Origin of the sequence: Bacillus sp. ISL-55, assembly GCF_018613155.1 — a bacterium.
In the GTDB taxonomy this organism is placed as follows: Bacteria; Bacillota; Bacilli; order Bacillales; family Cytobacillaceae; genus Mesobacillus.
In genome coordinates this window covers 57,672-115,342 of record NZ_JAGGQU010000011.1, presented here as the reverse complement: position 1 = coordinate 115,342, position 57,671 = coordinate 57,672, and the positions used below count along the sequence as shown (strand labels likewise).

Here is a 57,671-nt window from a genome sequence, read left to right as displayed (position 1 = left end):
TTTATTTGGGTATAAAAAAAGATAGTAAAACACCTTTCCGCGTTGTAAAATAAATTGAAAATTGAATAGAGTTTGAGATTCGGTTTTGTCATCCATTCTGAATTACAGGAGGAAACAAGGGAACATAAACAATGAATGATGCTTTCGGTTATATATCAATCTAATTTTCGGAAAAATTTAATTATTAAGAGGTTGATGAAAGTTGATAATGGATGCTGTTGATTTAACTGTTAAAGAACCAACGATTTTTAATCACATCGGAAACAAAATCAAAACCGAGGACCGTGAAATCAACATTATTGCTAGAATGGAAGAACCATTGATCGTCATTTTGGGAAATGTACTTAGTGACGAAGAGTGCGACGAGCTTATGAAGCTGTCAAAGGACAAGCTGCAGCGGTCGAAAATCGGGAATACCCGCGAAGTTGATCAGCTCAGGACGAGCAGCAGCACGTTTATTGAAGAAGCTGAAAATGACGTTGTTGCGCGAGTTGAAAAAAGAATTTCACAAATTATGGGCATTCCGAACGAACATGGAGAAGGCCTGCAAATCTTGAATTATAAAATCGGCCAGGAGTACAAGGCACATTTTGACTTTTTCTCGTCAAATGTCAGCAACCCAAGGATCAGCACATTGGTCATGTATTTGAACGATGTCGAGCAGGGAGGGGAAACTTATTTCCCTAAACTTAATTTTGCTGTATCCCCGCAAAAGGGCATGGCTGTGTATTTTGAATATTTCTATGAAAATCAAACTCTCAACGACTTGACCCTGCATGGTGGAGCGCCAGTCGTGATCGGCGACAAATGGGCGGCGACGCAGTGGATGAGAAGGAAGAGTGTGAAATAGCGAATGGAGGAGCATGATGAGCATGCTTCTTTTTTTGTAACCTTTTACTCTATTGAAGTGGTTCAATATCCTTCCAGCCCCTATTATTTAGCCTCTCTACTGCTTCTGAATCTTACTAACAATTTTACTATTCCGCCTTATAGATTTCCTCTTTATATTACCGTAGACACCATCTATAATGTTAAAAGTCTTATGCTATTATTTGTCTGAATATTTATATTAATTTAAGGAGGTCCTCTCTTGGAAACGACTAATAAAAAAGGTTTTATTTTGCGTTCACTCGATGTGATTGAGCGTGTGGGAAATAAATTGCCTCATCCGGTCACGCTGTTTGCAATTTTCTCCGTGATGGTCGTCTTGCTATCTGCCGTTTTCTCGGCGATGGGTGTAAAAGTGGCAGACCCTATGAATGAAGGGGGATTTTTAACAGTTAAGAACTTGTTAAGCAAGGAAGGGATCGCCTATCTATTTGAAAGTGCTGTCACCAACTTCACCGGCTTTGCTCCGCTGGGAACAGTCCTTGTGACGATGCTGGGGATTGGGATTGCGGAACGTACTGGATTGATCAGTGCTGCATTGCGCGGTCTTGTTACATCCGTTCCTAAGCAATTATTGACTGCTGCGCTTGTTTTCGGCGGCGTAATGTCAAGTATGGCTGCTGACGCTGGATATGTAGTCTTGACTCCACTTGGTGCAGTCTTGTTCGCAGGTCTTGGAAGACATCCGCTTGCTGGTTTGGCTGCAGCCTTCGCTGGTGTATCCGGCGGATTCAGTGCGAACCTGCTTCTGACTTCATTGGACCCGCTTTTGGGCGGACTGACGCAAGATGCTGCTGCCATTTTTGATCCGGCCTATGCTGAAAACATCAACTATGCAATGAACTACTACTTCATGGTTGTTTCTGTATTCTTGATCACAATTGTCGGAACATTGGTAACAGATAAAATCGTTGAACCACGTCTTGGTACATTCAAAGGTGATGTAAAAGAAGAGGTTGAATATTTATCTGCTGTCGAGAAGAAAGGTCTATGGGGTGCTTTGATTTCGATCATCATCACAGCGATCGGCATTGCATTGCTTGTTGTTCCTGAATGGGGACCACTTCGCGGTGGGGAAGAGAACATTATCAATGCTCCATTCTTCCACTCACTAGTCCCAGTCATCCTGATTCTTTTCTTCGTACCAGGCTTTGTCTACGGCCGAATCACGAAATCAATCAAGGATGACAAGGATGTCGCAGGTCAGCTTTCTGATACGATGGCAACGATGGGTTCATACATCGTGCTTGCGTTCGTTGCCGCTCAATTTGTTGCCTACTTCAAGGAATCAAACCTTGGACTTGTACTGGCTGTAAACGGTGCAGAGCTGCTTGAAAGCACAGGCTTCAAAGGAATTCCGTTAATCCTGGCGTTCATCGTCATTTCCGGTTTCATCAACCTGTTCATCGGCAGTGCATCTGCTAAGTGGGCAATCATGGCGCCGGTATTCGTGCCGATCATGATGCAAATCGGTTACACACCAGAGTTCACTCAGCTGGTTTATCGTATCGCTGACTCAACTACGAACATCATTTCACCATTGATGCCCTACTTCGCAATCGTCATCGCTTTTGCGCAAAAATACGACAAGAAGGTTGGTATCGGTACACTGATCGCAACCATGCTTCCGTACTCAATCGCCCTGACAATCGCATGGGTAGCAATGTTGATCATCTGGATGCTGTTTGGTATCGATATCGGTCCTGGTTCATCCATTTATATGCCTTAATAATTTCGAAAGAATCCAAGCTGCGTTGCTTGGGTTCTTTTTTATGGAAAAATATCTGCCGAATTTTTCAATTGAACTGTATAATTATAGAACAAAATTAAAGGGGAGGTGACTTCCATGGAACTATGGAATGTTTACGATCGATACAGGCATATGACTGATCGCATACATAAAAGAGGGGAAGAAATGAAGGCGGGGGATTATCATCTTGTTGTCCATGTTTGGATCATCAATGATGATGGCCAGTTTCTGATCCAGAAGAGACAGCCTTGGAAAATTGGTTTTCCGAACATGTGGGACTGCTCAGCTGCGGGTTCTGCGGTATTAGGAGATGACAGTGAACAGGCAGCCATCCGGGAGGTAAAGGAAGAGCTTGGGATCGACCTCGATATTGAAAAAGGCGAAAGAATATTCACGGTGAAATTTTCGCAGGGCTTCGATGATATCTGGCTCGTCAGGCAAAATGTCGCGCTTGAGGATTTGCTTCTTCAAGAAGAAGAAGTCGCCGATGCAAAATGGGCAAGTGAAGCGGAGATAAGGGAATTGGCAGAGACAGGTCAGTTCATTCCGTTTAACTATTTTGACCTTTTATTTGAGATGGCCAATTCCAGTATCGCTCTCAAAAAAGCTTCAGTGGATGATGCCGACGAACTTTTAGCTCTGCAAAAAGAAGTATTCATGCCTTTATATAAAAAATACAAGGATCATGAAACCAGCCCGGTTACCCAAACGATAGAGAGATTTTTATCAAGGTTTGAACGCGGCGATTATTTTAAAATTCTCTTTGAAGGTAAACTTGCAGGGAGCGTCCATGTATATGAAAAATCACCTGGGTTGATGAGGCTGCATATCATCAACATCCTGGAAAAATACCATAATAAAGGCATTGCCCAGGAAGTCATGAAAATGCTGGAGCTCTTGTATCCTGAAGCAGATGCATGGATACTGGATACCATTCTGACAGAGGAGCGCAACTGCTACTTGTATGAAAAGATGGGGTATACCCGCACCGGAGATTTAAAAGTCATTAACGATCACCTGACGTTAATCACGTATCGAAAAGACTCAAACTTAAACAAAATTGAGAGTATATAGAGGATAAAGGAAAAGGGTCTGCTTTCAATAAGGCAGGCCCTTTCGATTCTTTTAATTCCGGAAAATAATATATACCAAATAGGCAATATAAACGCCTGCAAGGATGGCTCCCTCGACTTTTGAAATCTTGAATTTCGATCTTGAGAAAATCAACAGGACTGCTGTCAAAATAATCATTAAGGCAATATCGGTAAAAATTTTATCGTTGACAGCGAGTGGTGCGATGGTCGCGGATGTCCCCAGTACGAATAGGATGTTGAAGATATTGCTTCCGACAATATTGCCGAGTGCGATTTCGCTTTTCTTTTTCAAAGCGGCTGTAATCGATGTAATCAATTCAGGCAATGAGGTACCGACGGCAACAATCGTCAGGCCAGCAAGAGTCTCGCTCATCCCGAGTGTTAGGGCGATTTCGGTTGCATTATCAACTACCAGGTCACCGCCAAAGATAATCCCCGCAAGGCCTGCAAGCGTAAAGAGAATGTTTTTCCCCCAAGTTCCCCTGCTAGTTACTGCAGCCACAGCGGGTGCTGGTTCACGGTTATTCAAGGCAACCTCGATGATGTAATACAGAAAAATCATAAAGAAGAGGAGCAGGATAAAGCCTTCGCTCCGGCCAATTAAATTGATGTCTGCCAAATTGAGTGCAATATCATTGGCGACCACTGCCAGAGCTGCACTTGCCAGCAGGGTGAACGGAATTTCTTTACGAATGGTCATTGTTTCGACTGCAAGCGGGTTAATCATTGCTGTGATGCCGACAACAAGCGTGATGTTGAAGATATTGCTCCCGATGACATTCCCGAGTGAAACCTCGCTGCTGCCTTCCATGGCGGCAATGATACTGACAGTGGCTTCAGGTGAACTTGTTCCAAAAGCGACAATCGTCAAACCAACCAACAGGGGAGGAACCCTGAGCAGTGTGGCAATTTTAGATGAACCTTCGACGAAATAATCCGCTCCCTTTATAAGTAAGGCGAAACCGACAGCTAAAAGGATATAGGTCAACTTCCCATCCCTCCACGAAAGATTATTGCTTACAACATAACAAAAAAAGGATTTAAATAAAAATTTTTATAGGTTAAATGCTAAGAAAAGCGCAAGCGCCTTGGTCAGCCCCGACAAGCGCTGGAGGGCCGACCAGTGAAGTCGTTCTTTGACTTCATTGGGGGGACCGAAGCGACTCGAGGGGCTAGGCGCTGAAGCTGGACAATTCTCGAAGTGAAATTATATAAATTCTGATATTAAAAAAAAGACGGCCCTCCTAATGGAGGAACCGTCTTCTTACTGTCGGAAAATTATTTAATACCTTTCATGTATCCTTGAATCTTCGGAGACATGATGAACAGGATGATACCAAGTACGATGGATGCTCCACCGATCGTACCGAAGTAAGCCATCTCTGTTTCAACAGAGTAGAATTTAACGATCTGTGCGTTGATTGCTTGTGCTGCAGCACTTGCAAGGAACCAAAGGCTCATTGTTTGTGCAGAGAAAGCAGCAGGTGCCAGCTTAGTTGTTGCTGAAAGACCAACAGGTGAGATCAGCAATTCACCGAATACGACGATCAGGTAGCTAAGTACAAGCCATAATGGGCTGACAAGTGCATCTGAACCTGTGAAGTATCCAGGAATCAGGATGACAAGGAATGAAAGACCAGCGAACATCAATGAGAATGAGAACTTCTTAGGAATTGATGGCTGGCGGTCGCCAAGCTTCACCCAGAATCCTGCGAAAATCGGTGCAAAGATGATGATGAATAATGGGTTCAATGACTGGAACCATGCTGGAGAAATGGAAATTCCAGCGAATTCTAATTGCGTACGCTTGTCCGCATAGTTGGCAAGAATGGTTGATCCCTGCTCCTGAATTGCCCAGAACATGACAGCTGCCAGGAATAAAGGAATATATGCTAGAACGCGTGAACGTTCAACTTCTGTTGTTTTCGGGCTGCGGTACATGACGATAAAGTACACAGTCGGAATCAAGATACCAAGAATCGTTACAAGGTTAATAAAGCTTTCGAATGTTAAAAGTCCAGCAGGAATTAAAATAGCACTTAAAATACCGATTGCAACAATTGCAATCCCGAAAATCATGGCTGTCTTCTTCTTCTCAGAAGCTGATAGCGGATTTGGCACTGCAGTACCAGCAAGTCCAAGATTCTTTTTCTTTGTCAGAACAAAAACAACTAGTCCAATGAACATACCAATTGCGGCAATAGCGAAACCGAAATGGAAGTTATAAGCCTTAGATACTGTTCCAACGATCAGTGGCGCAAGGAATGCACCAGCGTTAATGCCCATGTAGAAGATCGTGAAACCAGCGTCGCGTCGCGTGTCTTTTTCGCTGTACATTTCACCAACGACAGTCGATACGTTTGGCTTCAATAGACCTGTACCGATGACGATCAGGATCATAGAGACGAAGAACATGGTTATGCTTCCGGGAATTGCCAGAGCGATATGTCCAAGCATGATGAGAACTCCACCATAGAATACTGCTCTAGAAGTACCGAAAATACGGTCAGCTAGCCATCCTCCGATGACACCAGACATATAAACGAGCGATCCGTAAATGGACATAATGGATAATGCGAGTGTTTCATCAAGGCCTAATCCGCCTTTTGAAACTTCATAATACATGTAGAATACGAGGATTGCTCTCATTCCGTAGTAAGAAAAGCGCTCCCAAAACTCTGTGAAGAAAAGTGTGAATAGGCCTTTAGGATGTCCGAAGAATCCAGTCTGCGGGACACTGTCCACAATTTTCTGCCTATTTAGGTTTGACATGGTTACCCCTCCCTGTTTTTCTATCTTAGAATACTTTTTGGTGTGTGAATTGTCAAAAACAATTTTAGGAAGGAATGTCCTAAAGTATTGATGTATAAGGTTTTTTGGTGATTTACACACAAAAAGAAAGTGTATTGAAAATTATTGAACTAATAAGAAATCATTAAATAATCAGTTAAATTAGTAAAAATCTACCATGGTGCACCAAACCGTATTTACCCCTTTGCACAAAAAGATAAACAATCAGGTGGAAGAATATTTATTAGCCAGCAGGGTATTCGTAGAATAACAGCCTTATTAAAGAAAAGGAGAGAGCAGGATGAAAAATAATTACGGCAGATTTGCCCTGATGGTACTGACTTCCACGGTCATCATGTTCATTCTCATGTATTTGAATACTTATAGCATTGACCATGTATTCTTCAGCGAAACGAGGCTTTACATGGCCTTGATTATGGGCGGTGTGATGGCAATTGTCATGCTATCTTTCATGCTTAAAATGTATACAAATAAGAAAGTGAACGCCGGAATATTCGCCGGAAGTGCCTTGTTGATTGCAATTTCGCTTTTCCTTGTACGCAGCCAGACAACCGTTGATGATACATCATGGATGAAAGCAATGATTCCGCACCACTCGATCGCTATCCTGACAAGTGAACGTGCTGAAATCGAGGATCCTCGCGTGAGAAAACTTGCAGACGAGATTATCAAGGCACAAAGAAAAGAGATTGGCGAAATGAAGACATTGATAAAGGACCTTGAAGAGAAAGAAAATTAATAACCGATGAGAGCTTAAATCGATCTGATTAGGCTCTCTTTTTTTTGCGGCTAAAAGGATATATACCCGTGTCTGGAGAATTATCGTGAGGAAGAGAATTGTAGGAGTGCATAATATGAAATCGAAATTGATTTTAGTTGAGGGCCTTCCTGGCTCAGGAAAATCGACAACTGCGAGATTGATCCATGACATCCTCATAGAACAGGGTGTGAATGCAGAGCTTTACATGGAAGGTAACTTAGATCATCCAGCCGACTATGAGGGTGTTGCTTATTTTACAGAAGAAGAATTTGAAGATCTTCTTATAGAGAGCGGCAGTCTCAGCAAGATTTTTCAGGAATGGGTGACCGTAAAGAGGGGGCGTCGTCTGCTGCCGTATATGAAAATGAAGAATGAATTAGGCAGTGGTTTTCCAGGCGAATTGTTTGCCACCATTTCCAAGAAAGATGTATATGAACTGCCATTTGAAGTAAATATCGCAGTCGTTTCCGAAAGTTGGGAAGAGTTTGCGAAACAAGCGCCTTCCGAAGAGAAGGTATATATTTTTGAGTGTTGTTTTATCCAGAACCCTGTGACAGTAGGCATGGTCAAGTATGGAGCTGAAGCAGAAGAGACCACTGATTATGTAAAAGAGCTTGCCAAGGCTGTTATGATATTGAATCCTTTGCTTGTATACGTGAAACAGGATGATCTGGAGAAATCTTTCCGCAAAGCAGTGGCAGAAAGGCCGGATGACTGGTTTAATGGGTTTGTCAATTATTACACGTCCCAAGGTTACGGGGCCGAAAAAGGATTGAGAGGATTGGAAGGTACGATCGAAGTGCTCAAGGCGAGGCAGCAACTTGAATGCAAGATCCTAGAACAACTGACTATGCCTGTATCAATCCTGGATAATACGCAGTTTAACTTGGTAAACCATAAGGAGAGTTTGAGAAAAGAAACCGTGAAAAAAATTAGGATTGAGGAATATCTAAGCTAAAGAGCTCGATCACGATTGGATCGAGCCCATTTTACTAGTTTATATAGAAGCAAAATCACCTTAATCCGAATTTTCTCATGCAATTAAATACACATTGCTCATAGCGTGGGTCATTACTGCCATAAGTTGCAAAGCAATTATTGATGCATTGCTGATAACTGCCGTGTGTGTTGAATTGCCCGTGAGGTCCCCAAGGCTGCGCGGATGGGGCTGGTCCATGGGGAATAGGCCAGTGACCTGATGGTGATGGACCGCCAGGAGGCCAGTGTGGTTGGAATGGTCCGCCCCAAGGCTGTCCCCATTGTCCAGGAGGTCCACCCCAAGGCTGCCCCGAAGGTCCAGGTCCAATAGGGCCAATCCCGCCCGGTCCTACCCATTGACCGCCACCACCACCAGGACCGAAAATACCAGGTGTTAGAGGATTGAATGTCATAAGAATTACACTCCATTCATGATGAAATCATTTTTAATAGGCTATTCAACTCATTGCGGTGATGTGATTTTTTAGGGAATCTATCAAAGATCCGTTTTCAAACCTATTTTATACAGGAATAACCTAAGAGGATTTTTAATATTTTTAGAGAAAGTAGATTTAAAAACATAGACGGTGGTGAGAGGGATGGATGGTTTCAATTATAAAGACTATGACGCACTTGGCCTGGCGAAGTTGGTCAGAAGAAAAGAGGTTCAGCCTCTGGAACTTGTTGAGGAGGCAATCTCATTAACAGATTCATTGAATCCAAAGTTGAATGCAGTCATCAATAAGATGTATGACCAAGCAAAGAAGACAGCCAGTCAAGAGCTGACAGGCAGATTTGCGGGAGTCCCGATGTTTCTCAAGGATATCTCGCAGGAAATTGAAGGGGAACCAATTACTGCTGGTTCAAAGGCGTTTCTAAATTACCGTGCTAGAGTAGATTCTGAATATACAAGAAGACTGCGCAAGGCAGGTGTGGTTTTCCTTGGCCAGACGAATGTGCCCGAATTTGCGCTAGTCGCAGTGACTGAGCCGTCTCATTACGGACCGACGCGCAATCCGTGGAATCTCAATCATACTCCAGGCGGTTCAAGTGGCGGTTCTGCAGCAGCCGTAGCAGCTGGAATCGTCCCAATTGCCGGTGCAAATGATGGAGGCGGGTCGATCAGGATTCCTGCAGCCTACTGCGGGCTATTCGGACTGAAGCCAACCCGCGGCCGTACTCCGGTCGGGCCGAATTATGGCCGGGCATGGCAGGGTGCTTCTGCAGAACATGTCCTTACACGTACAGTCAGGGACAGCGCGGCAATGCTTGATGTTCTTCACGGTCATGAAAAAGCAGGCGCATTTTCTGCTCCGCCTTTTGAAGGCAGCTATCTAACAGCAGCAGCAACTCCTCTTGGTAAAAAGCTAAAGATTGCTTTTTCGGTAAAATCGCCGATTGGAACGGAGGTTGATACAGATTGCAGGGAGGGTGTCCTGAAAACCGTCCGGCTGCTTGAAGCGATGGGACATAGAGTTGAAGAAGTGGACGCACCTGTGGACGGTGACAAAATTGCGAAAAGCTACCTGACAATGTACTTCGGAGAAACAGCAGCACTTTTAGCATCGTTAGAGGACGTGCTTGGCCGAAAAGCGACTGCCGCTGATGTGGAGCCGACGACCTGGCTTCTCGGTTTGCTCGGCAAGGCTACCTCAGCAGAAGAATTCGTTTTAAGTTTAAGAGAATGGGATCGGGCAGCCCTGCAAATGGAAACCTTCCATGAAACCTATGACTTTTACATCACACCGACAACTGCCCATCCGCCAGCGAAAATCGGAGAACTCGAGCCGTCATCATCTGAAAAGTTCCTGATCAGTACTGTCGGCAAGCTCGGACTCGGCAGCGTATTGAAAAAGGCAGGAATCGTAGATCAGATTGCACAAAAAAATCTCGCCCGAACGCCTTTCACTCAGCTAGCCAATCTGACAGGACAGCCAGCGGTGTCGCTGCCGCTGCATCAGACAAAAGACGGTCTACCAGTCGGTGTGCAGGTGATGACAGCAAGAGGGAGAGAGGACCTGCTTTTCCAATTGGCAGGGGAGCTTGAGGGATTTGAATTATGGCAGGATGTAAGGGAAAACCCATTATATTAAATTTAATCAAACGTTTGATTAATAGTCGCCAAACCATTGGCAATACTGAAAAGAGGCAGCTGCGGCTGCCTCTTTTTTAACATAGAACAATAATTCTGTAAGGTGTCGTTTGCGCCGGGATGCTGAAAGTGGATGGACCATAAACCACGATCAAATTCCTGTTTGCGGGGTTTTTTGTAAATCTCTGGCCATTTTCCAATAAAATGGGTGTCCCGGGTGATAGATTCAGCTTCAGCATGCCATCAATGCTGATCAGCTGGCTGTTGAAAAAATCAACTTTCACATTCTGGCCGGGAGTTTCTTTTACCATGACGAGAGCCCGGTATTGTGGCGGATAAATCAGCGGCACAGGTGCATCGGCGTCATAATAACCTGTCACCTGGTCACCAATCCTAACCATTGCCTGGTCGACGAAATAGGTTTTCGGTTCAACCACAAAATTCACTTGTCTTCCTGTTCCATCGATGACCGACATCAATGTATAGCAACCTTCATTTTCTCCGGAGGGTGTAATCAAAAAATCATTGATCATCGTTACGACTCCTCTGAAAGGCTGATACTTCACCATTTTCCTCACTCCACTCATAGTACTCATGCCTACAGTGTATTCGTGCGGATCACATCGGTGCCTGTTATTCAGCGGAATAAAAGGGTAAACAATATCCAAAAAGGAATGGTAAAATGCCTTTCAATTATGACCTCGATTTTGATGAAATTGATTTCCGAGAGCAGCCGGAGCTGTATCGAGTGGGCAGGGGAGAACAAGGCGTTCTGCTGGTCGAACCTTATAAAAGTGAAATCCTGCCACATTGGCGTTTCAAGACACCAGACATCGCCAGGGAGTCGTCCGAAAAAATTTATGGGATGTTCCTCGATTACAAAGCGAAAAATGATTTTGTCGGCATGGATATGGCAAGGAAATTCCTGCAAATGGGCTACACTCGCGCCCGCCTCTATACTAACTACAAGGGCGGCAGGAAATATGATGACGAGGGCAAGGTAAAAGAAAGGCAGAATGATCCAGTGAAGGCCGAATCAGCAGCAATCTTCATGGAAAAATGGAAACTGGCCAGAACCGATCAAGAATATCTTGAGATGAAAAAGGAACACCAGAAGAAATATGGATGAAAAAAGCCCCTGATACACTGGAATGCATCAGGGGCTTTGCGTTATTTTACAGGAATGACCGCTTCATTTAAGGCTCCTTCAAGCTCTAAAGCAAAGGCTTCTGTTTGCTGTTCACTCCAGATGAATTGGTCACGCATGAAGTTAATAACATTTTCCTTGAAGTTATGCACAATGTGGATATCGAATAAAATCGCTCCTGTGCGCCTGTTAAAGAAGTCGACTGGCGTTGCTGCCGCTTCATATTGGATGCCATAGATCAATTTTGAGAACAACTCCAATGGCAGGCCATAATGATCTGCTTCCTTTTTGTGTTCAGCTGCTAACTGGAACACTGTTGGGGCATTCGATCCATACTGATATGCCAGACGGCGAGCTTCTTCCTTTGTGAATCCAGCCCTCATGCCTGCTTCAAGCTGTTTTTCCACAAAAGAGTCAAGGTTTGCGGAACCGCCGACATCTCCACCTGAAATCGGCAAATTCTTCGTTTGGCATCCTGGAAAGCTGAGTCCGTCTTCTTTAGCGAATTTCTCAGCTAGCAGGTCGACAATCGTTTCCGCCATCTTTCGGTAGCCAGTCAATTTACCGCCAGCAATGGTGATCAGTTTTGAATCTGATTCCCAGATTTCATCTTTCCTGGAGATTTCAGAAGGCGCCTTGCCATCCTCATGGATCAGCGGCCTGACGCCAGCCCAGCTGGATTCTACATCCTTTTCCGTCACCTTCACATCCGGGAACATATATTGAATCGCTTTTAGAAGGTAGCTTCTGTCTTCTTCCGTCATCCCTGGGTTGATTGGGTCTTCATTGTAAAAAGTATCTGTCGTGCCGACATATGTTTTGCCTTCGCGTGGAATAGCGAACACCATTCGGCCGTCAGGTGTGTCAAAATAAATCGCTTGCTTGAGCGGGAAGCGTGATTGATCGATGACGATATGGACACCCTTTGACAGCTTCAGTGTTTTTCCTTTTTTTGAGTCATCCATTTCGCGGATGCCGTCAACCCATGGGCCGGTAGCATTGACCACTTTTTTAGCATGAACTTCATATTCCTCGCCTGTTAAAAGATCCTCGACAACTACTCCTGACACAATTCCATTCGTATATACAAGGTTTTTAACTTTGGAATAGTTCAATGCAATTGCGCCTTTGTCAACAGCCTGCTTCATGACCTCGATAGTCAGGCGTGCGTCATCGGTACGGTATTCAACATAATGTCCGCCGCCCTTCAATCCTTCTTTTTTCACAAGCGGTTCCTTTGCCAAAGTTTCAGCCGCGCTGAACATTTTCCTGCGTTCCGATCTTTTGACGCCTGCTAAAAAGTCATACACTCTCAGGCCGATGGACGTACTAAAACTGCCGAATGTTCCGCCCTTATGGAAAGGGAGCAGCATCCATTCCGGTGTCGTGACATGCGGGCCATTTTCATATACAATCCCACGTTCCTTGCCGACTTCAGCGACCATTTTCACTTCGAATTGTTTTAAATATCGGAGTCCGCCGTGCACGAGCTTTGTAGAACGGCTTGAAGTGCCGGCCGCAAAATCCTGCATCTCCAATAGGGCAATGTTCATTCCTCTTGTTGCGGCATCCACCGCGATTCCTGCACCGGTAATTCCGCCGCCAATCACAAGCACATCAAATGCTTCATTTTTCAGTTTCGATACTATATTTTTACGGTCGAGATTTGAGAATCTCATACGATACGCCTCCTTGAATATGAAAAAAGAGAGACCACAAACAACATTATCGCCCAAAAGCCGTAATGTTATCGTGGTCTCTCCATTTCTCCTACCCGATTTATTAACTTGTAATCATTATATCACAGACACCTGGTATTTTCATGTGTCGGAATTCTGAATTTGAATATTTTCCCACAACTCCCTTTTGGATGTGGTGATGGCAGCAGCCCCGGCATTCAATGCGTTTTTCACTTCATCAGGTGTCCTGATCAGGCCGCCTGCAAATATCGGAATATTGACGCGTTCCTTGACCTCCTTGATCATCCAGGGCATCGCTCCTGGTAAAACTTCAATATAATCAGGGCGCGTTTTTTCAATGAGTTTGTAGCTTTTCTCGAGTGCATGTGAATCAATCAGGAACACCCTTTGAACAGCGAGCACGCCTTTTTGCTTAGCCTTTAAAATGACACTCGATTTTGTTGAAATAAGGCCATATGGTTTGTATTCCTGGCAAAGGTATTCGGTCGAATAGTCATCACTCTTCAGGCCCTGGATCATATCCACATGATAGATCATTTTTTTGCCATAGCGTTTCGCCATCGCATTGATATTTTTCAATTGAGCGATATGCACTTCCAGCATGACTCCGATCTCAAAAGGGCTTTCAAGAAACTGCTCAAACTCTTTCATGTTCGAAGATGCGGGCAAGATTTTTTGATCCAAAATAATCCCATCCTTCAATTAGATTACCAATTATCTTAACATGAGGCGTTTGATTTTTTCTATGGCGCAGAGGACCAAAGCATATTCATAATTGTCGAAGAGCCTAAAGACTAGTACGATAGTAACAAAGTTATATATCAAATGTCGGTGAGGAGACAACATGCAGATTAAAGTGGAAAAGAAGAGCACACAGGTTTTTGAAGAAGACGCCGTCCTGACAGCCATTGAAAGGTCTTTGGCGATGATTGAGTTCGACCCGGATGGAAAAGTGCTTTGGGCGAATGAAAATTTTGCGAAGACAATGGGCTATCGAGTAGATGAAATGCCGGGACTTTTGCATAAGCAGTTTTGTACTGCAGAATTTGCCGGAAGCAGAGCCTACACAGAATTATGGAGAAACCTGCGCAACGGCAAAAGCTTTCAGGAAAAAATCCAGCGAGTCACGAAAAGAGGGCAACTGCTTTGGCTGGAGGCTACATATACACCGGTTTACGATTCTGCAGGAAGAGTTGCGGGTGTGGTAAAAGTGGCCACGGACATAACACAGCGCGAGTTGAATACGACCAGACTGGCCGAGCAGCTTCAGCAGATGTCTGAAAATCTGAGTGAGCGCGCAGAAATGGGCATTGCGAGAAGTGAAGAGGCATCGACTGCGGCCATTAGGCTGGCAGAGGAATCAAGAGAAAACCTCGAGATCCTGGAAACACTAAAATCACAGGCCAAATCAATCGGCAGCATCGTCCAGACCATCCGCGAAATTGCCGCACAAACCAACCTGCTTGCCCTGAACGCAGCCATCGAAGCGGCAAGAGCCGGAGAACATGGAAGAGGTTTTAATGTCGTTGCCGGAGAAGTGAGAAAGCTCGCCACACGTGTCCAGGATTCCATCCAGGAAGTCAATGAACACATCGCAGGCATAACAGGCGAAATCACAAAAATCAACGAAGCCACCCAGCGCTCGCAAAATGGGATCAATAACAACCAGAAACTCAATGAACAAGCAGTAAGCGCCTTCAAAGAAATCGGCAGCGCCGCCCACGAATTGGACCAGCAGGCAAAGACGTTCAAGGACATATTGTAAGAGATACGGACACCGCCATCATTTGATATGATGCCGGTGTTTTTAAGTTTGGTTGTAAGGGAAATTCATAAAGGTTGTCTATGCGTCCCAAGCTGATGTGATATACAAAAGGTACTATTTGTTCCTGCTATGAGCCCGAAAGAAGTCTTAATTCCACAAAAGGTCCCATAGGAAAATTCTATAAGCCCAAATAGGGTGGCTAGCCGAGAAATGGTCACATAGAACTTTCCTATAAGCACAAATGAAGTAAACCACCGACAAAAGGTCAAAATACAAAGAATCTTTATGCAGCTGCCAAGGAAAATGGTTAAAGCAGAGCCGCTGCGCTTCCCAAAATAACATTTAGAAACCTCAGGACCGAAAATTTATCCTTCTTAGCAACTTTCCTCCTTAAATACACGTCTAATACTAAAAGGGACAGCATTATTTGTTGTAACGCTTATTTTATGGTATATTTTAAGAACTTCAAACCCCTACTTTCTCCAACCAATTTCTTCATTATACTATTATTAAAAAGGCATTGATTGTTGCTATTCAAAGTAACCTTCTTTCTGCAGTATCAGGGCTTTTAAAAGGTTTTAAGCCTAAAAGTGTGTGATTATTACTTTTAATATGGAAATGGATGTTAAATTCCCGTGGGAATTAAAATTATATTTGTACAAAGAATCAGGAGTTGAACTATGGAAACGAAATTGAAAAAGGATCTTAAGATCTTCGCTTTAGGCGGTCTTGGTGAGATCGGAAAAAATACGTATGTAATCGAATACAAAAATGAAATGGTGTTAGTGGATTGCGGAATCAAGTTTCCCGATAATGAATTGTTCGGGATTGATTATGTGCTTGCGGATTACACTTATTTGAAGCAAAACCAGGACAAGCTGGTCGGGATTTTCGTGACGCATGGCCATGAGGACCACATCGGCGGGTTGCCATTTTTGCTGCAGGATGTAAAAGCGCCAATTTATGGCGGTGATTTCGCTGTTGAACTTATTAAGTCCAAGTTGCTGGAGCACAAAATCAAGGGCGTTAAATTCCACCAGATCAACAATGATACAGTCGTCGAATTCCAGAATATCAAGGTGCGTTTTTTCAGGACTACTCACAGTATCGCGGATTCATTCGGTGTTGTCGTTACGACTCCGGAAGGGAACATTGTCCACACTGGTGACTTCAAATTTGACCTGACGCCGGTTGGCGCGGGCACTGATTTCCAGAAAATTGCTGAAATCAGCAGTGAGGGAGTGCTGTGCCTTTTATCAGACAGTACGAACAGTGAAGTGCCAGGTTTCTCGGTATCAGAAAAGCGTGTCGGCGAAGCAATCGAAGATATTTTCCAGACTGTGGACGGCCGCGTTATTTTCGCGACGTTTGCATCGAACATTGACAGGATCCAGCAAGTGGTGAAATCGTCACTAAAGTATAACCGGAAAATGGCCATCGTTGGCCGCAGCATGGAAAAGACGTTTGAGATTGGCCGCAGATTGGGTTATATTTCTGCACCTGATGAAGCGTTCGTGAGTGTCAATGAAATTGGGAAGGTTCCGAGCAATGAGATGACGATTATCTGTACGGGAAGCCAGGGTGAACCGATGGCGGTCCTTGCGAGAATCGCGAATGGAACGCACAGACAAATTTCTGTCATTCCTGGAGATACGATTGTATTTTCTTCATCGCCGATCCCGGGCAACACGATCAGCGTAAACCGTGTGATTGATAAGCTGCATCGTATTGGTGCAGAAATCATCCATCATAAAATCAGCGAAGTCCATACTTCCGGTCATGGAAAGCAGGAAGAACAGAAGCTGATGATCAAACTGCTTAATCCGAAATTCTTTATTCCAATTCACGGTGAGTACCGCATGCTTAACCAGCACGTAAAACTCGCGGAACAATGCGGAATCCCGACTGAAAACTGCTTCATTTTAGACAATGGAGATGTACTGGAACTATCTGCTGAAGGCGGACAGGTTGCTGGTAAAGTACCAGCGCAGCCAGTATATGTTGACGGCAGCGGCATCGGCGATATTGGACATATCGTGTTAAAAGACAGAAGAGTCCTGTCCCAGGATGGACTTGTAATCGTCACTATGATGATCAATCGCGAGAAAAAGCAGCTTGTCAACAAGCCGACAGTCGTGACAAGAGGATTCGTTTACGTCAGGGAATCTGGAGACTTGATGAAAAATGTTGAAGAATTGATCAAGGATAAAATTGTAACAGAGCTGGCGGGCGGCACGAAGGACTGGTCTAGCATCAAAAAGGCTGTCATCGACGTCGTCAATCCGTTCTTGTATAGCCAGACGGGCAGAAGGCCAATGATCTTGCCGATTATTATGGAAGTCTAATGCGAAACGCTCCTTTATGGGGCGTTTTTTTGTGCATCATATGATTTTAAAATACGAGGAATTGTACGAAGTGGTACCGAGTTCAGACAAAGCAGCAGCACTTTCACAAGATTTTTTTCGAAGTGATGCCATGTTCAGACAAAAGAGCAGCACTTTTCACTAGATATTGTACGAAGTGATACCGTGTTCGGACAAAAGAGCGTCACCTTCACCGGATTTTGTCTGAAGTGATACCATGTTCAGACAAAACAGCAGCACTTTCCTGAGATTTTGTCTGAAGTGATACCATGTTCAGACAAAAGAGCGTCATCTTCACTAGATTCTGTCTGAAGTGAAGCTAGGTTCGGACAAAAAGGGTAGTCTTTCTCAAGATTTTGTCTAAAGTGATGCCATGTTCAGACAAAACAGTCAGGACCTTCCTGAGATTTTGTCTGAAGTGATGCCATGTTCGGACAAAACAGCAGGACTTTCCTGAGATTTCGTCCGAAGTGATGCCATGTTCAGACAAAACAGCAACACTTTCATGAGATTTTGTCCGAAGTGATACCATGTTCAGACAAAACAGCAGCACTTTCCTGAGATTTTGTCCGAAGTGATGCCGGGTTCGTACATAATGAGGCATATCAAGTCCTCAAATCCACAAAGAACCCCACTGACTGATCAGTGGGGTTCTCAATTACTATTCTTGTTGTTCCTCTTTTTCATAAAATCGAAGCAAATCTCCATATATAATCTGGTCGGAGTAGCTTAGCTCGTTCTTGGCTTGCTCGATGTATGGTTCACAGCTCGCACCGTCTGTCGGCTCCTCTGTGGCCTTATCGTAGCAGACACCTTTTGTGTAGACTACATCTTCGGTAATGAAGCTGCCGTCTCTTAGGGTAACAAAGTTATCCTGCTTCTCGGAGAACAGGTCTGTTCCAAACTGGATGTCCTGCTTCGTATCAATTCCAGCAAGGTTCAATAGTGTCGGGCGAAGGTCGATCTGGCCAGAAACGGTTGAGATCGTCTTTCCTTCATGACCCGGAATGTGGATGATCATTGGCACACGCTGCAGTTGTGTTGAAACAAATGGCGTGATTTCTTTTCCGAGGTACTGGGACATAGCCTTGTTATGGTTCTCGGAAATACCGTAGTGATCACCGTAGATTACGATGATTGAATCCTCGTAAAGTCCTTCAGCTTTCAAGTCCTCGATGAAGAGCTTCAACGCTTCGTCTGTATAACGGACGGTTGGGAAGTAGCGATTCAAGGTTCCGCTATTTGAATCAAACTCATCGATGAATTTGTCTTCTTCATCCAGTTCAAAAGGGAAGTGATTTGTCAGCGTAATAAACTTAGCAAAGAACGGTTTAGGCATTGCTTTTAAATGTTCAACTGACTGGTCAAAGAACTCGATGTCCTTCATGCCCCAGCCAACAGAGTTTTCTTCGTTCACTTCGTAATCCGGCAATGAGTAGAAACGGTCATAGCCGAAGTTGTTGTACATTACGTCACGATTCCAGAAGCTCTTATTGTTCGCATGAAGCTTCGCTGTGTAATAAGAATTTTCCTTCAGCCTTTCAGCAAGTGACATGTACTGATTTCCTGAGTGGGTGAAGAATACTGCTCCGCGTCCAAGCGGATATAAAGAGTTTTCCAGTAAGAATTCGGAATCAGACGTCTTACCCTGTGCCGTCTGATGGTAAAAGTTATCAAAGTAATAGCTGTCTTTAATGAACTCATTCAAGAATGGCGTGATTTCCTGGCCATTCACTTTCTGTCCGATGACAAACTGCTGTGTGGATTCCATTGAAACGACAATAATGTTCTTTCCCTTAGCTGCTCCAAACATTTCTTTAGAAGGAGCTGCATATTGAGCTCGTGTATAGTTCTCGATTTCAGTCAGCTGGTTGCCATCTGCTAAAGCTCTTTGTGCAGTTGTCTTGGTTTGCAGGTACGCATCGTAAATATGGTGATTGTACGTGCCGATATTCTTAACAAGGATTTCCCTGTCAAATGTACGAGTCAGCAATTCAGGACGCTCGGATTCTGAAAGACCAAGGTTGAAGAATGCCAGGCCGATTGCACTGAAGTAGAAGGCAGCAGCATAAACGCTTTTGTACTTTTTAAAAGAAACTTTAGGCGTCTTTATCAGAGCTAAAGCCAGTATCAAAAGGGCATCTGCAAAATAAATGATGTCAGTCCAGCCGATCAATTCGCCGACACTGCTCTTTAAATCCCCCATATTGCTTGTCTGAGTCAACAGCGGAATCGTAATGAAATCGCTGAATTCCTTATAGTAAACAACATTTGCGTAAAGAATAAAGGATGTAATGAAGCTAGTCGCTACGACAAATATTTTCTGCTTCCTGCCTGCCATGAAGATCCCAAGGCCCAGGACGATCATAAGGAAGCTTAAAGGATTAATGAACAGGATAAACTCCTGCATTTTATTTTCAATATCTATATCAAATTTAAATTTATAAACGGTGTAGGTTTTAAGCCATAATAGGACAATGGCAATCATTACGAAACTTATGGACATGTTCTTTTTTGTCCCCATGCAATCCCTCCTAGGAATCTATTGAAGTTTACATTTTACCACAAATGAAAGTAGTTTTGTAGCGGTGCCGCTAATCGCGTAATTTTCCGATATTTATTAGTACGTATTTAACCACGGAAAAGTTTCTGGTAATTACTTCTATTTCTTTTGGTTAAGAAAAAACTTTTATACTTAGATTAGTGTCTAGCTTCAGCGCCTAGCCCCTCGAGTCGCTTGTCTAGTGGCGCCTCCTAGAAACTCCGAAANNATACTTTTCGATTTCGGTCCGACCGATGAAGTCAAAGAACGACTTCACCGGTCGGCCCTCCAGCGCTTGTCGGGGCTGACCAAGGCGCTTACGCTTTTATTTTTACCTTGGGAAACTTTTTTGCAACCCTGTCAATAAAATGGACAAGGGTAAAAAGGTTGCTATAGACTCACTCACTCCTTGATTGTTAAAATGTTCTAGCAGTTGAATGGAGGCCAAACCATGAATGAACAACGTTATTCCAATTTGAAATTAGGCGAACGCGGAGCGATGATCAGTATCCTCGCTTATATAATTCTTTCTGCCTTAAAACTTTCTGTAGGTTTTATCAGTGATTCCGAAGCACTAAAGGCTGACGGCTTGAACAATACAACCGATATTTTTGCCTCGATTTCCGTCCTCATTGGATTGAGGCTGTCACAAAAACCTGCGGATGAAGACCATCTTTATGGACACTGGAAATCGGAAATGGTCGCATCAATGGTAGCCTCTTTCATCATCATCCTCGTCGGTTTCCAGGTTTTAACCAGCGCCTTCACATCATTTTTTGAAGGAACTGCCGAGGCACCAGATCTTATTGCTGCCTGGACAGGATTATTTTCTGCCTTGATAATGTATTTCGTGTATCGTTATAACCGGAACCTCGCACGCAAAATAAAAAGCCATTCGGTCATGGCCGCGGCTAAAGATAACCTGTCCGATTCGTGGGTGAGTATTGGTACCGCCATTGGCATCATCGGCTCCCAATTCGGTTTGCCGTGGCTCGACCCAGTAACGGCATTCATCGTTGGCGCACTCATTTTAAAAACAGGCTGGGACATCTTCCGGGAAGCATCCCACCAGCTGACAGACGGCTTTGATGTAGACCTAATTAAAGAATATAACGAAACGATCTGTAATATTCCCGGTGTAAAGGGAATTAAAGATTTGAAGGCACGAAGCTATGGTAACAATATTGTCGTTGATTGCGTTATCACAGTAAAACCTACCCTCGACATCAGTACTGCTCATGATATCTCGACGAGGGTCGAAGATAAGCTTATGGAAGAATACAATATATATGATGTCCATGTACATGTAGAGCCGGACTGATCAAGGAATGAACGACTATAGACTTGTTCATGCTATACTTAACGGAACTATTAGATTTCGAAAGGTAAAGGTAAACATAGATGAAATTTGTAAAATCACAGATGAAACAGTTGATTAAGGATAACCCAGAACTGCAAACGCGCTTATCCAGTTTGATAAAAGAATATGATCTGGAGAAAAGCTTTGCCCTTAAGGCTTTGTATCATTCTGAAGTAGCTGAAGGCGGAAAGTATCAGCACGCATACCAAGCACTTGACTTGCCCAAGGGGTAAGTCATTTTTATTTATATGTTATAGAATGGATAAAAGCTGTTTTTTACTTCGGAAGGACTGATATTGATTGGAATTTACTAAATTTGAACCTAAGTCTTTTATATATAATTACGCTTTTCCGGGTGAAGAAAAAGAGTTGTGCGAACTGGAAATGCGCTCGTTTTTTGGTTTCGATACAGAGTTAACTACACTGGAGAGTTCAGTGAAAATAGAACCAAGCAGGAGTCCTTTTATCAGGGGACGTATGGATGTCATCCTTGAAGGTGAGCAATTTGAGGATCTAATTCAGCAAGTGAAGAAAATTGACTTGAATGGCTCTACTTTTAAAGTCATGCATGTAAAAGTGGCAGGTCCTGAAAAGGTGGATTTTGAGGAGAGGCGCCGAATCGAGAGGGCAGTGGGTCTGCAAATTCCCGGAGAGCCGGATTTTGGAAATCCAGATGTGCTGTTAGGGATCATGAATGTAAACGAGCGTTGGGTATTTGGTGAATACCACAGCAGTGAAGCGGTCTGGCTGAACCATCAGCAGAAGCCGCATAGCTACTCAACTTCCTTGAGCACCCGTGTCGCAAGAGCCGTTGCCAATATTGCCGTTCCTGATCCAGCTGGAGTAAAAGCGATTGACCCATGCTGCGGAATTGGAACGGTAGTGGTGGAAGCATTGTCAATGGGGATCGACATCGTTGCCAGTGATATCAATCCGCTCATACTGCCTGGAACGAGGGAGAACATCGCGCATTTTGGCTATGAAACGGAAGTGACGTTTAAGGACATCCGCAAGGTCACTGGGAGCTATGATGTGGCGATAATCGATATGCCGTACAATCTGTGCTCGGTCATCACAGCCGAAGAGCAGCTCGAGATGCTGCAAAGCACATACAAATTCGCTGATAAAGTCGTCATCGTTACCATTGAACCCATTGACTCTATCATCGGAAATGCCGGCTTTAAAATTGCTGATCGCTGTGTCGTGAGAAAAGGGAACTTCGAACGCGAGATCATTGTATGTAAAAAATAGGATAAATTTAAGGACGATTATGCATGTCATAATCGTCCTTTCTTGTGTAGATATAAAGCTTCAGTGCTTACGTTTTTTTGTTCTATTTAATCGCCTTGCTGACTCTAAGCTTCTTTCCTTTGATCGTTGCATTCTCCATTGCCTGAATGACAAGCGAGCCTTTGCCGTTCAGGATATCTACATAGGACATTGTATCGTGGATCGTGATGATGCCGATATCGTCTGCCGTTACTCCCGGAATCTTTGCGATGGTTCCAACAAAGTCGACGGCGCGGAGCTTCTTCTTTTTGCCGCCGCTAAAATGAAGCTTCATAATATCCTGGTTGATTCGGGCTGTCTTGTTGTTTTTAACCACACGGCGCCCGCTGATTTTTTCATCGAAAGCAGCCTGGTTTCTTGCAACGTCCTGCTTGCTCGGAGCTTCTGTGACAGGAATGTCAAAGCCAATGTATCGTTCGATAGCCTTGACGAATTTTCCTTCATAAGGTGTAGCAAAGGTAATCGCTGTTCCTTTGTTGCCAGCACGCCCCGTTCGGCCTGTCCGGTGCACATACCCCTCTTTTTCCATAGGAACGTCATAGTTTAAGACAAGCGAAACATTATCGACGTCAATGCCGCGCGCAGCAACATCGGTAGCCACTAGATAACGGAAATTCCCCATCTTGAAGCCATTCATTACGGCGAAGCGGTCTTCCTGCTCTAAGCCGCCATGAAGTCTTTCGCAGGAATAATTGGCATCCTCAAGCTCCGCAAACACTGTATCAACATTTTCCTTCGTCCTGCAAAAAATGATGCAGCTGTCAGGATTTTCAACAACCGTAATATCTTTAAGAAGGGAGATTTTATCCTCTTCTTTCACTTCAATCAACATATGGTCAATCGTATTTGTCGTAATGCCGGTAGAAGCAATCTCAATATTAACTGGTTCCTTCATATATTTATGGCAGAGATTTTCAACATCCTTAGGTAAGGTCGCAGAAAAAACCATCGTTACTCTGTCTTGAGGAAGTTCTTCGATGATCCATTCAACAGCTTCAATGAACCCCATGTTCAGCATTTCATCTGCTTCATCGATGATCAGGTATTTTACTTTATCTAAAACGAGTGTTTCTCTCTCAATATGATCGATCACACGGCCAGGGGTTCCAACGACGACATGAGTTTTTTGCTTCAATTCTTCCTTTTGTTTTGAAAAAGGTTCCTTCCCGTAAACAGCCATCGCCTTGATTCGTTTAAACCGCCCGATATTTGTGATATCTTCACGAACTTGAGCAGCAAGCTCCCTGGTTGGAGTGAGAATCAACGCTTGTGGACTTTTTTCCTCCCATTCGACCATATCGCAAATGGGAATTCCGAATGAAGCCGTCTTTCCGCTTCCTGTCTGGGATTTAACAACAAGATCTTGTTTTTCCATTGCTAACGGAATGACTTCTTCCTGGACCTCTGTTGGCGATTCATATTTCAACACTGTGAGGGCGCGTTTAATTTCGTCGCTTAAGTTGTAATCGTCAAAACTTCTTCTACTCATATAAAAACCTCTTTTTATTTTATTATCCCACTTATTTATATATAGGATTCTCGCAACGAACCATCATATGCATAAACTGAATAGTATTCATTATACTTCAAACGCCTGATTAATCGACTTTTATTTAATAAAGGAAAGCCTGTGAACTCTCAGGCAGCTGATGAAACTGTGCTGAAGAAAATAAAGTTGAGGCTGTGTGTAAAAGCTGATTCCTAATAAAAGTTTCACAAATTATCAATAAATCCACCGATACCCAAAGGGGTTATTGATATATAATAATGATAAGAAAGAAAGCGATTTCATTTCATGAAAGGGTGTTGGACATGAACTATCAAGAAGTCAAATCACAATTAGAAGCATTGCAGATGCAACTGGTAAATAAAATGCAGAATCCAAACCTGTCTATAGATGAAAAAACCGAACTTCAGAGAGCCATTGCAAACTACGATTATATTATCGAGCTGACTTGCATGAACCATTTTGAGCGCGGCACTAGCATACATTAAAACAAACACAGCCTGGAGGTTCAATTTCCTCCAGGCTGTTTTTATAAGACTCCGCCCAATGGCTTTTGGCTGAAATAATCCAATGCATAATTGACCTGATGGATTTCATAGACCTTTCTTTCAATGCAAAACTGAATCACGAGGTCAGATGTTTCGCTGTCTGACAAAGAGTAGCCGGCAGAGCTTAACAGCTTGTCGGTTTCTTTTTTGTTCAATTCAAGCGCAAGCGCGAGTGCAATGACCGTATTCTTGCTTGGCCTGTACTCAGGGTTGGAGCGTATTTTGGAAAAATGCCTCCGGTCAATTCCGGCTTTTTTATAAATATCAGCGTCGGAAGCGGTACCCTTTTTATCGATAAAATCAAACAGCACTTTCTGCAATGTCGGCTTCCGTTTCTGCGCTATGAACGTTTCGATTTCTAAAGGAGAAATACTCTCCAGGACAAGATCCTCAATTTGTGCGGACTTTTCATAAAGGATGATCGTCAGATTCTGATCGATATACTCCTGTAACTCTGCCAATATCTTTTTATCCAGCATGTGGCCAGCCTCCTTAAAATGTCGCTTAACAGGCGACCAATATATGGATGAATCTAGATATGATTATATCAGATTCAGCTTAGGAGGATGATAGTGATGAATAACAATTTAACGGAAATCATTTTTTTGCTCGACCGGAGCGGTTCAATGGCAGGACTTGAAAGCGACACGGTGGGCGGTTTCAATGCTTTCGTGAAAAAACAGTCCGAACTGGCAGGCGAAACGATCCTGACAACGGTGGTTTTTGATGATGAATATGAAGTGCTCTGGAACGGCATTGATGCAAGGGAGGCAAAGCTGACAGAAGATGAGTACTATGTCCGCGGGACGACTGCGCTTTTGGATGCCGTGGGAAAGACCATCCTAGATGTTGGCTACCGTCTGGCAAAAACAAACGAAGACCGCAGGCCAGGCAAGGTGATCTTCGTCATCACGACGGATGGCATGGAGAATGCGAGCAGTGAATTCACATATGGAAAAGTGAAGGAATTGATTCAGCACCAGCAGGAAAGGTACAACTGGGAATTCATCTTCATGGGGGCTAATATCGACGTCGTCAGGGAAGCCGGCAGCCTCGGAATCAATGTTGAGAACTCCTTTAAATTCGAAGCCTCAGAAAAAGGCATTGAAAACATGTATGAGATGGTTTCAGAATCCATTATGGAAAAAAGAATGAAGGGAGTATATGATGATGAAAATCTTTAAAAAATGGTGGTTCTGGTTGATTGCAGTTATTATAGTCTTTGCTTTAGCAGGTGGCGGTGGAGAAGAGGAAACAGCGACAAAGGTAGATGAAGCTGCGGATACCTCCTCAGCATCAGCAGAAAATGAGGAAAAAGCTGAAGAAACATCTGCTTCGGCAAAAGAAGAAGAAAAGGCGCCACCAGTTATGGAAGAATTCGCAGTTGGAGAGAAAGTTCAATTAGACGGCAATGTCCTGACTGTCACAAAAGTTGACAAGTCAGCTGGAAGTGACTTTGACAAGCCAAAGGACGGACATGAGTATGTCGTCGTAACAGTCGAGATTGAAAATGCAGGCGATGAAAATATCTCGTATAATCCTTTTGATTTCAAGATGGCGAACAGCCAGGGACAAATCGTCGACCAGGCTTTCACGACTATTGATACAAATACCGCACTTCAATCTGGAGAACTGGCACCAGGTGGAAAAGTATCGGGCACAATTGCCTTTGAACAACCAGCTGGTGATTCAGGCCTGCAGCTACAATATACCCCCAGCTTCTGGTCCGATAAGACAATCAAGGTGAATTTGCAATGATAGCAGGGGGCGGCTTGACCGTTCCCTGATTTGACGTTTTCCTGACATATTAAACTTAGTTGTGCAATGAAAACTCCTTGATGCAGTCTTTATTTTCTAAAAAAAATATTTTTTTGAAAAACTCCTTCTGACATTTTGCTGACATATTCAAAGAGTAAATTATGAGTATAAGGTTCATGTCCATCTTGAACCTGGAAAATAAAAAGAGTTTGCAGGAGGATGTCAGATATGAAAAAGAAATCAGTCATTGGATTCACGATTGCAGGAGCGCTATTGATTGGAGGGTATGCAACTACTTCTCTGGCGAATGACGACAGTACGACAGGCACAGCAGCCACAGTTAAAAGTTTTTTCGGTAAAGGGTTTGGTCATAAGGGATATTACGGAGGCAATTCAGAGGCACTGATCGAAAAGGCAAAAGAACTCGGAATCAGTACATCAGGAAAAGACGCTCAAACCTTGATGGGTGAAATTCGCGAAGCCACACTTAAAAATCAAGCAAAAGAACTTGGAATCAAGACAGATGGCAAGGATGCCGCAACGCTGGCTGAGGAAGTTCAACTGGCACACCTTAAGGAAAGAGCGAAGGATTTGGGCATCTCAACCGATGGGAAGGATGCAGCAGCACTTCATGATGCGATCCGTTTAGAGAACCTTAAGGATAAGGCGAAAGAACTCGGCGTCTCGACAGATAACAAGGATGCACAGACTCTAATGGAGGAAATACGTACAGCGAACTTGAATAAAAAAGCCAAGGAGCTCGGTGTCTCCACTGAGGGTAAGGATCTGCAGACACTGCAGCAGGAAGTTCATACTGCTTATATGAACCAAGAGGCCAAGAAATATGGAATTACAGTAGAGGGCAAGGATATCCGTGAAATCATGCAGGAGGTCCAGACCGCTAAAGTAAAGGCAGATGCAAAAGAGCTGAACATCACGATTGACGGGAAAACAATCGGTGAAATCGCGCAGGAAGTACAGGAAAAGAAAGTCGTGAACCTGGCGAAGGAACTTGGAATATCCACTGCAGATAAAGATACTCGCGAACTAATGGCCGAGATCCGGGACAAAGACGCTGACAAGCTTGACGAGCTGTTTGAAGATGGATTCGGACGCCATGGAATGGGCTTTGGCCATGGCGGAGGTTTTGGAAAGGGCAACGGCTTTGGAAATGGTGAAGGCTTTGGAAAAGGCAGTGGTTTTGGACATGGCAGTGGCAAAGGTGGAATGGGACAAGGTTTCGGCAGGGAAGGCGGCCGTGGCGGCATGCACCAGAATGGTGGAGGAAACAGGTTTTAACTTAAAAATATCGTCATAATCCCCCGGTATCTAGCGGGGGATTTTTCTTGTAAAATAAGGAGTAGAAAATGAATCGGAATGACGGGCTCCAGAGTGAAAGCTTTCTAGTAGGATGGGAGACGCGATGATGAAGACCATTTTAATCGTAGAAGATGAACAAACGATCTCAAGAGTGCTGGCAGTTTACCTGAAACATGAAGGCTATGAGGTTGTGCAGGCTTTCGATGGTCGCCAAGGGCTGAAATTATTTACTGAGTACAGGCCGAATCTTGTTCTGCTGGATGTGATGCTTCCGGAAATGGACGGCTGGGAAGTTCTAAAAGAGATCCGTCAAATCAGCCCGTGTCCGGTCATCATGCTGACTGCCCTTGGGGACATTGATTATCGTTTGAAAGGGCTGAACCAAGGAGCGGACGATTATATTTCCAAGCCTTTTATTGGCGAAGAAGTGGTTGCCAGGGTAAATGCCGTACTTCGCCGTTCTTCCCAAGTTCTCGAAACGGAAAACATGAAACAGTTCGGCAGTCTGAAAATCAATATGGATTCCCATGCTGTCACGGTCGGTGGCGAGAAAGTCGTCTTAACTCCCAAAGACCTGAGTTTGCTGATTTATTTAGCGGAAAGGCCAAATCGGACATTTACCCGAGAAGACTTGATTGAAAGTGTATGGGGAATGGATTATGACGGAAGTGACCGTGCAGTGGACTTATCGATAAAAAGAATCCGCCAATCCCTGGCGAAGTGGCCAGCGTCACAGGGAGAGATCACGACATTAAGAGGATTGGGGTATCAGTTCAGTGTTTACGATAAATAAAAAGCACGTGACATTGTTGAGATATTGGACAACCAGATATCTTCTAACCCTGGTTGTCGGGCTTCTGTTACTCGGTGCGGGATCGGTGTGGTGGATCAAGGAAACGACGCTGGAAAACCGACTGAAGTTAATGGAGTATATGGCGGTTGAAACGGCCGACCGGGTCGCGCAGGCCGATGATTTCGGTGGTTTTGACAAGAGGATGGGAGACCCGACTAGATTTTTCGAAATGGAAAGTCAACCACTGCTTTTCATTACTGATATGGAAGGGAACGTCCTGAATACAGGACCAATGCACGGCGGGGGAGGCCCTCGGCGCCTTTCAAGAAACATTTCGGCGGAGATCATTACAAGTGATGACAGTATTCAAAGGATTACAGAAAATGGAACAGACATATACGCTGTTAAGGCGCCAATCACCATCGATGGTATTCAAGCCGGCTGGGTAGTTGTGATGCAGAATGCTGGTGAATTGACTAACATCGACCAGGAATACCGTTTGTTATTCATTTTACTGCTGGGGCTTGGCTTGCTTGGCTGGGTCGTTATTTATCTTCTCACCAAAAGAATCCTTAAACCAATCCAGAATGTAGCGCGGGCAGCTGCCCAGGTGCGTGAAGGTGACTATGACATCAAGCTGGATTCGAGTCAAAAGGAACTTGAAATATACGAACTCGTTACTTCTTTTAAAGAAATGACCAGCCGTTTGACTCAGCTGGAACAAATGCGTGCCGAGCTGCTGGCTGGAGTGACACATGATTTGAAAACGCCTGTGACCTCGATCAGCGGCCTCGTTCAGGCTATTCGGGACGGAATCGTAACAGGCGAGGAGCGCCAGGAATTCCTGGACATCACCTTAAAAGAGATTCAGAGATTGCAAACCATGATTTCTGACCTGCTGGAATTCAATTCACTTGCTGCTGGTGCCTTCACGATCCGTACAGAGAATTGTGATATGAACAAACTCGTTGAGGATATCGGGAGACAGTGGCAGGTTACGCAAAATGAACCCATTGATTTAAAGGTCATCACACCTGACGACACGATACATGCCATGACTGATCCATTACGATTGCAGCAAATCCTTATAAACCTATTGAATAACTCCTATCAGGCGATCGGCCATGGCGGTACGCTATCCCTCATTCTTTCAGAGGACAGAATTGATGTGAAGGATACAGGCTCAGGGATTCCAGAAGAAGAGCAGGCACTGGTGTTTGAACGTTTCTTCCGGGGTGAGAAGAAAAAACTCAAGGTAAGAGGCCTTGGACTTGGACTGCCTTTCAGCAAAATGCTTGCCCGGTCCCTGGGGGCAAGGCTGATTTTAAAAGAAAGTAATCCTAATGGAACGACATTTTCTCTTGTGTGGGAGAAAAATGAAGAATCAAATTGATATTGTATTGAATGCCTTCCCTGTGTAGGAGGCCACTGAAAATCTGCTGATTTTTTTGATTTTCTTGAAACCTAAACAAAAAAAGCCGAGTCCCTTAAAAAATCAGGGACTCGGCTTTTTTAGTAGTTTGGTTAATGTTACAGATTTACAGCACTAGGTTGATTGGAACGGAAGGTGCGAGACTCCTGCGGGATCAGCGGGACAGGTGAGACCCCGCAGGCGCTTTAGCGCTGAGGAGGCTCACCGCACGCCCCGCGGAAAGCGAAGCATCCTGGAGTGGAAATCAACCGGCCAATTTAACAAAACTATCCTTGTTAAGACTTTTTCAGTGGTCTCCTGAGTAGGGAAGGTTTTTTTATAGATAAAAACTCTGAAATAACCCCGGAAACCTTTGAACAGCCAGCTTACATGCATGGTTTAACTACTGCAAGACAGAGTTGCTATAAGCAGAAGGATTCACATACGGGGATTGAATAGATTGCCTTGGGATTCATTTCGTCGATGGATTGTAGGTTAGGAGTCCCGTTGGGTTATCAAAGAAAAGAACCGAAATAAATCAATTAATTATCAGATTACAGTAGCAAATGGGCGCATAGGTCAATATCTTAATGTGTATAGGAAGATACTCCCTAAAAAAAGGAAGTGAACGGTAAATTGTAGGAGGGGTAGGAAAAATGATTTTATAGAAGAGGGTAAAAAGATGCGTAAACGAAGAAACCGTTTGATGTTTATGATAAGTGACATGGTCATTATTTCCCTTTCCGTAGTGATGAGCTTTTATATATTAATGGAAGGGAACACGACTCATTTAGATGGGTTTAGTATGTTTCAAAGCTTGATGATCGTTCTTCCGGTGTGCCTGCTAGCCTTTGTTTTGTATAAGGTTTATCACAGGCTGTGGAAGTATGCCAGCATTATCGAAGCGATGCTTGTTTTTAAGGCTGTTTCTCTTGCGGTAATTATCTCTTTTTTAGTCCAGTTCCTCCTTGAAAGTCTTCAGGTAGTACGCCATATCTCTCCTGCAATTTACTTGCTCTTCTGGTTATTTATCTTGACTGGTATTTTTACATCCAGGTTTATTTTCAGATATAGACAGGAGTCGAGATACCCCATTAGCCAGGAAAGGGAAAGGGCACTGATTGTTGGAGCCGGTGATGCGGGGATGCTCGTTGCAAAAGAGCTTAAAAACTATCGGAAAACGTTGCTGCCGGTAGCAATGATTGATGACAATTCCTCGAAGCAGAGTATGAGGATTTTTGGTATTCCGATTGTGGGTGGCAGGGAAGAGATCCCTCTAGCTGCTGAGCGATACCAAGTGCATACGATCGTCATCGCGATGCCTTCTGCTTCCAAGAGGGAAATAGCAGAGGTCGTGAACATCTGCAAAAAGACAAAATGCAATGTGAAAATCCTGCCTCGTGTCAGCGATATTATTGACGGAAAAGTATCCGTTAACAGGATCAGGGATGTAGAGGTAGAGGATCTGCTGGGCAGGGATCCCAGTATTCTAGATCTGCAAGGAATTTCTGAATACCTTGAATCGAAGACGGTACTGGTCACAGGTGCAGGCGGCTCGATCGGGTCGGAGTTATGCCGCCAGCTTACTAGGTTCAAAGTGAAGGAATTAATTATGCTAGGACACGGAGAAAATAGCATTTACCAAATTAAGAGTGAACTGGTGAAGAAGAATCCCGATCTCGTTCTAACTGGGCTGATTGGCGATATCCAGGATAGAAAAAGAGTGAACAGCATCTTCAGAAAATATAAACCACAAATTGTCTTCCATGCGGCCGCGCATAAACATGTTCCAATTATGGAAGATAATCCGCTTGAAGCGATCAAGAATAATGTTCTAGGTACAAGGAATTTAGCGGAAGCAGCAGACGCCGCCGGAACTGAACGGTTTGTACAGATTTCAACAGACAAAGCGGTAAGGCCGACGAGTATCATGGGAGCTACGAAAAGAACGGCTGAAATGGTCATTCAGGCAATGGATGAAAAAAGCCATACAAATTTTTGTATTGTGCGATTTGGGAATGTATTAGGAAGCCGTGGCAGCGTGGTGCCATTATTCAAAAAACAAATCCGGGAAGGTGGTCCTGTCACGCTGACACATCCGGACATGGTCAGGTATTTCATGACCATCCCTGAAGCAGTCCAGCTCGTCATCCAGGCCGGTGCCTTTGTGAAGGGAGGAGAGCTTTTCCTCCTCGATATGGGAGAGCCAGTTAAAATTAAGCATTTGGCCGAAACATTGATCTCCCTGTCCGGACTCGAGCCGGGAATCGATATTGAGTTGAAGTACACCGGAATCCGCCCAGGGGAAAAATTATATGAAGAATTACTGACAGCTGAAGAAGAGATACAGGATACAGAGCACCATTTAATATTCAGGGCAAAAAATGTCTCGGTCTGCGATCCTGATTTTTTTAGCAAATTGAAGAAGCTCGAAGATCTGGCAGAACAGGAAATAGAGGATTCAAATCTTCTGTTGCCAGTTCTTAAATCGATTGTTCCAACCTATCAACCAAACAAATAACACCCGCACCCTATTCCACAGTAAATTTCCTGCCATTACACCACTTACAACCAGAGAAAGGAGGCTTGTTGTGAAAGTTCCCTTTTATACCCCATATATTGGCCAGGAAGAAATAGATGAGGTCTCCTCGGCAATTCAGTCAAATTGGCTGACAAAGGGCCAGAGGACAAAGGATTTCGAGGGCAAGTTTGCTCGTTACGTAGGCAGCAAATATGCTCTCGGCCTGAACTCCTGTACAGCAGGGCTGCACCTTGCCCAAAAGGTACTTGGCATTGGCGAAGGAGACCAGGTCATCACCACGCCTTATACTTTTGCGGCAACAGTGAATACGATTCTCCATTGTGGAGCAGAGCCCGTATTGGTAGACATTGATCCCCTGACGATGAACATTGATCCCGAGGAAATTGAAAAAGCGATAACTCCGAAAACAAAAGCAATCATACCGGTCCATTTTGCGGGGTATCCTTGTAAAATGGATAGAATCATGGACATTGCGAGGCGCCATAATGTGAAGGTGATCGAGGATGCTGCCCATGCGGTCTATACAAAATATCATGATCGTTTAGTCGGAAGCATAGGCGATATAACCTGTTTCAGCTTTTATGCGACGAAGAATTTATGCACAGGTGAGGGCGGTATGATTACCTCAGATGATGAGGAGCTAATGAATGAACTCCAAGTCCTTAGCCTTCATGGAATGAGCAAAAATGCCTGGAATCGCTATTCTGATAAAGGAACGTGGTTTTACGAGATTGAAAGTCCGGGATACAAATACAATATGACAGATATTCAGGCATCTCTCGGTATTGTCCAGCTTGGTAAATTAGAAGAAATGCAGACTTTGAGGAAAAAGGTAGCTGATCAATACCAGACTTTTTTTTCAAAGGTCGAGCAGCTTCAGGTGCCGCATGATGATCCGAAGCATCGGCACGCTTGGCATCTGTATCCTATCCGATTGAAGGGAGACACCCTCAAAATAGGCCGGGATGAATTCATAGAGAAGCTAAAGGAAGCGGGAATTGGCACCAGTGTGCATTTTATCCCGATTCCAATCCATCCGTTTTATAAGAAATTAGGTTACAAGATTACCGACTATCACCACACATTGAAGGCATACGAAGGAGTCATCTCGCTTCCGCTATTTCCAGGGATGACTGAGAAGCAGACGGAGTATGTAATTCAACAGGTTTTACATCTGGTGGATCAGTATAAAAAGTGAGAAGGTGAAGCAGCCTGCAGAAAAGGATTCTTGACCTCGCTGTATCTATTGTTGCCCTGGCTCTGCTATTCCCCATTTTTATTCTGGCTGCGGCAGGGATAAAATTAACAAGCCCCGGTCCTATACTTTACAAAGCCAAAAGAATAGGGCTGGGAGGAAAACCATTTATTATGTATAAATTCAGGACGATGCATGTCCTACAGGCAGAAAAAAGGCTGGTTACCAGCGTGAATGATCCCAGAATCTTCTTCTTCGGTTCTTTGCTTCGTAAAGCGAAGGTGGATGAATTGCCGCAGCTGTTGAATGTTTTGAAGGGAGACATGTCGATCGTTGGCCCCCGTCCAGAGGATCCTGTCATTGTGGAAAAGAATTATACAGCATGGCAGTTACGGACCCTTGAGGTTTTGCCGGGATTAACGAGCCCGGGAAGCCTTTATTACTACACATCTGGAGAGTCTTTATTGACAGGGGATCATACCGATGAAAAATACATTGAAGCCGTCATGCCTATGAAACTTGCAATTGATCTTTATTACACGGAAAATACCTCTCTTATGTACGACTTGCAAATCATGCTTCGAACAGCTTATGTGATTGTCGCGAAGCTGGCGGGTCGGAACGATTTCAAAGAGATTTGGGAATGTTCAAAAATAAGATTCGAAAAGAAGTAGCCCCTCGATTAGGGGCTATTTTTATGATTATAAAATGTATATGTCTCTGCCAAACCTTGTTCCAGAGTATATTGGGGAGTCCAATTCAATTTTTGTGTTGCCAGTGTATTGTCCAGCTGGCTGTGGAGTATGTCCCCTGGCCGGGATGCTTCATATGAAACAGCCAATCTCGTATTTGATACCTTCTCTAAGTGCCTGATCAGTGTGTTAAGAGAGGTTTTTGAATTGGTCCCAATATTAAAGGTAGCTTTGCCTCCGGCTTCCAATGCAGCGAGATTGGCAGCGGCGATATCTTTTACATAGATAAAATCTCGGGTTTGCTCGCCATCACCGTAGATGGAAAGTGGCTTGTGCTGTTTGAGGCGATCCATAAAGATCGAAATGACACCGCCTTCCCCGCGAGGGTCCTGTTTAGGGCCGAATACATTGGCGTACCGGAGAATACTATAGTCAATCCCATAAAGAATGGAATACAACCGGATATAATGCTCCGCGGTTAATTTTGAAAGTCCGTAAAACGATTCTGGCTTCAACGGATGTTTTTCGTCTACTCCAAGGTATTGAGGGTTCCCATATACAGCTGCCGAAGACGCAAAGATGATTTTCTCTGTCTTGTATTGTTCACATAATTTCAGAAGCGAAAGGGTGCCGGAAATATTAATGTCAGCATCAGTGCGCGGATCCACCAGCGATTTTGGGACACTGACCTGGGCTGCCTGGTGGATGACCACATTGGGACGCACCAGCTTGAAAACGACTGTCAAATCGCCGCTATCCAGCAGGTCTACCGGGAAAAAGGCAGTGCGGGATGGCACATACTCTCTTTTTCCAGTGGATAGATTATCAACGATGAACACCTCATGGCCAGCTTTAAGCAATTCCTCCGCTATGGTGGAGCCGATGAAACCGGCACCACCTGTTACCAGTACTTTCATACCATCATCTCCTTCTTTTAAAGATCAAGCCTGCTATGCCGAAGATGTTACCGAATCCATAGGAAAAATGGAGAATCGGAAAAGAGAGCAGAAGGCAAAGACTGAACAGGATTTTCGGTTCCTTAACGGGCCTGCTTGCTTTAAAGGAAAAAAATACTGCGACTGCCAGATAGATGATTAGCTGGAGGAATAATAGGGTTGGGTTGAAGACAGATAAGAATAGAAGAGTTGCTGTGAATAAGAGAGGGATGCATTTGCGAAAGGCAGGGACTTTTTTGTGCTTTGATAAGGTCCTGGTTGTCCAGTACCCGTAGCGATAGTATTGCTCCCATAAATCGATGTATGTTGGACGCGCGTAGTAATCAAGGATAATTGATGGATTCAAGAGGATTTGCATTCCTTTTGCCCGTGCTCTGATACAGAAATCATAATCTTCATCGCCCAAGAGTTCTTCGTCGTATCCACCCAGGAGTTCCCATGTTTCCTTGGCAAAAGCACCAAATGGTACCGTATCGGTCTCCACAATCTCATTTCCCTGATACGTGCGGTAGGAAGCATTGCCAATGCCGAATGGATGGCAGACCGCTGTGGAGATGGCATTAGATACAGTCGTGTCAGAGCCCGGAGAAATCCTGAGCCTTCCCCCGGTTATGCCGTTAAAGTCAATTGATTCCAAAGTCTTAACCGCTTCTGAAATGTAATTTTTCGGCGCCTTTGTATGCCCGTCAATCCGGACAATGATTGGCGCAGAAGCTGCCTCACATGCTATATTCAGCGATCGGGGAATCGACTTTTCCGGGTTTGTCAGCAGCCTGATTTCACGATTGGCCTTTAAGTTTTTCGCTAGCCTTAGAATTATATCCCTCGTCCTGTCGGTTGAATTGCCGTCGACGACGATGATTTCAATTTGACCTTCCCGTGATTGCTGATTAATGCTCTCAATCACTTCTGAGATATATTTTTCTTCATTGTATACAGGAATGATGACCGAAATCTTGTGTGTATCCATTTACATCCTCCTTTCCTCAAGAACTTCCAGGTACACTTGCTTTGTTTCGCGGATCATATTCTGGTGATTGAATTTGGATTCAGCTGCTCTTCTTGCAGCACTGCGGATCTGCTCAGCTTTATCTGTATCTCTCAGCAGCTCGGAAATCCTTAAGGCGAATACATCCTCTGAATGGGACTCAATAAGGATTCCAGTCTCCTCATTGTGCACTGCTTCGCTGATCCCCCCGACATTGATTGTCACTACCGGAGTCCCGACCGCGAATGCCTCGAGGATGCTCATTGGGAAAGCCTCCCGAAAGGAAGTCAGCACAAAGACATCAATCGATGCAAGAAAATCATCCGGGTTGCTGATGTTACCGAGCATCCGGACTCTATCCTCCAGTCCAGTCTGTTTGATTATATCTTCAATTTTGTCACGGTCAGGACCATCCCCGGCAATAAGAAATTCATAGCTTTCTCCGTTCAGTTTTTCGGCGATTTTTAAAAAGAAGGGGATGTTCTTTTCTGGTGAGAGTCTGCCCAAAATTCCGATTGTTTTTGTGCTTTTATCTTGTCTGTTGTTGAGATACTTGAACTGCTGCAAATCCACACCATTATAAATGGTCCTAATTTTTGCAGCCGGTACACCCAAAGCGGCTAGTTCATCTGCCTGTACCTGATAGACAGTGATGATTCGAGCAACAAAGTATGTTAAAAGAAAAACAAGCAAGGGCGGGAAGTGATGGTCCAAAACAGTCACATTATGCTTCGTATAGATCAGCTTGAGCCGAGGGAAAATGCATTTTAAAAGAATGGCGTGGAACAGCATTCTCAGGCTGTTGGCATGGATAGCTGAAATATCCTTTCTCACGATAAGCCAAAACAATACGAACAGGTTCGTAATGGGATTGCCGCTGATTGCCGTAAAGTTGGCTGGATTGGCTAAGTATTGAACAAATGAGCCTTTTTTGGCAGCGGTATAAATTTGCAGTTTTTCATCAGGAATCAGATTCTCGCATTTGACAAAATATCTCTCTGCACCCCCGGTATCCAGGAAGTCTGTAATAAATAATAGATTCATAGAATTCATCCTCTTCATGAAAAAGATATCTTGAAAAATAGTTTATGCTCGACATGGGAATTTGGTAACAATCTCTGGATGCCTGGGCAGGAAAAAGGAACCTTTTTCATGAAAATCGATATAAATAATACAGTCTTATGAACATGGAAGGGGGAAGTGTTCTTGTCAATCATAGAACTTGTTGAGGTGCTCAGACGGAGGATCAAGCTGATCGCTGTTTCGTTTCTAAGCGTCGTCTTATTGGCTTTTATCTTGCTGCAGTCTGTCTTCAATCCTGTCCACCAGTATAAAAAGCAAATTTTAATTGGAAATATCAATACTTCCTCTTCATATGTAGACCCGATTACAAATGAACAGCTTATCCAAACGTATATTGATTTGGTTGAAAGCTCGGCTGTGCTTGAGCCTGTCATTTCGAAACTTGAGCTTAAACGTACAGTCAAGGATGTCCAGGATCAATTATTCATTTCAAATAACAAAAACTCATTGGTCGTGACTTTGGCGGTTCATGATAAGAGCCCGGACCTCGCGAGGGAAATCGCAAACGAGATTGCTGAATCGTCTGCTGCTGAATTCAAGGAGGTTACGGAGGTCGATGTTGTCAACATCCTAGAAGGAAAGGGCAATCAGACAAAGCCGGAAAAGATTTTTCCGAACATGGCTGTATCGATGGCAATAGCTGCGGTTGTTGGCCTTTTTGCTGGAGTCGGAATAGCGCTGTTAAAAGATTACTTTGTCAGCAGTAAGGAAAAGCGAGCAGAGCAGGAATTCATCAGGCAGCGCATCAGCAAGGGAGAAAGGAAAAAGTATTAGGTCGGAATAAAAGTGGTGAAGGGTTATGAGCAAGGCTGGCAAAAACGGAATCGGAAAGAATGTTTTTCACCTTTTTTACAGTACGGCCCTTTCCAGGGGAATCAATACGGTCGTGTTGATTGTACTGGTCAACTATTTAAATGCTGAGAATTACGGAATGTTCAGCGTGGCACTGGCGTTTGCGATGGTCATGGGGTATTTTACCGACGCAGGTCTGAGCAACACCGTGCTGAGGGAAGGGTCCAAACAGAACGCGGATATTGCGGCTATTATTGTTTCGTATATAAAATTGCGGGCCATCCTTCTTGCTGTGACATTTTTGGCTTCGTATGCCATCATCCATTTTTCATATGATCAGCCACAGCTGAAAGGAATCATGTTTTCACTGGTCATTCCAATGGTTGCTGGACTTGCGCTGCAAAGTATTGGGATTACGTACTTCCAGTTGAAAGAGAAGATGGAGTATTTAGGTTATATTCGCATTTGTTCTTCGCTAGTGCTTGTCATCCTCATTCCAATTGGCATGTTTTTATCTCTTCATGTGCTCATGATTGCATTCTTATTCGGGCTCTCTTATTTACTTGCTGGTTTTTACGGCCTGTATTTGGTGGGAAGTCAGGTCACACTTAACCTCCGTACTCCGTTCAAGAGATCTCTGCTTGAAAATATCTGGTCCTTTGTGCTGAGCGGTTTGCTGATTATGCTCCTGCCGCAATTAGGCCCGCTCGTTCTGGAAAAAACAATCACAATGACTGAGGTGGGAATCTTTGCAGTGGCATACCGAATTCCATCGGCGCTGTATCAGGTGCCGGGTGTCATCGCTGGAGCTTTTTACCCCGTGCTGTTCCGCCATTTCCATCATGGTGAGCATGAGGAACACTTGAGGCTGAATATTCTCCAGGCAAAAATGATGGGGATCATCGGCATGCTTATGACAATCCCGATCTTCTTTTTGTCGAATGAAATTGTTTCTCTGCTTTTCGGCGCAAAATGGGCCGCTGCGGCAGAACCGTTGAAAATTGCCGGCCTGATTTTGTTTTTCCAGAGCATCAGTATCGCTTTTGCCGACGGACTGACAACAAAAAATCTGCAGACTAGACGAACCGCAGTCCAGTTTGTGGTTGTCATGGGAGCGGTGTGTCTCTATTACTTCTTAAGCGGGGAATTAGCGGTCATGGGAGCGGTCTATGCTGCTGTCCTGATCGAAATTATTTCTGTCCTTGGGTTTCTGGCAATGAATCCGGAACGCTGGTCCATTGCTAAAAAGGCTGCGATTTATGTTGCGTTCTTTGCATTGAGCTTCTATGGCATTGACTTTTTACTGCCAGGCAATCCGTACTTAGCGTCATTCGTCAGCTTTGTTTCTATCTGTCTGCTCTGCATGCTGGATCAGGAGCTGAGGAAATTGATCCTTTCTTTGAAAAAGAGGAGGGATGTTTCTTGAAACAAAATCGGAAATACTTTGCCCTAACGGGACTCTTCGTTTTGATCCATCTGGGGAAGTACAGCATTGATGTCGGGTTTTCATTGCAGCCCTATATGCTGCTGCTGTTTGGCTACTATCTCTTTCATCTTCGGGAAGTTGTTTTTGAAAAAACAACAGAATATGAAACGGCCATGTACTTGTTTTATCTGTACTATGCTTTTACAGGAGTTTTTTCCTTATTCCCGGAAAGCAGCCTGCGGATCATCCTCGGTTTTATATTGATTATCAGCTGCTATTTATTAATGAAGTCGTTGATATCAAGCTTTTCGACTGTAGTGATTGAAAAGGCTGTGGCCAATGCAGGTCTGCTTTTTAATAGCATAAGCCTGATTCTATACATTTACGGGCTGAAAATGCTGGTGTTCCAGCTCTCGTCCGGGGGAGATGAAGACATCCGAATGCATGGGGTGCTACTGGACCGTGATTATCCACGGTTGATTGGCCTCCTTGATGACCCGAACTTTTATATCCTTCATAATACAATCTTCTTTGCCTTCTACTTAACCAACATGCAGCTTCGCAAAAATCGCTATGGATTTTTTCTGGCTGCTGTTTGTAATCTGCTGACCTTTTCACGTGGGGGGCTTGCTGCCATGCTGCTCATCGTTGTTATGTACATTTTTCTCAAACGGGTAAAAATTTGGACACTCTTAAAAACATCCAGCTTCTCTATCGCCATCGGATTCATTGTTTCTCGCTTCACGAACTTTAACATTTTTGAAATGATCATGGAACGAATGACCGGGATTGGCAATGACGGGGGCAGTGGACGATTTGAAATATGGGAAAAAGCGCTGCAATATTTCTATAGCAGCCCGGTAATAGGAATTGGCGTCTTCAACTTTTCAGACTATTATCTCAGGGATACCGGCAAGCTAAAATACGCACATAATACCTTCCTGGAAGTGTTAGCGGAATCTGGGGTGATCGGTATTTCCTTATTCCTGGTCATGCTGGTTTTCATTTTTGCTAAACTGCAGAAAGAAAAAATATATAGAAGTGCTCCTTATCTTTACCTGGCTTACTTTGGCATTCTAATTCAAATTTTTTTCCTTTCAAGCATTCCTAATGAGATGTTTTTTCTATTTTTAGCTGTCATGTATCCTTACGTTTTGAAGGAGAAGATCACTTCCCGTATTCGGCCATAATTTGGATTCTCAATGGATTAACGAGGATATACCTAATAAAATGCACCATATAAACAGAATGTTTCCGCTTTCATTCACTATCTCGTCAGTATGCTCCCGAATTGGCTTCATATCCTTGAATCTCATTCTGAGGATGTTACTATAGGTAACGTTGATAAAATGCGAACGGAAATATACTTTTATGAGGTGAATGCGGTTGTTAAAACATAAAAAAGTAGCATTTTTAGGTGCCGGATCGATGGCGGAAGCAATGATTTCAGGTGTAGTCAAGTCAGGTAAAATGCGCGCGGGAAATGTTTATGTTACGAACAAGAGCAATGCAGCGAAACTGGAGCGATTGGAATCCAGATATGGAATCAATGCGATGCCTCAGGCTGAACTGCCTTATGAAGAGATCGATATGTTTATTTTAGCGATGAAGCCAAAAGGAGCTGCGGGAGCACTTGAAGCTTTGAAGGATAAATTAGTGCCTGGCCAGGTGGTTGTGTCGGTACTGGCAGGTATTTCAACAGGCTTCATGGAAGATAACCTTAAAGATGGCCAGCAGGTTGTCCGCGTCATGCCAAACACATCAAGCATGATCCAGGAATCAGCCACTGCGATATCTCCAGGATTACACACAACGAATGAAAACATCGAGGATGTAAAAGTGCTTCTAAGCAGCATGGGCAAAGTGTTCCTGATTGAAGAGGAGCAGATGGATATCTTCACAGGCCTTGCCGGAAGCGGACCTGCTTATTTTTACTACTTGATGGAGCACATGGAGCGTGTCGGCAGGGAAAACGGCATGGACGAAAAAATGGCCCGTGAAATCATTGCGCAGACCATCCTTGGTGCGGCAAAAATGATCATCGAAAAAGACGAAAAACCAGAGGTCCTCAGGAAAAATGTGACTTCTCCAAATGGAACGACAGCATCAGGCTTAAACGCGTTGAGAAAGTACAATGGCGGTACGGCAATCTCCCAGGCAGTCAATCACGCAGCCAACCGCTCAAAAGAAATCAATCGAGAGCTTGAAGGAGTTCTTGTTCCTTCCTAATAAACGAACGCTCCGGGCATAGAGCCCCGGAGCGTTTTTGGTATTTATTGCTGCTTTTCGAAATCTGGTTTTTAAATAGGAGCTTACGATCATGAGCCTACATATACAATCTGTAACCTCGCACTTTTTCAAAGAGGTATTGTACCCCATACAGTAAGTAGGCTTTGTAATGCAGGTAGAAAAAGAACTGAAGATGATTCAGTTTATTCAATCTGATGATTTTTAGCTTCTTGAGCACATCGATGAAAAAGAAGGCAAAAACCGCGTCGGCAATCGCATTAAGCGTAATGAACTTTTTGAAATTCCCAAACGAATACTTCAGCAGCCACATCGATAGCGGCATATATGGCCCGATGCTGAATGGAAGTTCATCCCTGAGGAAGGACTTTCGTTTATTGTAAAACTTCCACCACTGCCGTTTGTGACCATACAAATGGTTGATAATTTCAAACACAATAATCAAAACTCCAGCAAAAGAATAACGTTTGAAGCTTCTTCTGCCAATGAACAATAAAGAAAGCCACGGAACGGAAATGATTACTATATTAAACAGAAAATGTCTTTTAGAAATCAATTATGTATTCACCTCATTTGCAGTTCGATTCTTCTATAAACTGTCCAATATTTAGTAAAAATAACCGTGTATTGAAAAAATATCCACCTGGTTAATTTTTTCAAAATTATTGAAATAGTGTCACTCCTTGGCATATAATCACTTGAAGATGTAAAAGGAGATAGGAAAATGATACGGAGATTCTTTACTTATTACCGCCCTCATCGGCGGTTATTCATCATTGACTTCAGCAGTGCGGTAATCGTTGCTCTGTTGGAGCTGGCTTTTCCTCTAGCTGTGCAATGGTTTATTGATACGTTATTGCCTGGCGGGAACTGGAATATGATTGTCAGTGTAAGCATTGGGCTGCTGCTGCTGTACATAATCAGCACATTGCTGCAATTCATCGTGAACTATTGGGGCCATAAGCTGGGAATCAATATTGAAACAGACATGAGACAGCAGCTGTTTCAGCATGTGCAGAAGCAATCGTTCCGCTTTTTCGATAATACGAAGACCGGGCACATCATGAGCCGCATCACCAATGATCTTTTTGATTTGGGCGAGCTTGCACACCACGGACCGGAGGATTTGTTCATTGCGGTGATGACATTTGTCGGCGCGTTCTGGATCATGTTGAGTATCAACGTCAATCTGGCATTGACTACGATGATCATCGTGCCATTCCTGATTTGGCTGATTACCTATTCCAACCTGAAGATGAATGCGGCATGGAAAAACATGTACACAGATATTGCCGATGTGAATGCCAGGGTGGAGGACAGCGTTTCCGGTATCAGGGTGGTCCAGTCTTTTACGAATGAAGATTTTGAGATTGAGAGATTCACAAAGAATAACCGCAAGTTCCGTCGTGCTAAATTGACTGCCTATAAGGTGATGTCCTTCAGTTCATCTGGCATTTATATGCTGACAAGGCTGATTATCCTTGTAGTCCTGGTGTATGGGGCGTGGCTAAGCTTTAGCGGCAGTTTGAGTTATGGAGAACTGGTCGGATTCGTCCTGTATGTGAACGTACTTTTCAAGCCGATTGATAAAATCAGTGCAATTCTCGAGTTGTATCCGAAAGGGATGGCAGGTTTCAAACGGTTTACCGAGCTGATGGACCAGAGTCCTGATGTTGTGGACCGGGAAGATGCGATTGAGATCGCTAGTTTGAAAGGTGATATCGAATTCAGAGATGTTACGTTCAGTTATGATGAAAATAAACCTGTCTTGGAAGCAATCAATTTGAAAATTCCTCATGGGGAAACGGTCGCGTTCGTTGGACCTTCAGGTGCAGGGAAGACGACGATTTGCTCATTGATTCCTCGTTTTTACGATGTGAACAGCGGCAGTATCACAATCGATGGCATCGATATCCGCGAGATGACGAAGAAATCACTGCGCTCGCAAATCGGGATCGTCCAGCAGGATGTATTTCTTTTTACAGGAACGCTGCGTGAGAATATTGCCTACGGTTCACTCGGGGCAACACATGAGGATATCGTCAGAGCCGCTAAACAAGCCCACTTGGAAGATTTTATCGCGGCCCTGCCTGATGGCTATGAAACGCAGATCGGCGAACGCGGTCTGAAGCTGTCGGGCGGACAGAAACAGCGGATTGCGATTGCGAGGATGTTCCTGAAAAATCCTCCAATCCTGATACTGGATGAAGCCACCTCTGCACTGGATACCGAGACGGAAAGAATCATCCAGAAAGCGCTAGGGGAATTATCCAAGAACCGGACAACGCTAGTCATCGCACACAGGCTGGCAACCATCCGAAGCGCTGACAGGATTGTCGTCGTGACTGAGGATGGAATTGCCGAAGAAGGCAGCCATGATGAGCTGATTGAAAAGGGAGGCATCTTCGCCAACCTGCATAAAGTCCAGTTTGAAACTTCTATTTAGGGTTGGTTTATTTTTCCTGTTTTTGCTATGATATAAGTAAAATCATGATAGATTTGGAGTGAAGTTCCATGACAGGAACGATAACGATCATAATGGTATTCTCGATTCCGCTTGTCGCCATCGTAACCAGCCATTATCAAAGAGTAGCCAAAATCAAGCACAGTATGATTAAAGACGAAATCGAGCTCGAAAGACTGAAACATGAAAACTATTTGATTGAAACAGAAAAAATGAAGCTTGAACTTATGAAGCTCGAAAGTCCATTGGACAAAAAAGTTTTATAGTATTTACCCTCTCGTGAAATGCGAGGGGGGTTTTTTTATGTGGGAGAGGTCATCATTTTATCCAAATTTAGGATGAATGTGCAATTATCTTACTAAACGGTGCAATTAATCTCTATGGCCGTGCAATTACGCCGAATATCCGTGCAATAATCCGGATTGAACGTGCAATTATCGCAGTTATCGGTGCAATAACCCGTAGGCCGTTGAAATAGGAGGGGGAACGTCAACTAATTCCCTTAATTACCACCCTTAATGGATTAACCAGCATTCATTTAACCAGCTTTTTGTTGGCGGAAGGATCTTACCCATTTCTACCGGCTTCATTTATTCACCCAATTAAGTCCTCATCTGAAAAATTTCTTGAAATTGGTTAAATATCCCTTGTCATCTTGCATAAGATATAATATAGTACATTACAACAGTAATGCACTATGTAACCTGTTAGAGGAGGTGTGGGGTTGATTCTTAATTCAGATAGCATGAAGCCGATTTACGTCCAGATTGCTGAGTGGCTGGAAACGGAGATTCTCAGCGAGAGTATCAAGAAGGATGAGAAGGTTTATTCACAATATCAGCTTGCAGAAATGCTGAATATCAATCCAGCGACAGCGGCAAAAGGGTTGAATATTTTGGCAGATGAAAACATTCTATATAAAAAGCGCGGTCTCGGGATGTTTGTAGCGGAGGATGCGAAGAAGATAATCACGGCGAAACGGAGGAACCAGACATTGAAGTCATTGGTGGCTGAGTTGGTGCGGGAGGCGGAGCACCTCCAGGTGACGGAAGAGGAATTGATACAGATGATCCAGGAAGCCAAACGGGATATGAAGGGGGATTCATGATGAGTGTGCTGGAGTTCGAAAATGTAACAAAAATATATGGGAAGAAAAAAGCTTTGGATAACCTTTCGTTTACCCTCGGTGAAAATAAGATTACCGGCCTGATTGGCAGGAATGGTGCCGGGAAGACGACGATGCTGAAAATCGCCGCCGGTTTCATGCGTGAGAGTTCAGGCGAGATCAGAGTGTTTGGGGAGAATCCATTCAATAATCTAACGGTATCTGCCAACATGATCATGATAGATAATGACATGAATTTGCCAGCGGCATTAGATCTCGGGGAACTGCTGGAATCAGCAGCCGATTTTTATCATAACTGGGATATGAAGCTTGCGCGTAATCTGTTTGATTATTTTGGCCTGAATCCGAAGCAGAATCATGACGGATTATCAAAAGGGATGAAGAATACATTCAACGCAATTATAGGACTGGCGGCACGATGCCCGCTGACGATCTTCGATGAACCGACAAATGGGATGGATGCGGGAGTAAGAAAAGATTTTTACAGGGCGCTCTTGAAGGACTATATCGCGAATCCCCGTACGATCATCATCTCAAGCCATCACCTGAACGAGGTAGAGGACATTCTTGAAGACATATTACTCTTAAAAGACGGGAAGCAATTTTTGCATATGCCGATTGAAGAATTGCGCGAGTATGCGGTGGTGGTCAGCGGGAAGGAAGAGGCGATTAAGAACTGGCTGCGAGGCCATGAGGTGTTTCATAAAAGTACTACCGAATTCGGAAGGTTATATGCGGTAATCCGTAATGATTTATCCGATGACCAGATTGCTTCAGCGATGAAAAACAGCCTGGAATTCTCAACGATTTCAAACGAAGACCTCTGTCTGTACTTGACGAGCCAGGAGAAAGGCGGGATTGATGATGTATTTAACAAAGGTTAGCCTTTGGGATGTTGTGAAAAAGCAGCTTCGGTTTAAACTGAAATCTTACCGTGGGATGTTCACGTCGCTGATGATGCTGCAAATTATCGGGATTCTTTTTTCGCTTGGAGGAGAAGGAGGCGGTGGCGGAGGATCGGAAACTTTCAGCTATGATATAAACTATTATTCTGGCAATATCATCCTCGCTTTTATGATGATATGGGCTTTCATCTCAGCAATCGTCGTCACCACCCAGGCTTATCGTTTTGATGACTACTCGTTTGTGGCCAACAGGCTGAGCAGTCATTTATCGAATATCCTGTTCCTTGGATGGGCAAGTGTCATCGGCGGAGTTACGTTTGTGCTCGCAAGCCAATCGTTGAAGCTGTCGTTTTTATTCCTGAAGAATCGGGAATTCATCGAAAGCCAGCCCATGACAATGCCGCAAATGGCAGAAGGCCTTGCTGCTACAATCCTTTATCTGTTCCTGTTCACGGCACTTGGCTACCTGGTTGGGATGCTGGTCCAGAGGAGCAAGGCTTTTATCATCATCCTTCCTGCGCTCTTTTTTGGAAGTTTGTTTTTAAATGTGTTCCTGGCAAGCGAGTCTACCTTTGTGATTGATATCGGGCAAATTTTTGTGAGAGAAACCTCCTTTCTGCTGTTCTTGTTAAAAGCGCTTCTCACATCCGCGCTTGCTTATGCAGTATCAGTTTGGATCTCTAACAGCCTGGAGGTGAGGAAATGAGTTTGATCTTTCTGTTATTCTTTATTATCTTGCTGATGGTCAGTTTCGGGAGTTTTTCAAATAGATTCTTCGGTGCCAGGTTCATGAGCGGAAGCGGCATCACAAAGGTTTTTGCAGGCTACCTCATTATCCTGCTGGCGGCGGGGATTCTATCATTCATGGTGCCTGTGGAAGATACATTGGAAGCTGAATATCTGACTGATAAAGAGATTGAGGAAAACGATAGGTTGAATAGCGATATTTATTCTGTAGTCGAATCTGGAAGGATCGAAGAGGCGGAAGGACTTACAAAAAAAGAATCTTGGGATTTTCCGCTCAAAGATAAGCTTCTGGACATAAAATTTATGGGTCAGAATGTAATGATCTTCGTCGAAAAGGATGAATCTCTTGACGGAAAAGTAGAGGTGACCCATTACTCCACTTATTCCTATATGGACAATATTGATATAACCGACCGCTTTAAATCACCAGAGATACAACTAAGTGAATCTACTCTGAAAATCTATCCGCCTGAACATGTGAATATCAAGCTTGTTAAATACAAATATGCATTTCCATTTACCCAATTCACTGAAGACGGAGTGCAATTCGACAGCGGATATGGGATGATGCAAGGAATGGAATTCATCTATATCAAGGTCCCGGCTGATACTGAGGTCACCGGAGACGGATATGTGATCAACTAATTCAGGAGTCCCTATTATTAGGGGCTCTTTTTTCGTATCTGGTTCCCATACGGTATAATGAAAGTAAGCGTATTTTAAATGAGGAATGCAAAATGGCTATACTGAAAAAATTCAATTTTGTCGGAGGAAGGGTTCTTAAGACGGGGATTGCTGTATTTATTACGGCATTGATCTGCGAGCTGCTAGGCTGGCCGCCGATGTTCGCCGTGATCACAGCAATTGTGACGATTGAACCCACCGCGGCTGATTCGATAAAAAAAGCATATGTACGATTTCCAGCATCGGCGATTGGAGCTGCTTTTTCCGTTGTCTTCAACTTTGCGTTTGGAGACAGCCCGCTAACCTATATGCTCGTTGCCGTAGCAACCATCATTGCCTGCCACAGGCTTCACCTCCAGGATGGGGCGCTGGTAGCGGTCCTGACGGGAGTGGCGATGATTTCGACTGTCCAGGATCACTATTTGTCAAACTTTTTCATCCGTCTAGGAACGACTTTGACCGGGCTAACCGTGTCGACCCTGGTGAACCTGCTCGTGATCCGTCCTGATTATTCAAAATCGATCAAGACAAAAATCCAGCAATTGATTGTGGAAACCGGTGACCTGATAGAAGGCAGGGGAACGGAAATCACAAGGCATCAGCCGTTGAACCGGGAAACAAGGACGGATTTTCAAAGGATCCTGAAAGAAATAGAAGGTATTGAAACACTATGCAAGCACCAAAAGAAGGAATGGAAGCTGCATCAATTCGACCGGAAGGATATGCGGAATATCCATTATGAATTCAAGAAGGTGACGATCTTGAGGCAAGTCCATTATCACGTCGGAAATCTCGTTTCGCTCCCCTCGATGCACCTGGCCGAAGAAAAAGCGCAGATAGTCGAAGCCATGGTAAAATCAATCAAATCCGCGTTCCACCATCCCGATTTTGCGATGGATGAATCCCACGATGCTATTGTAAAAGAACTGCTGGATTTATTGCGGCAAGAGGTAGATGGGCGGGAAGCTTACTCCCACCGGTTCTCTGAAGAAACGGTTATCTATTACGAGCTGGTCTCGATTCATGACCTGCTAGAAGAGTTGAATCACATTCACAAATTTGAAATCAGGCATCAAAGGTTGCTTGAAAAGTCACTGGATATAAGCTCCTGATAGGGGCTTTTTTTCGTTTGTAGGTAAAACTGCGAACGGGTTTGAAAGAAAAGGAGAACATCTTCAGACAGGTTTGGTGGAAAAAGCAGAAAAGCTGTCCGAACTTGGCTCGACTTCAGACAGGTTTGGAAGATATGAAAATACTCAGTGATGGACCTCCTTTTCAATTGGTAAAAAAGAATGATTTTTTCCAGTTCGCTATAAAAAAAGAAAAGTCGCTATAAAAATAAAAAATTCGCTATAAAAACGATTTTTTCGCTATAAAAATGAAAATTTCGCTATAATATTTTTATTTTCGCTATAAAAAAGTAGAGTGCATTGATTTTTCTGCTAATACATTGGGGTTCATCTTCTGAAATAACGTGTTCTACTGTTTAAAGCCGTTTACAGTTACCTTTTCTGAGGAAAACGCATAAAAAGCATTGGTTTATTATAGAAGAAATCGTTTTCACCAGAGCGATGGTGTTTTTTGTACTAAATTCGTCACTGACTGGTTATGAATAGTCTTGGCATCATGATATTCTAATTTGTATAGATTTTCACAATCGCAATCATTGGAGGTATCATCTTTGGACGGCATAATTGGTTTGCTTGAGGAACCGTTAATTTTACTATTCGTCATATTATTTCTTGGCTCGGCGCTGGGAGAAATTAAAATACGGGGGTTAAGCCTGGGGACATCCGGTGTGCTTTTGGCGGCAATGGTGTTCGGACATTTCGGCTATCAGGTGTCGCCGGTCATCCAGCAGCTGGGCCTTGGCTTATTCATTGTGGCCGTCGGCTTGTCTGCCGGACCGCGCTTTTTCCGAATGATGAAAACGAGCGGGATTGTCTTTGGAATCATCAGTTTGTTGATTGTCCTGGTCGCATCGGTTACAACGATTGTCGTATCCAAGCTGTTTAACCTGTCACCGGCATTAAGCATCGGGATCATGACGGGGGCGCTGACAAGTACTCCTGGTTTAGCAGCTGCACTTCAGGCAACAGGCGACCCACTCGCATCTGTAGGCTACGGTATTGCCTATCCATTCGGAGTGCTGGCGGTTGTGCTGTTCGTGCAGCTCTTGCCGCGCGTGCTGAAGGCCGACCTAGCAGAGGACTTGAAAAAGAAATCGGGACCTGTGCGCAATGATGAGTCTCCTGAAGTTATGACGATAGAGGTCACGAATTCAGCAATCAATAAAAGAACCTTAAAAGAGCTGGAGTTCAATAAATACAATACGGTCGTCATCAGCCGCGTCATCAGAGGGGACAGGAATATCATTGCCCTGAATGATACGGTGATCCTGGTGGGGGACAGGCTTGTTGCTGTCGGTCTACCGAGTGACTTGAAGAGATTGTGTGAGGATATCGGCAAGGAAGTCGAGTCCAATTTCAAGAATCAAGATAATGTGGAGCTTCGCAAGGTGACCGTTGATTCACTGGAATTGATCGGGAAGACGATCAGGGAGCTTGAATTAAGACGGACTTATGGAGTGACGGTTACGAGGATTGAACGTGGCGGTTTTGAATTCAATCAGAATGCAAAATGGCGTCTGGAGCGCGGTGACGTCCTGACGCTAGTGAGCAGTGAAGACCGTTTGGATGATGTAGAAAAGCTGTTTAGCAGAAAAAAACTGACAGTAACGAATATCCATATCCTGTCTTTGAGTTTAGTATTGCTTCTGGGAGTGCTCGCGGGAATGATTCCGTTCCATTTCCCGAAACTCGGAACGATTACATTCGGCGTTGCCGGCGGACCGTTGTTTATCGCCTTGATCATCGGTCACTTTGGTAAGCTCGGCCCGATCCATGCGCGCTATTACCAGCCATCGAACCAGGTCATCCGCGATATCGGGCTGGTCCTATTCCTTGCCGGAGCTGGTACGACAGCAGGAAAGGGCATTGTTCAGGTCATCCAGCAGGAAGGTTTCAATCTTGTTATCGGCGGGGCGATCATCACAATCCTGCCAGTCGTAGCTGGCTTTTTAATCGCAAGAAAGCTTTTCCGACTCAGCATCATTCACTCATTAGGCGCATTGTGCGGCGGAATGACAAGTACACCCGGACTCGGAGCAACAAATCAACTGATGGACTCCGAGGACCCATCGATTGCCTATGCCGCTGCATATCCATTTGCGCTGATATCTGTTGCGGTAGCTTCACAGGTACTGATTTTCTTCTTATAGAGATAAACTCCTGCTGGAAAAGGGACCGGCAGGAGTTTTTATGTTTTGTCGTATAAGAATTATTTTCCAGACTGTCTTGACATTATTATTAAAAGAGATTATATTATCATTATTGATAATGATAATAATCGAAACTAAAACACAGCAGGTGATCACGATGAAGGAAACGAAAGCAGATTTAATTTTACATCCAGTACGTATGAAGGTTCTTCAAACGTTAGCCAGCGGGAGGAGGAAAACGGCCCAGCAGATTGCGGAGAAGCTGCCGGAGGTTCCACAGGCGACTTTGTATCGCCATCTGAAGAAATTGCTTGATGCGAAGGTCATTGAGGTGGTTGAGGAAAACCAGGTTCGCGGGACGATTGAAAAGGTCTATGCTTTGCCGAAGCAAAACGAAGTCCTCTCACGGGAAGAGATGCTCAAGGCGGGTCCGGATGAGCATCTTGAGTATTTTATAAAGTTCCTTGCTAATGTCCTTATGGATTTTGAAGCATACATTCGCCAGCCAAACTATGATTTTCAAAAAGACATGGCGAGCTTCAGAACCGCGACCATATATGCAAGCGATGAGGAATACGGTGAATTTATCAGGAAATACGCAGAGTTGATTATGCCAATGCTTCAACACGAAGAGTCACCAAACAGAAAGAAACGAACGCTCACCAATATTTTAACAACCCATAATAATGTTGAAGAGGGGATTAAGGATGATGAACGTCCAGATGGTTAAAGAGGAAATTTCTTTTAAAAGTGATGTTTTGTTAAGAGGTACCTTGTTGGTGCCGGACCTGGGAAAGGAATCTTATCCGGCAATGGTGTTCCTGCCGGGATCTGGCCAGTTGAACCGTGACGGCAGCACGCCTAATGGGAAATTTAAATTCAATCTTTATAAAGATTTGGCAGAGCTGTGCACTTCACTTGGTTTTGCCACATTCCGCTACGATAAAAGAGGAGTCGGTGAAAGCGAAGGGAATTTTCATTCAGCCGGGCTTTCCGATGCGTTGAAGGATGGGGAAGCTGCGCTTGATATGCTGGCAGCTCATCCGAAGGTCGACGGAAGTAAACTCATCATCATTGGCCACAGCGAAGGCTGCATGGTCGGCACTGCCCTGAACGCAAGAAGGCCGGCAGCCGGATTGGTCCTTCTTTCCGGCGGCGGTGAAACACTTAAGGAAGCGCTGGACCATCAAAGACACCTGCTTTTCAACGAACTGAAAGAAAAGAAGGGAATCCAGGGCTTCATCATCAACAAGTTCAACACTCTGGATAAAGGTGAAAAACAAGCTCAGAGCACCTATAAGAAAATGGTCGATTCTGATAAAGATGTGGTCAAAACACTGGGCTTCATCAAGATGCCGGCTAAGTATTTCAGGGAACATTTTGCGCTTGATATAGAAGCAGCTTTGGCGAAAGTGACATGTCCGGTGCTGGCAATCAATGGCACGAAGGATTTCCAGGCCAATCCTGAAAAATTGAAGCGCATTGAACAGTTTGTTCAGGGAGAATATGAAATCCATGTCGTCGAAAACATGGACCATGGCTTAAAGGAACAACTTACGCCGATGAGGCCATCATCCTACAAAAAGGATTACTTGAAAACAATCGGAACGCCAATCCATCCTGAGGCGGTTAAGCACCTGACTTCCTGGCTTCAGAGATATCTTTAAAATAAAAGTCCCATTACAATAGTGGTAACGGGACTTCTTCTTATTAATCCAGCTCCAGCGCCTAGCCCCTCGAGACGCTAGTCTAGCTGCGGCTCCTAACTCCTCGAGAAGACGCTTCGGTCCTGCCAATGAAGTCAAAGAACGACTTCACTGTCAAGCCCTCCAGCGCTTGTCGGAGTTGGGCAGTCGCCTATGCTTTTCGAGTTCGATCCTGCCAATGAAGTCAAAGAACGACTTCACCGTCAGTCCCTCCAGCGCTTGTCGGGGCTGGACAAGGCGCTTGCGCTTTTTGTCCTTTCTCTATAACAACTCGACTCTACTCCAAAAACGGCTTGATCTTCGGAAACACCTTCAGGGCAGTATTGTAAAAAACGTCCTCATGGTGCTCGGGCGGAATCAGTTCTTTGATGAACTCAATATACGGACCGACCGGAATCAGTGGCCAGTCTGTGCCGAACAGCAGCTTGTCGTATGAATCCGCAAACTCAAGCGCATGGCGAAGGTGGTCAAGAAAACGTCCCTGGCTTCGCTTATCCAGTTCTTCTTTCGTTCCTACGATCAACCCTGACAAATCAGCAAATACATTCGGATTTTTATAGATGATTTCCGCTCCGGTCAATGTCCATGGATCTCCAAAGTGCGCCATCATGAAATTCACATCGCGGTGGTTGACGGCGACCTCGTCAATCGCCATCGGATGGGAATATTTCAAATAGCCTCGTTCCGAATAGGTGTCGCCTGTATGGAAGACGACAGGAAGCTGGTATTTCGCGGCCAGCTTGTAGACCGGTTCGTACACTTCGTCATACGCATAAAAAGGATAGTAGCCAAGATAGATTTTGATCCCGACCGTCTGCGGATTTTGCAGTTCTTTTTCAAGACGGGCAAGAGCTGCCTCATCCAGGTCATAAGGATTGACCCCGGCGCAGCAAAAAATATTGGCCGGGAGCTCGGCTGCCATATCGAGTCCCATCGGTGTCCGGGCCTCATAATCCGGGAAGCCCATCTTATCGGTTTCCGTCAGGCCCATGCCGATTCCGAGCACCACATTGGCCTCCTTGAATTCCTTTAGGATGCCAGCTGTGGAATAGTCGACGAATGACAGTTTCTCGGCCGTTTCATAAAAGGATTTAATGTTTGATAAATGTATATGGGCATCGATGATTTTCATGTTTTCTCCTTTTAAAATTGAACTCTTCTCAGTTTTTTCAGCATGTCGCCAGTCAGCCTGCGTTCATCAAACAGCAGGAACAAGGGAGCACTTTTTTCAAAGTCGCCTTTATGCCTTGAGACAAGCTGCAAAACTTCTTTATTTGTATACGCGTCAGTTGGAGAAGCATCGTTGTTCGGGATCATGTAAAATTTATCATCACAGCCGTTGGAGGTTAAATATGAATCTCCATCCAGCAGCAGAGGAATTTCCTCACTGCCTGCATGATATGCCTGCGCCTGCTGGGTGTCACGGACTGAAACCTGTACATCGGTCAGCTGGTCTCCGCCAATGAACATGTCTGTAATCCAAATTTCTTCAGCAAGATTTTTCCCGCCGGCATCCTTCACTTCCGCAAAAGAAGCGACAATAGGAACGCCAGGAAGCGTCAAATAATATTGCACATACCCGACATTTTTCCATTGCTTATGCTCCTTGAACTCCGTGGTGATTGCGAGACCGGTCCATTTGTTGCCTTCACTGTCCGTCAATTCGACCACTTCAGCGTGGCTGTTTTCTTTTAACAATGAAAAGGTATTGATTCCGTTCGGTACAGTCTTCATGCCGCCGGCCCATGGATTCCACCAGCTTTTCGCCGTCAGCTCTGGGTAGGAGCTGGCGAGCCATTCGTGGCCATTCACTTCCATTGAATAGATGCCAGGATAGAAATCCGGGTCTGCCTTCAGGGTGATGACACCATTATTGATGATGAAAGTGCCATCCTCCGATCTGGCATTAACACTTCCCGATGGAGAGATTAGCAACTCTTTAAATCTAGCTTCCGTTCCGTTGCCCGTGTAAGTGGCTTCAAGAATGGACACAGGCTGTAGAGCGCCTGTTGGCACTGTCATAGAATGAGAGGTTTTCTCCATATCGGCGGTAACCGCGTGAATCTCATTTCCAATCGTCAATGTTCCATTCAGATAGCTGTTTCGATGAGTTTTTAAAGTGAAAGCCAGGTCAGTATCAGTCTTGGTCACGAGATGATCTGCTTTGAAGCATAAATCACTTGTTGTTTCAGGCTTCTTTCGGACTTGAACTTGCTCTGCATAGGCGATGAACTCCTCAACATTCTCAAAAGCTCCGAGTGACAGGGTTATGGTCCCTGACACAGCTTTCGCACCTGGCTCCAGCTTTCCGAATTGGTCTTCGATGATGAACTGCCAGCTTTCAGGACCGGCATTGCTGCCTTCAGACCAGGCCAAACCGATTGGTCCTGATTGTCCTTCGGTAAAATACCAGTTTCCGCTGATTCTCTCTGTCTCCAGCTCGCCGATTTCCATGATCCGGTTTTCGGTAAAATGCACAATCTCGCTGTCGAGTGGGAAGTAAACCTGCTCCATCTCGTGATAGATTGGCTGGCTGAAAGCCACATTTGGATGGATGCTCTCACCTTTATTTTCAACCTCAGCCCAAGTGTGGATGATGCCATCACCGAACAAACGGTGTGTCTGGGTTAAAAGCAATCCTTCCATCTCTGCAGATTCCAGGGCGATCTTCAGATCAATTGAGGAATCATGGATTTCCCACGTGACCGAGGAAGGCTTTTTCTTGGTGAACTCCTGTGAATATGGTTTTCCAAGCTTCGGTGTCATAAAAGCAAAAGGCTGATTTTTTTTGCTGTTTCTAGCAGCAGACGTCAGCAGGTCCCGTTTGCGGACATTAATTTGACCAAGCCCGTTGAAAATATGCCAGAAATCCTTCGATTCACCGCCGAACTTTTCCCCAAGCCCCTTGAAAGCAACCGAGATCTCCTGCTCGAAGGTCAGCTGTTGACCATCGTTTTTTGTTGCTGTCACCGTTAGCTCAGGTTTATAAAATCCATGCTGTTTTACTGTTAAAGGAACAGACAGCGTCTTCCGCCCGCGTGCAGGAACTTCCAATGTGAACGTTTGCTGGGCTAAAACGACCTGCTCATCTTTAGGAAAGTCTAATGTAAAAACAGCGTTCTCGTTCAAGGTATTGCTTATTTCAACATTAATAGATGTTTCTTTTTCCAGGAAAGATAGATTGCCAGAGTAGCTGGCTTCTATTTTTGCCGGGTTGATAGGGAAGATGCCCAGCTTCAACTCGCATTCAAGCCCATTGATCCACACTGTCGCCTCAATGCTTGGATGCGTCCGCCAGTTGCTCGGTTCTTCTCCTTTTTCTACAGTGAAGGAGGCAGATATAGTAGACTCATGATCTACCATTTGTTCTTCAACGAAATCATACTTAATGCGTCCATTAGCCGTCCCGTTTGCCTTGAAGGATAGGGAAGCTTCGCCCTTGTTCACGACCGTGATCTCGAATTCCCGTTCTTCCTCCTGGATGACTTCATGGTCTGCCAATTTCATTTGCAGGATGAACTCATCTGTTTCAATCAAGCTGATGCCGCGGCTTGTTCGTTCGAATTGTACTCTCGCTGACGTGCCAGCGTTCTGCCAGCTATATTCGTAGAAAGTAAAGCCATTTTCCTTCATTCCATCCGGCTTTACTTCTATTAATCTTGTGCTGTCTCCATACCAATCCATTTTTTTAAAGACCGGTTTTAAAAGCGGTGTGTTCAGGACCTGCGGAATGAAATTCATCAGGTGAGTCGAGTCATCCCTGTCCTCCCAGAAAAAGCCGCACTTTTTATAAAGCGGAACAGCTTTCGTATTCCCGGCCCATGTGTAAAGATCAAGCCGAGGCCAGCCTAGCTCCACCGTTTTTTCAAGCGCCTGAAGCAAGAGCTTCTTGCCGATTTTATGTCCGTGATAATCCGTGCGCACGTTGAGCAGGGGGATATACAGTGATCCCGTATCCTCCTTATACTCAGACAAACCGCAGTACCCGACGACTTCCTCTCCGTCAAGCGCAAGATAAAGCTCGATGTTGTCAGAGTTCGCTTCCTTCTTTTTCACCTGGTCCTCCGTCATGACGCGCGTATCTCCGCCCCAGCCGTCACGACTCAGATTCCACATTTTAGCAACTCCAGCCGCCAATCCTTCATGATATTTCTCGATTTGAATAACCTTGTTCAATTGTGCCACGTCCATTCTCCTCCCTAACTATGGGCCATCTTCCTTTTTCGTTAATATAAGCTTCTTTTTTGAATTGTCCATGATCCTTAACCTCCTTTGATTTGATGGGAGTTTTTGCACTCCATATCCATCGTAAAGGGAAAATTTGCTAGTGTAAAGAAAATTTAGAATTTAATGTTTTTTCATATTGAAACGTTGGCTTTCTTTTTTAGTTATAATGAGGAAAAGACTGTAAGAAGGAGCGATGAATTATGGAACAAATCTATTGGGACATCCTTGGTTTTAATGGTAATGAAATTTATATAGCGGCAACAGACAAAGGCTTAGCCTATGTCGGATCACCAGAAGAAGCCTATGAACATATGGTTAAACGGTTTCCCGCTGAAGTTTTTGAAAAGAATGAGGAAGCTTTGAAACCATACAGGGATGAATTGACTGAGTATCTTGAGGGGAAGCTAGTCGAGTTTACTTTGCCGGTCGATGTAAAAGGGACGCCATTCCAGGAAGCAATCTGGGGTACACTGAGGGAAATCCCTTATGGAGAGACCTGTACATATTCAGATATAGCAGGCAAAATCGGCAAGCCCGCTGCAGTAAGAGCAGTTGGTACAGCCATTGGTGCCAATCCCGTCTTGATCACCGTACCCTGCCATCGCGTCATCGGAAAAAATGGAGCAATCACCGGCTATAGAGGCGGAATTGCAATGAAACAGCATTTGTTGGAACTGGAGAAGGTTCATTGTAAAAGTTAATGTGCGGATAAAAAGGGTTCGGCGAAGATTATC

51 protein-coding genes and 1 pseudogene are annotated in these 57,671 nt (G+C 44.3%); 37 read left to right on the top strand and 15 right to left on the bottom strand.

Annotated features, from left to right (window positions below; all coding sequences use genetic code 11):
- The first annotated feature begins 208 nt into the window (after positions 1–208).
- The 3 genes from J7E32_RS06680 to J7E32_RS06670 all read left to right on the top strand — a co-directional run bounded on the left by J7E32_RS06680 (position 209) and on the right by J7E32_RS06670 (position 3,712).
- Positions 209–850 (top strand): 2OG-Fe(II) oxygenase, encoded by a 642-nt coding sequence (locus J7E32_RS06680; protein WP_214905416.1) that lies wholly within the window; start codon positions 209–211, stop codon positions 848–850.
- A 240-nt stretch (positions 851–1,090) separates the two neighbouring features.
- Positions 1,091–2,617: an AbgT family transporter gene (locus tag J7E32_RS06675; protein WP_214905413.1), complete on the top strand. Its 1,527-nt coding sequence runs from the start codon at positions 1,091–1,093 to the stop codon at positions 2,615–2,617.
- A gap of 117 nt (positions 2,618–2,734) precedes the next feature.
- Positions 2,735–3,712, top strand: coding sequence for a bifunctional NUDIX hydrolase family protein/GNAT family N-acetyltransferase (locus J7E32_RS06670; RefSeq protein ID WP_214905410.1), 978 nt, complete (start codon positions 2,735–2,737; stop codon positions 3,710–3,712).
- A 51-nt stretch (positions 3,713–3,763) separates the two neighbouring features.
- Here J7E32_RS06670 and J7E32_RS06665 read toward each other — a convergent pair whose 3' ends face one another.
- Positions 3,764–4,720, bottom strand: a complete 957-nt coding sequence (locus J7E32_RS06665; protein ID WP_214905407.1) for a calcium/sodium antiporter — start codon at positions 4,718–4,720, stop codon at positions 3,764–3,766.
- A gap of 290 nt (positions 4,721–5,010) precedes the next feature.
- Entirely contained in the window at positions 5,011–6,504 is a 1,494-nt protein-coding gene (locus J7E32_RS06660) for a peptide MFS transporter (protein WP_214905405.1), read from the bottom strand.
- Between the two features lie 319 nt (positions 6,505–6,823).
- On the opposite strand from J7E32_RS06660, the gene J7E32_RS06655 reads away from it, so the two are divergent.
- Positions 6,824–7,282 carry a DUF305 domain-containing protein gene (locus J7E32_RS06655; protein ID WP_214905402.1) on the top strand — a complete coding sequence of 153 codons (459 nt, stop codon included), beginning with the start codon at positions 6,824–6,826 and terminating at the stop codon, positions 7,280–7,282.
- A gap of 115 nt (positions 7,283–7,397) precedes the next feature.
- Positions 7,398–8,261, top strand: a complete 864-nt coding sequence (locus J7E32_RS06650; protein ID WP_214905399.1) for a P-loop NTPase family protein — start codon at positions 7,398–7,400, stop codon at positions 8,259–8,261.
- A gap of 55 nt (positions 8,262–8,316) precedes the next feature.
- Here J7E32_RS06650 and J7E32_RS06645 read toward each other — a convergent pair whose 3' ends face one another.
- Complete coding sequence (locus J7E32_RS06645; protein ID WP_214905396.1) at positions 8,317–8,694, bottom strand: hypothetical protein; 378 nt, start codon at positions 8,692–8,694, stop codon at positions 8,317–8,319.
- A gap of 186 nt (positions 8,695–8,880) precedes the next feature.
- Between J7E32_RS06645 and J7E32_RS06640 the strand changes: the two genes are divergently transcribed.
- On the top strand, positions 8,881–10,374 hold the full coding sequence (locus J7E32_RS06640) for an amidase (RefSeq protein WP_214905394.1): 1,494 nt from the start codon (positions 8,881–8,883) through the stop codon (positions 10,372–10,374).
- Between the two features lie 76 nt (positions 10,375–10,450).
- Here the strand turns inward: J7E32_RS06640 and J7E32_RS06635 are convergent, their stop codons facing one another.
- The gene (locus tag J7E32_RS06635) at positions 10,451–10,942 is read right to left on the bottom strand and encodes a hypothetical protein (RefSeq protein WP_214905391.1); all 492 of its coding nucleotides are present in this window, start codon (positions 10,940–10,942) and stop codon (positions 10,451–10,453) included.
- A gap of 113 nt (positions 10,943–11,055) precedes the next feature.
- Between J7E32_RS06635 and J7E32_RS06630 the strand changes: the two genes are divergently transcribed.
- Positions 11,056–11,502 carry a DUF4385 domain-containing protein gene (locus J7E32_RS06630; RefSeq protein WP_214905388.1) on the top strand — a complete coding sequence of 149 codons (447 nt, stop codon included), beginning with the start codon at positions 11,056–11,058 and terminating at the stop codon, positions 11,500–11,502.
- 41 nt (positions 11,503–11,543) lie between these two features.
- Here J7E32_RS06630 and J7E32_RS06625 read toward each other — a convergent pair whose 3' ends face one another.
- Both J7E32_RS06625 and J7E32_RS06620 read right to left on the bottom strand, forming a co-directional pair.
- Entirely contained in the window at positions 11,544–13,199 is a 1,656-nt protein-coding gene (locus tag J7E32_RS06625) for a glycerol-3-phosphate dehydrogenase/oxidase (RefSeq protein ID WP_214905386.1), read from the bottom strand.
- A gap of 141 nt (positions 13,200–13,340) precedes the next feature.
- Positions 13,341–13,904: a glycerol-3-phosphate responsive antiterminator gene (locus J7E32_RS06620; RefSeq protein WP_214905384.1), complete on the bottom strand. Its 564-nt coding sequence runs from the start codon at positions 13,902–13,904 to the stop codon at positions 13,341–13,343.
- A gap of 160 nt (positions 13,905–14,064) precedes the next feature.
- Here J7E32_RS06620 and J7E32_RS23300 point away from each other — a divergent pair.
- The 3 genes and pseudogenes from J7E32_RS23300 to rnjA all read left to right on the top strand — a co-directional run.
- Positions 14,065–14,448 (top strand): annotated as a pseudogene (locus J7E32_RS23300) (PAS domain-containing protein); the annotation flags it as partial.
- Between the two features lie 45 nt (positions 14,449–14,493).
- On the top strand, positions 14,494–14,985 hold the full coding sequence (locus J7E32_RS23295) for a methyl-accepting chemotaxis protein (protein ID WP_483297599.1): 492 nt from the start codon (positions 14,494–14,496) through the stop codon (positions 14,983–14,985).
- Between the two features lie 680 nt (positions 14,986–15,665).
- Positions 15,666–17,330, top strand: coding sequence for a ribonuclease J1 (rnjA, locus tag J7E32_RS06610; protein WP_214905380.1), 1,665 nt, complete (start codon positions 15,666–15,668; stop codon positions 17,328–17,330).
- A gap of 679 nt (positions 17,331–18,009) precedes the next feature.
- Here rnjA and J7E32_RS06605 read toward each other — a convergent pair.
- Positions 18,010–19,872: an LTA synthase family protein gene (locus J7E32_RS06605; protein WP_214905378.1), complete on the bottom strand. Its 1,863-nt coding sequence runs from the start codon at positions 19,870–19,872 to the stop codon at positions 18,010–18,012.
- A gap of 469 nt (positions 19,873–20,341) precedes the next feature.
- Here J7E32_RS06605 and J7E32_RS06600 point away from each other — a divergent pair, with 469 nt between their 5' ends.
- From J7E32_RS06600 to J7E32_RS06590, 3 genes are all read left to right on the top strand, one after another.
- Positions 20,342–21,211 carry a cation diffusion facilitator family transporter gene (locus tag J7E32_RS06600; protein WP_214905376.1) on the top strand — a complete coding sequence of 290 codons (870 nt, stop codon included), beginning with the start codon at positions 20,342–20,344 and terminating at the stop codon, positions 21,209–21,211.
- 80 nt (positions 21,212–21,291) lie between these two features.
- The gene (locus J7E32_RS06595) at positions 21,292–21,483 is read left to right on the top strand and encodes a hypothetical protein (RefSeq protein WP_214905373.1); all 192 of its coding nucleotides are present in this window, start codon (positions 21,292–21,294) and stop codon (positions 21,481–21,483) included.
- A 151-nt stretch (positions 21,484–21,634) separates the two neighbouring features.
- Positions 21,635–22,501: a TRM11 family SAM-dependent methyltransferase gene (locus tag J7E32_RS06590; RefSeq protein ID WP_214905371.1), complete on the top strand. Its 867-nt coding sequence runs from the start codon at positions 21,635–21,637 to the stop codon at positions 22,499–22,501.
- A gap of 82 nt (positions 22,502–22,583) precedes the next feature.
- Here the strand turns inward: J7E32_RS06590 and J7E32_RS06585 are convergent, their stop codons facing one another.
- Entirely contained in the window at positions 22,584–24,029 is a 1,446-nt protein-coding gene (locus J7E32_RS06585) for a DEAD/DEAH box helicase (protein ID WP_214905368.1), read from the bottom strand.
- Between the two features lie 323 nt (positions 24,030–24,352).
- On the opposite strand from J7E32_RS06585, the gene J7E32_RS06580 reads away from it, so the two are divergent.
- On the top strand, positions 24,353–24,535 hold the full coding sequence (locus tag J7E32_RS06580) for a DUF3896 family protein (protein ID WP_286182820.1): 183 nt from the start codon (positions 24,353–24,355) through the stop codon (positions 24,533–24,535).
- 41 nt (positions 24,536–24,576) lie between these two features.
- Here J7E32_RS06580 and J7E32_RS06575 read toward each other — a convergent pair whose 3' ends face one another.
- The gene (locus J7E32_RS06575) at positions 24,577–25,074 is read right to left on the bottom strand and encodes a hypothetical protein (protein WP_214905364.1); all 498 of its coding nucleotides are present in this window, start codon (positions 25,072–25,074) and stop codon (positions 24,577–24,579) included.
- 96 nt (positions 25,075–25,170) lie between these two features.
- Here J7E32_RS06575 and J7E32_RS06570 point away from each other — a divergent pair, with 96 nt between their 5' ends.
- From J7E32_RS06570 to J7E32_RS06535, 8 genes are all read left to right on the top strand, one after another.
- Complete coding sequence (locus J7E32_RS06570) at positions 25,171–25,779, top strand: vWA domain-containing protein (RefSeq protein ID WP_214905362.1); 609 nt, start codon at positions 25,171–25,173, stop codon at positions 25,777–25,779.
- Positions 25,760–26,353 (top strand): DUF4352 domain-containing protein, encoded by a 594-nt coding sequence (locus J7E32_RS06565; protein ID WP_286182802.1) that lies wholly within the window; start codon positions 25,760–25,762, stop codon positions 26,351–26,353. The genes J7E32_RS06570 and J7E32_RS06565 overlap by 20 nt, the downstream gene beginning before the upstream one ends.
- Positions 26,354–26,581: 228 nt before the next feature.
- Entirely contained in the window at positions 26,582–27,652 is a 1,071-nt protein-coding gene (locus J7E32_RS06560) for an SPFH domain-containing protein (RefSeq protein ID WP_214905360.1), read from the top strand.
- A gap of 127 nt (positions 27,653–27,779) precedes the next feature.
- Complete coding sequence (locus tag J7E32_RS06555) at positions 27,780–28,466, top strand: response regulator transcription factor (protein WP_214905445.1); 687 nt, start codon at positions 27,780–27,782, stop codon at positions 28,464–28,466.
- Positions 28,450–29,859: a HAMP domain-containing sensor histidine kinase gene (locus tag J7E32_RS06550; RefSeq protein WP_214905358.1), complete on the top strand. Its 1,410-nt coding sequence runs from the start codon at positions 28,450–28,452 to the stop codon at positions 29,857–29,859. Before J7E32_RS06555 ends, J7E32_RS06550 begins: the two co-directional genes overlap by 17 nt.
- A gap of 700 nt (positions 29,860–30,559) precedes the next feature.
- Entirely contained in the window at positions 30,560–32,398 is a 1,839-nt protein-coding gene (locus J7E32_RS06545) for a polysaccharide biosynthesis protein (RefSeq protein ID WP_214905355.1), read from the top strand.
- Between the two features lie 70 nt (positions 32,399–32,468).
- Positions 32,469–33,617: a DegT/DnrJ/EryC1/StrS family aminotransferase gene (locus J7E32_RS06540; RefSeq protein WP_214905352.1), complete on the top strand. Its 1,149-nt coding sequence runs from the start codon at positions 32,469–32,471 to the stop codon at positions 33,615–33,617.
- 14 nt (positions 33,618–33,631) lie between these two features.
- Positions 33,632–34,288 (top strand): sugar transferase, encoded by a 657-nt coding sequence (locus J7E32_RS06535; RefSeq protein WP_214905442.1) that lies wholly within the window; start codon positions 33,632–33,634, stop codon positions 34,286–34,288.
- A gap of 8 nt (positions 34,289–34,296) precedes the next feature.
- On the opposite strand, the gene J7E32_RS06530 is transcribed toward J7E32_RS06535, so the two are convergent.
- Genes J7E32_RS06530 through J7E32_RS06520 form a run of 3 tightly spaced genes read right to left on the bottom strand, consistent with a single transcriptional unit; the run spans position 34,297 to position 37,294 of the window.
- Positions 34,297–35,223, bottom strand: coding sequence for an NAD-dependent epimerase/dehydratase family protein (locus J7E32_RS06530; RefSeq protein ID WP_214905349.1), 927 nt, complete (start codon positions 35,221–35,223; stop codon positions 34,297–34,299).
- Between the two features lie 4 nt (positions 35,224–35,227).
- On the bottom strand, positions 35,228–36,232 hold the full coding sequence (locus tag J7E32_RS06525) for a glycosyltransferase family 2 protein (RefSeq protein WP_214905346.1): 1,005 nt from the start codon (positions 36,230–36,232) through the stop codon (positions 35,228–35,230).
- On the bottom strand, positions 36,233–37,294 hold the full coding sequence (locus J7E32_RS06520) for a glycosyltransferase family 4 protein (RefSeq protein WP_214905341.1): 1,062 nt from the start codon (positions 37,292–37,294) through the stop codon (positions 36,233–36,235).
- A gap of 162 nt (positions 37,295–37,456) precedes the next feature.
- On the opposite strand from J7E32_RS06520, the gene J7E32_RS06515 reads away from it, so the two are divergent.
- The 4 genes from J7E32_RS06515 to proC all read left to right on the top strand — a co-directional run bounded on the left by J7E32_RS06515 (position 37,457) and on the right by proC (position 41,780).
- Complete coding sequence (locus J7E32_RS06515; protein WP_214905339.1) at positions 37,457–38,107, top strand: YveK family protein; 651 nt, start codon at positions 37,457–37,459, stop codon at positions 38,105–38,107.
- Positions 38,108–38,132: 25 nt separating this feature from the next.
- Entirely contained in the window at positions 38,133–39,551 is a 1,419-nt protein-coding gene (locus tag J7E32_RS06510) for an oligosaccharide flippase family protein (RefSeq protein WP_214905336.1), read from the top strand.
- Positions 39,548–40,741, top strand: a complete 1,194-nt coding sequence (locus tag J7E32_RS06505; RefSeq protein WP_214905333.1) for an O-antigen ligase family protein — start codon at positions 39,548–39,550, stop codon at positions 40,739–40,741. Before J7E32_RS06510 ends, J7E32_RS06505 begins: the two co-directional genes overlap by 4 nt.
- Before the next feature lie 190 nt (positions 40,742–40,931).
- On the top strand, positions 40,932–41,780 hold the full coding sequence (gene proC, locus J7E32_RS06500; protein WP_214905330.1) for a pyrroline-5-carboxylate reductase: 849 nt from the start codon (positions 40,932–40,934) through the stop codon (positions 41,778–41,780).
- Between the two features lie 97 nt (positions 41,781–41,877).
- Here the strand turns inward: proC and J7E32_RS06495 are convergent, their stop codons facing one another.
- Complete coding sequence (locus J7E32_RS06495) at positions 41,878–42,354, bottom strand: hypothetical protein (protein WP_214905327.1); 477 nt, start codon at positions 42,352–42,354, stop codon at positions 41,878–41,880.
- A gap of 168 nt (positions 42,355–42,522) precedes the next feature.
- Here J7E32_RS06495 and J7E32_RS06490 point away from each other — a divergent pair, with 168 nt between their 5' ends.
- The 10 genes from J7E32_RS06490 (at position 42,523) to J7E32_RS06445 (ending at position 52,671) form a co-directional block, all read left to right on the top strand.
- A complete protein-coding gene (locus J7E32_RS06490; RefSeq protein WP_214905324.1) occupies positions 42,523–44,244 on the top strand; it encodes an ABC transporter ATP-binding protein in 1,722 nt (573 codons plus the stop codon).
- A 68-nt stretch (positions 44,245–44,312) separates the two neighbouring features.
- The gene (locus tag J7E32_RS06485; protein WP_041967079.1) at positions 44,313–44,528 is read left to right on the top strand and encodes a hypothetical protein; all 216 of its coding nucleotides are present in this window, start codon (positions 44,313–44,315) and stop codon (positions 44,526–44,528) included.
- A 458-nt stretch (positions 44,529–44,986) separates the two neighbouring features.
- Complete coding sequence (locus J7E32_RS06480; RefSeq protein ID WP_214905321.1) at positions 44,987–45,370, top strand: GntR family transcriptional regulator; 384 nt, start codon at positions 44,987–44,989, stop codon at positions 45,368–45,370.
- Positions 45,367–46,272: an ABC transporter ATP-binding protein gene (locus tag J7E32_RS06475; RefSeq protein WP_353654023.1), complete on the top strand. Its 906-nt coding sequence runs from the start codon at positions 45,367–45,369 to the stop codon at positions 46,270–46,272. Before J7E32_RS06480 ends, J7E32_RS06475 begins: the two co-directional genes overlap by 4 nt.
- A complete protein-coding gene (locus J7E32_RS06470) occupies positions 46,247–46,999 on the top strand; it encodes a hypothetical protein (RefSeq protein WP_214905317.1) in 753 nt (250 codons plus the stop codon). The genes J7E32_RS06475 and J7E32_RS06470 overlap by 26 nt, the downstream gene beginning before the upstream one ends.
- The gene (locus J7E32_RS06465) at positions 46,996–47,685 is read left to right on the top strand and encodes a hypothetical protein (protein ID WP_214905314.1); all 690 of its coding nucleotides are present in this window, start codon (positions 46,996–46,998) and stop codon (positions 47,683–47,685) included. Before J7E32_RS06470 ends, J7E32_RS06465 begins: the two co-directional genes overlap by 4 nt.
- A 92-nt stretch (positions 47,686–47,777) precedes the next feature.
- Positions 47,778–48,836 carry an aromatic acid exporter family protein gene (locus J7E32_RS06460; protein ID WP_214905312.1) on the top strand — a complete coding sequence of 353 codons (1,059 nt, stop codon included), beginning with the start codon at positions 47,778–47,780 and terminating at the stop codon, positions 48,834–48,836.
- Positions 48,837–49,405: 569 nt separating this feature from the next.
- Positions 49,406–51,004 carry an aspartate:alanine exchanger family transporter gene (locus J7E32_RS06455; RefSeq protein WP_286182795.1) on the top strand — a complete coding sequence of 533 codons (1,599 nt, stop codon included), beginning with the start codon at positions 49,406–49,408 and terminating at the stop codon, positions 51,002–51,004.
- Between the two features lie 118 nt (positions 51,005–51,122).
- Positions 51,123–51,734: a helix-turn-helix domain-containing protein gene (locus tag J7E32_RS06450; protein ID WP_214905310.1), complete on the top strand. Its 612-nt coding sequence runs from the start codon at positions 51,123–51,125 to the stop codon at positions 51,732–51,734.
- A complete protein-coding gene (locus J7E32_RS06445; RefSeq protein ID WP_214905308.1) occupies positions 51,712–52,671 on the top strand; it encodes an alpha/beta hydrolase in 960 nt (319 codons plus the stop codon). The genes J7E32_RS06450 and J7E32_RS06445 overlap by 23 nt, the downstream gene beginning before the upstream one ends.
- A 316-nt stretch (positions 52,672–52,987) precedes the next feature.
- On the opposite strand, the gene J7E32_RS06440 is transcribed toward J7E32_RS06445, so the two are convergent.
- Both J7E32_RS06440 and J7E32_RS06435 read right to left on the bottom strand, forming a co-directional pair.
- Positions 52,988–53,842, bottom strand: coding sequence for an amidohydrolase family protein (locus J7E32_RS06440; RefSeq protein ID WP_214905304.1), 855 nt, complete (start codon positions 53,840–53,842; stop codon positions 52,988–52,990).
- A gap of 11 nt (positions 53,843–53,853) precedes the next feature.
- Positions 53,854–56,895: a GNAT family N-acetyltransferase gene (locus tag J7E32_RS06435; RefSeq protein ID WP_214905300.1), complete on the bottom strand. Its 3,042-nt coding sequence runs from the start codon at positions 56,893–56,895 to the stop codon at positions 53,854–53,856.
- Between the two features lie 242 nt (positions 56,896–57,137).
- Between J7E32_RS06435 and J7E32_RS06430 the strand changes: the two genes are divergently transcribed.
- The gene (locus tag J7E32_RS06430) at positions 57,138–57,638 is read left to right on the top strand and encodes a methylated-DNA--[protein]-cysteine S-methyltransferase (RefSeq protein ID WP_214905298.1); all 501 of its coding nucleotides are present in this window, start codon (positions 57,138–57,140) and stop codon (positions 57,636–57,638) included.
- Positions 57,639–57,671: the final 33 nt, after the last annotated feature.

Excerpts from the sequence above, each read along its gene's own strand:
- J7E32_RS06680 (WP_214905416.1), top strand. The coding sequence starts at position 209 with ATGGATGCTGTTGATTTAACTGTTAAAGAACCAACGATTTTTAATCAC.
- J7E32_RS06670 (WP_214905410.1), top strand. The coding sequence starts at position 2,735 with ATGGAACTATGGAATGTTTACGATCGATACAGGCATATGACTGATCGC.
- J7E32_RS06660 (WP_214905405.1), bottom strand. The coding sequence starts at position 6,504 with ATGTCAAACCTAAATAGGCAGAAAATTGTGGACAGTGTCCCGCAGACT.
- J7E32_RS06655 (WP_214905402.1), top strand. The coding sequence starts at position 6,824 with ATGAAAAATAATTACGGCAGATTTGCCCTGATGGTACTGACTTCCACG.
- J7E32_RS06650 (WP_214905399.1), top strand. The coding sequence starts at position 7,398 with ATGAAATCGAAATTGATTTTAGTTGAGGGCCTTCCTGGCTCAGGAAAA.
- J7E32_RS06645 (WP_214905396.1), bottom strand. The coding sequence starts at position 8,694 with ATGACATTCAATCCTCTAACACCTGGTATTTTCGGTCCTGGTGGTGGT.
- J7E32_RS06640 (WP_214905394.1), top strand. The coding sequence starts at position 8,881 with ATGGATGGTTTCAATTATAAAGACTATGACGCACTTGGCCTGGCGAAG.
- J7E32_RS06635 (WP_214905391.1), bottom strand. The coding sequence starts at position 10,942 with ATGGTGAAGTATCAGCCTTTCAGAGGAGTCGTAACGATGATCAATGAT.
- J7E32_RS06630 (WP_214905388.1), top strand. The coding sequence starts at position 11,056 with ATGCCTTTCAATTATGACCTCGATTTTGATGAAATTGATTTCCGAGAG.
- J7E32_RS06625 (WP_214905386.1), bottom strand. The coding sequence starts at position 13,199 with ATGAGATTCTCAAATCTCGACCGTAAAAATATAGTATCGAAACTGAAA.
- J7E32_RS23295 (WP_483297599.1), top strand. The coding sequence starts at position 14,494 with ATGTCTGAAAATCTGAGTGAGCGCGCAGAAATGGGCATTGCGAGAAGT.
- rnjA (WP_214905380.1), top strand. The coding sequence starts at position 15,666 with ATGGAAACGAAATTGAAAAAGGATCTTAAGATCTTCGCTTTAGGCGGT.
- J7E32_RS06605 (WP_214905378.1), bottom strand. The coding sequence starts at position 19,872 with ATGGGGACAAAAAAGAACATGTCCATAAGTTTCGTAATGATTGCCATT.
- J7E32_RS06600 (WP_214905376.1), top strand. The coding sequence starts at position 20,342 with ATGAATGAACAACGTTATTCCAATTTGAAATTAGGCGAACGCGGAGCG.
- J7E32_RS06595 (WP_214905373.1), top strand. The coding sequence starts at position 21,292 with ATGAAATTTGTAAAATCACAGATGAAACAGTTGATTAAGGATAACCCA.
- J7E32_RS06590 (WP_214905371.1), top strand. The coding sequence starts at position 21,635 with ATGCGCTCGTTTTTTGGTTTCGATACAGAGTTAACTACACTGGAGAGT.
- J7E32_RS06585 (WP_214905368.1), bottom strand. The coding sequence starts at position 24,029 with ATGAGTAGAAGAAGTTTTGACGATTACAACTTAAGCGACGAAATTAAA.
- J7E32_RS06580 (WP_286182820.1), top strand. The coding sequence starts at position 24,353 with ATGAACTATCAAGAAGTCAAATCACAATTAGAAGCATTGCAGATGCAA.
- J7E32_RS06575 (WP_214905364.1), bottom strand. The coding sequence starts at position 25,074 with ATGCTGGATAAAAAGATATTGGCAGAGTTACAGGAGTATATCGATCAG.
- J7E32_RS06570 (WP_214905362.1), top strand. The coding sequence starts at position 25,171 with ATGAATAACAATTTAACGGAAATCATTTTTTTGCTCGACCGGAGCGGT.
- J7E32_RS06565 (WP_286182802.1), top strand. The coding sequence starts at position 25,760 with ATGATGATGAAAATCTTTAAAAAATGGTGGTTCTGGTTGATTGCAGTT.
- J7E32_RS06560 (WP_214905360.1), top strand. The coding sequence starts at position 26,582 with ATGAAAAAGAAATCAGTCATTGGATTCACGATTGCAGGAGCGCTATTG.
- J7E32_RS06555 (WP_214905445.1), top strand. The coding sequence starts at position 27,780 with ATGAAGACCATTTTAATCGTAGAAGATGAACAAACGATCTCAAGAGTG.
- J7E32_RS06545 (WP_214905355.1), top strand. The coding sequence starts at position 30,560 with ATGCGTAAACGAAGAAACCGTTTGATGTTTATGATAAGTGACATGGTC.
- J7E32_RS06530 (WP_214905349.1), bottom strand. The coding sequence starts at position 35,223 with ATGAAAGTACTGGTAACAGGTGGTGCCGGTTTCATCGGCTCCACCATA.
- J7E32_RS06525 (WP_214905346.1), bottom strand. The coding sequence starts at position 36,232 with ATGGATACACACAAGATTTCGGTCATCATTCCTGTATACAATGAAGAA.
- J7E32_RS06520 (WP_214905341.1), bottom strand. The coding sequence starts at position 37,294 with ATGAATCTATTATTTATTACAGACTTCCTGGATACCGGGGGTGCAGAG.
- J7E32_RS06510 (WP_214905336.1), top strand. The coding sequence starts at position 38,133 with ATGAGCAAGGCTGGCAAAAACGGAATCGGAAAGAATGTTTTTCACCTT.
- proC (WP_214905330.1), top strand. The coding sequence starts at position 40,932 with ATGCGGTTGTTAAAACATAAAAAAGTAGCATTTTTAGGTGCCGGATCG.
- J7E32_RS06490 (WP_214905324.1), top strand. The coding sequence starts at position 42,523 with ATGATACGGAGATTCTTTACTTATTACCGCCCTCATCGGCGGTTATTC.
- J7E32_RS06485 (WP_041967079.1), top strand. The coding sequence starts at position 44,313 with ATGACAGGAACGATAACGATCATAATGGTATTCTCGATTCCGCTTGTC.
- J7E32_RS06475 (WP_353654023.1), top strand. The coding sequence starts at position 45,367 with ATGATGAGTGTGCTGGAGTTCGAAAATGTAACAAAAATATATGGGAAG.
- J7E32_RS06465 (WP_214905314.1), top strand. The coding sequence starts at position 46,996 with ATGAGTTTGATCTTTCTGTTATTCTTTATTATCTTGCTGATGGTCAGT.
- J7E32_RS06460 (WP_214905312.1), top strand. The coding sequence starts at position 47,778 with ATGGCTATACTGAAAAAATTCAATTTTGTCGGAGGAAGGGTTCTTAAG.
- J7E32_RS06450 (WP_214905310.1), top strand. The coding sequence starts at position 51,123 with ATGATAATAATCGAAACTAAAACACAGCAGGTGATCACGATGAAGGAA.
- J7E32_RS06445 (WP_214905308.1), top strand. The coding sequence starts at position 51,712 with ATGATGAACGTCCAGATGGTTAAAGAGGAAATTTCTTTTAAAAGTGAT.
- J7E32_RS06440 (WP_214905304.1), bottom strand. The coding sequence starts at position 53,842 with ATGAAAATCATCGATGCCCATATACATTTATCAAACATTAAATCCTTT.
- J7E32_RS06430 (WP_214905298.1), top strand. The coding sequence starts at position 57,138 with ATGGAACAAATCTATTGGGACATCCTTGGTTTTAATGGTAATGAAATT.